Consider the following 55338-nt stretch of genomic DNA (forward strand, 5'->3'; position numbering starts at 1 on the left):
GTGCTGGGACTCGCGCTGGGCGGAGCCGGGGGGCGCACGGCCCTGCAGACAGCGGGCGTGGCGGCGGGCGCGGTCTGGACAGCCCTGGCCCTGGCGGCGGCCGTCGGGGCGCAGCGGGCCTTCGCCCAGGAACAGGAGGCGGGCGCGCTGGAACAACTCACGCTCTACCCCGGCCCACACGGCGCCCTGTACCTGGGCAAGCTGCTGGGCGTGCTGGGGCCGCTGCTGCTGGTCGCGGCCTTCACCGTGCCCGCCGGGCTGCTGCTGTTCGGCGCGGCCGAGACCGGGCGGGCGGTGCCCTGGCCGGCGCTGGGCCTGACCACTGGGCTGGGCGTGCTGGGCTTCGCCGCCGCCACCACCTTCTACGGCTCCATCACCGTCAGCCTGCGGGCCCGCGAGGCGCTGCTGCCCGCGCTGGCCTTCCCGATCCTGGTGCCGGTGGTGATCGCCAGCGTGAAGGCCACGTCCCTGCTGCTGTCCGTGGGCTGGACTCCGGAGGTTTCCACCTGGCTGAGCTTCCTGGTCGCCTTCGATCTGGGCACGGTCATCCTGGCGACCCTGCTGTTCGGCTTCACGGTCGAGGGCTGAGGGAACCCGCGCCCGTCTGCTCTCCTTCCAGACGTCGCGCTGCGCGTGCGACGTCGTAGGGCGCGGCCACCCTCACGGATTCCCTCCCCGCCCGGCGACTTCACATGCCTGTCCCTACTGGGTCGCCACCATCAGCACGGCGCGGCCATCGTGGTCGGCAGTGGTTTCGCCGGGGGTGTCCAGACGGGAGCCCAGCTCGATATAGCCGACCTTCCGATAGAAGGTGCGCGTGGTGAGCCTGTTCGCCAGATCCTCGCGGGCCGCCTGGAAGGAGTTGTAGGTGTGGCCGGGGCGGGGCAGCAGCCGGAAATCCTCACGGCTGAAGGCGGCCGTGAACACGTAGCCGCCGGCCGTCTTCCACGGCCCGAAAGCCCGGCCGTGGTTGTTCGAGCCGTACCAGGGGCCGTCGCTGAAGGCCTCGCCGCGGCCGCTGGCAGGCAGCTGGGGCCGCAGTTCGCCGTTCAGCAGGCCCCAGTAGCCGTCGCTGTGCATGTTGCGTGGCGGGTAGCCGGCGCCCAGCATGGCGGCCTGCAGGCGGGCGCCCGCCTCCGCCGGGGTCTGGGCCACACGGTCGATCAGCACGACGTTGACCGGTTCGCGCAGGGTGCGGCCCTGCACCTTCTCGCCCAGCCAGGTGGCGTTCTGCAGATTTCTGGTGATCATCCACCGGCCCATCTCGCCCACTTCCGGCACCGCCCGCGTGTCGCCGGGCGCGGGCCGGAACGCGGCGGGATCCGGCAGCGGGGCCGGCTGCTGGGCCGGGGCGCAGGCCGCCAGGAGCAGGAGGGGCCAGGAGGAAGGGAACAGGGCGGAGCGGAGCCAGTTGGAAAGGATCGTCATGAGGGGTCTCCAGGGGCGGCGCAGACCTCGGAATTCAGCGCTCGGAACGCAGCGCTCGGGACACTGAGCTCAGAACACTGGGCCATGAGAGGACGACAGGATCGTGACGGGGCTACGGGGTACGCAAGCAGCCTAAACCAGCCTGCAGCGCGCCCCGGAACACACCCGCGCGGAGGGGACACTCGCACTTGCCGAAAAAGGCCCGGGAGATCATCCTGGGGCCATGCCTGGACAGCGTCCAGAGGACGCTGATCAGGCACGGAGAGAGCGTCATCCTTCCGGCACACCCAGGGGTGCGGGAAGTTCAGAAGAGGAGGGCCATGAAACGAGACCTGATCACCCCACTGTTGGGCGGCGCAACCCTGATCGCGCTGGTCGCGGCTGTCATCCTGGGCCTGAGTGCGCCGCTGGACGTGAACCAGGGCTCGCTGGTGCGCCTGATGTTCGTGCACGTACCCTCGGCCTGGCTGAGCTACCTCGCCTACGGCGGTACCGGGCTGTTCGGCCTGCTGTACCTGATCCGCCGCGAGCGCCGCTGGGATCGGCTGGCCCTGAGCAGCGCCGAGATCGGCGTGCTGTTCACCGTGGCGACCATCGTGGGCGGGATGCTGTGGGCCAAGCCCACCTGGGGCACGTACTGGGTCTGGGACGCCCGCCTGACCACCACCGCCCTGAGCCTGGTCGTCTACGGCGCCTACCTGCTGATCCGCACGCTGATCGACGACCCCGAGCGCCGCGCCCGCGTCTCGGCGGTGGTGGGGCTGGTAGGCACGCTGTACGTGCCGGTGAACTACATGGCGGTCGAGTGGTGGCGCGGGGTGCACCAGACCCAGACGCTGAAGCTGCTGGGCAAGGTGCGCTTCGACGCGGCGCCCATCTACGGCTGGGTGCTGCTGGTCGCCACGCTGGCCTTCACGCTGCTGTACCTCTACCTGCTGCGGGTGCGCGCCATCCTGGCGGCCCGTGAGGAAGCGCGCGAGGAACTGGAACTGAATTCGGAGCTGGGCGCCGTGAGCAGCGGTGTGGGAGTCGCCCGTGGATAAGTACGCGACCTACGTGATCGTGGTCTATGTGGTGACCTTTGTGGTGCTGGTGGGCTACCTGGGCTGGATGTGGTGGCGGCTGCGCGCCCTCAAGGACGGACAGTCGGGGGCACCCCGTTGACGACCCCCTCTCCGTCTGTCCCGCCGCCCTCCGCGCTGCCGCAGGCCCGTCGGCGGCGCCGCAGCCCGCTGCCGGTGGTGCTGGGGGTCGTGGCGTTGGTGGGTCTCACCGCTTTCATCGCCCTGGGCAACCTGAACCGCAGCCTGGAGTATTTCGTCACGCCCACCGAGTACCAGCAGCAGAGGGCCGAGCTGCAGGATCGTCCGATCCGCATCGGCGGGCTGGTTCGGGCCGTGAAGTACGATCCGCAGTCGCTCGACCTGAACTTCACGGTCACCGACGGCGGGGCGAGTTTCCCGGTGCAGTACAGCGGCGCGGTCAGCGACCTGTTCAAGGAAAACCAGGGGGTCGTGGTGCGCGGCCAGTTCCACGAGGGCACCTTCAAGGCGTCCGAGCTGATCGTCAAGCACAGCGAGGAGTACAACGTCCCCAAATCTCAGGCCGAACTCAAAGACCTGCTCAACCGCTCGGAGTAACCCAACTATGTTGAATCTGATCTCGTTCACCTCCAGCCCCCTGGGCGCGCTGGGGCAGCTCAGTCTGCTCGCGGCGCTGGCCTTCGCGCTGGCCGGGCTGGGGCTGGCGGGAGTGGGCGGCTGGCGGGCCGACGCGCGGGTCACCGAGGCCGCGCGCCGGGCCACCTGGGCCGTGTTCGCGCTGGTCACGCTGGCCTCCATGATCCTGATGATCGCCCTGCTGCGCGACGATTTCTCGGTGCGCTACGTGGCCGAGCATTCCATGCGGGCCTCCCCGCTCTGGGTCAAGATCACCAGCCTGTGGGGGGCGCTGGAGGGCAGCGTGCTGCTGTGGGCGTGGCTGCTGGCCGGCTACACCTTCATCCTCAGCCTGACCCTGCGCCGCGACGCACTGCGGCCCTGGGCGCTGGGTACCATGTTCGTGAGCCTGCTGTTCTTCGTGGGCGTGTGCGCCACGGTGGCCTCCCCCTTCACCCCGGTGGCCTCGGTGCTGGCCGACGGGCGTGGCCCCAACCCGGCGCTGCAGAACCACTGGATGATGGCGGTGCATCCGGTGCTGCTGTACCTGGGCTTCGTGGGCCTGAGCGTGCCCTTCGCCTACGCGGTCGCCGCGCTGGTCACCGGCCGCCTGAGCGACCACTGGGTCGCCGTGACCCGCCGCTGGACGCTGGTCGCCTGGACGTTCCTGACCGCCGCCATCGTGGCCGGCGGCTGGTGGAGCTACGAGACGCTGGGCTGGGGCGGCTACTGGGCCTGGGATCCGGTGGAGAACGCCTCCTTCATTCCCTGGCTGCTGACCACCGCCTTCCTGCATTCGGTACAGATTCAGGAGAAGCGCGGCCTGATGCGCTCGTGGAACGTCTGGCTGATCGTGCTGGCGTACTCCAGCACCGTGCTGGGCACCTTCCTGAACCGCTCGGGCATCGTGCAGAGCGTGCACGCCTTCGCGGGCGGGCCGGTGGGGCCGGTGTTCCTGGGCTTCCTGGCGCTGCTGCTGGTCTCGGGGATCGCGCTCGCGGCCTGGCGCGCCCCGAAGCTGCGCGACGAGGCCGAAGTGCCGGGGCCGGTCAGCCGCGAGGGCGCCTTCCTGGCCGGCAACTGGATCTTCCTGGTGTTCGCCTTCATGGTGCTGCTGGGCACGCTCTTCCCCACCTTCGTGGAGGCCGTGCAGGGCCGCCGCGACGCCTCCGTGGGCCCGGCCTTCTACAACGCCTTCGCCATCCCGCTGGGGCTGGGCCTGCTGCTCCTCATGGGTGTGGGGCCGCTGCTGCCCTGGCGCCGCGCCGATGGTCAGAGCCTGCTGCGGGCGCTGCGGCCGCTGGTGCTGGTGGGGGTGGGCGCTGCCGCGCTGGCCGCCCTGCTGGGCGTCCGGGGCTGGGGCGTGCTGGCCACCGTGGCGCTCGCCGCCTACAACGTGCTGGGCCTGATCCTGCTGACCGCCCGCGCGGCCCGCCAGAGCGGCAGCCTGAGCCGCACGCTGGGGGCCAACCCGCGCCGCTACGGCGCCTATACCGCCCACCTGGGGCTGGTCGTGCTGGCGCTGGGCGTGGCCTTCAGCAGCGCCTACCGCGCCGAGGCGCAGGCCACCCTGAACCTGGGCGCCGCCCCCACGGCCCTGCTCCACGAGCAGGTACAGCTCCAGAACCTGCGGCTGGACGAACGGCCCGACGGGCAGTCCACCGTGGCCACGGTGCTGATCGACGGGCGGCGCTATGAAGCCCGGCTGAACAACTACCGGCAGGCACCGGGAACCCCGTTCGCCGCCCCGGCGGTGCGCTACGGCGCACTGGGCGACACCTACCTCGTCATGACGGCTGTGGGCGAGGGCGGCCAGTGGGCCAGCGTGAAGCTGATCGAGAGCCCGCTGGTGTCTTGGATCTGGTGGGGCACCCTGATCATCTGCCTGGGGGCCGGCCTGACCCTGGTCTCGCCCGCCCGCCCGGCCCTGCGCGCCGTCCGCGCCGATCTGGCCCCCGCCACCGACTGAGGCGCACCCCCAATGACCTCCCCCCTCCAGCTCCTCCACACGGCCCGCGACGTGGCCCACTCCGGCCCCGTCCAGCGCCGGGCCGATGCTCCCGAAGGTTGACCATGACTGACCGTTCCACCCCCTCTCCCGTTCCGACCCCGGCGCCGGCCCCTGCGGCCCCGGCCTGGCGCCGCCTCGTGCCGCCGCTGCTGGCCGCCGCGCTGGTGGGCGTGCTGGGCTACACGCTGCTGCGCCCCGCCCACAACGCCACCACGGGCGGCCCGCTGATCGGCAAGGCGGCGCCCCCCTTCTCGCTGCGTAGCCTGGACGGCCCGGAGGTCAGCCTGAGCGAGCTGCGGGGCCGCCCGGTGGTGCTGAACTTCTGGGCCTCGTGGTGCGGCCCCTGCCGCGAGGAAGCGCCGATGTTCCGCGAACTGAGCGCCCGGCAGGGCGGCGCCTCCGGGGTGGCCATCCTGGGCATCCTGTTCCAGGAGACGAACGAGAAGAGCGCCCGCGACTTCATCCAGGAATACGAGCTGGCCTACCCCAACCTGCGCGACCCGGGCATCAATACGGGCGTGGACTACGGCGTCTCGGGCATCCCCGAAACGGTCTTCATCGACCGTGAGGGGGTCGTGCAGCACATGGATCGGGGCGGCCTGACCCGCGAGCGCCTCAACGCGGGCCTGACCAAGATCGGCGTTCCGGGCATCTGATGCTTCAGGTGTTCGTCCGCACGCTCCTGGGCCGATCCGGCCCGGCCCTCCGCTCGCTGCCCTGGGCCCTGTGCCTGCTGCTGACCCTCGCCCTGGCCGCGCCACCGACGCTCAATCCGGCCCTGGAATCCCGCGCCGTGGCGATCCAGAAGAACCTGCGCTGTCCGCTGTGCGACACCGGGGAGTCGATCGCCGACTCGCGCAGCGACATCAGCGTCAAGATGCGCTCCAGCGTGCGTGAGCAGCTGGCCGCCGGCCGCTCCGAGGCCCAGATCTACGACTTCTTCGCCCAGCGCTACGGCAACTTCGTGCTGCTCGACCCGCCGAAGAGCGGGCGCAACCTGCTGCTGTGGGGCGGGCCGCTGCTGGCGCTGGTCGGCGGCGGGGCGCTGTGGTGGTCGTTCCTGCGCCGCCGCCGGACAGCGGCCGGTACCCCGGAGCAGGCGCCGGACGCGGCGGAGGACTTCGACTCGTATCTGGCCCAGGTGCGGCGTGAGACCCGTCCGGGCGGTCAGCCGTGATTCTGAGCCTGCTGCTGCTGGGCCTGATCGTGGCGGTGGCCCTCTGGCTGGTGCTCGAGCCGCTGCGGCGGCGGGTGTCCGCCGACCCGGACGCTCCCGAGCGTGAGCGGCTGCACGGGGAGCGCGACCGGCTGTACGCCGAACTGGCCGCCCTGGAGGACGAGTCCCGCCGGCCGGATCTGGAGCGCCGGGCCGCCCTGACCCTGCGGGCGCTGGACGGCCTGCCCCCCGCCCCGGGCCGGGCTGGAGGGCGCCGGCTGGCTGTGGTGGGCGTGGCGCTGGCCGCGCTGCTCACCGGGGTGGGCGCCGTGACCTTCGTGCCGCGCTGGCAGCTGGCCTCGCTGAGCAGCGCCGAGGCGGCCGACGTGCAGGCGGTGCTGAGCCTGCCGGCGCTGCGGGCGCGGGCCGAGCGCACGCAGGCCAACGCGGACTACCTGGCCTGGGGCAGGGCCGCCTTCGATTCCGAGCAGTACGACCAGGCGGTGAGCGCCTACGGCGAGGCGCTGAAGCTCGACCCCCGGCAGCCGGTGGCCCTGCGGCGCCTGGGCATCCTGCTGCTGACGCGCGGCGAGCGCTCCGGGCAGACGGTCAGCGACGAGGACGCCACCCAGGCCGCGCTGCTGATCCGCACGGCGGCGCAGCTGGCCCCCCAGGAGGCCGAGTCTCAGCTGCTGCTGGGCTTCACGCTGGCGCGCTTCGGTCAGGACGCCGAGGCCCTGAGCGCCCTGGAACGCTACCGCACCCTGGAGCCCACAGGCCGCGACGCCGACGACCTGATCACGGCGCTGCGCGCCCGCCTGCAGAAGAGCGACCCCGGCCAGCGGGTCTACGCCGCCAACTGCGCGAGCTGTCACGGGCCGGCCGGCGGCGGGGGCCTGGGGCCGAGCCTGCGGGTCTCGACCCTCTCCCGCACGGCGCTGGCGAGCGTCATCCGGAACGGGAAGGGCACCATGCCCGCCTACCCGCAGCTGAAGGAGGCCGAGCTGAAGGCCCTGCTCGATCTGCTGGAGGGCTGGCAGAGGGCCGGCCGGTGAGCGAACCGGGCCGCCGTCCCGTCAGCGGGGCCAGGAGGATCACCCGCCGGGCCCTGCTGGAGCGCTGGTGGGTGCTGCCGGTGGCGGGCACACTGGGCACCTTCGCCTATCTGGGCTGGTACGGGGCCCGCGTGACCTTCGGCAAGAGCCAGGCTGGGCCGCCGGCCTTCCAGCCGGGCACGCCCCAGGCGGTGGGCGACCTGGGCCAGTTGCGTTCGCTGTGGGCCGAGCAGACGTTCTCCTACGCGGGACGGCCCTGCACGCTGCTGCGGGTGCCCCAGCCGGTCGAGGGCGGCCTGTCGGGCCCGGACGGCCTGCATCTGGTCGCTTATTCACGGGTCTGCACGCACCTGGGCTGCTCGGTGAATCTAGTGCGCGACCCCGAGGTGCTGGCCTTCGCCTTCAACTACCGCCCGCCGGCGGACGCGCAGCACCCGCAGCTGGGCTGCCGCTGCCACTACAGCGTGTTCGACCCGCTGCAGGCCGGCGAGGCCGTGTTCGGCAAGGCCAACGGGCCGCTGCCCCGGGTGCGCCTGGAGCGGCGCGGCACCCAGATCTGGGCCACAGGCATCGAGGCGGCCCCGGCCCTGGACACGTAGCACACAGATGGAGCGCAGGGCAGCGGCGCCGCGATTCAGTCCGCCGTTGGCACGACACTCCGTCGCAGCAGCGTATCGAAGAGGGTCTGCGCGTGCTGCGCGGCCAGCGTGCCCGCTCCATCAGGCCGGAAGGCGAGGCGGATGCCGCCGTCGCTGGTCACCCTGAAGCTCAGCAGCCCGGCACCGGACGGCACCACCCCCAGCAGCTCCGGCGCGGGCAGCAGGGTCGTCAGCACGCCGCTGACCGCCTGCAGCCGCTCCGTCAGGGGGGCTGACCCGGAGTCCAGCGGGGTGGTCAGCCCGATCACGCCGGCCTGCCGGGCCATCAGGCGCACGGCCCGGTGGCCGTCCGGGTGGGGGCTGGGGACGAACTGCAGCGGGAGGGTCAGATCGAAGGCGGTGGGTCGGGGCTCCGTCTGGTCGGCGCGCACCGTTCCCGTGGCCCGGTACGTGAGCACGCGGTTGCCACTGCGGGTGAAGTCGTGGGCCGTGTCACTCACGCCGACCAGCGCCAGGGTGTCCAGGTGCAGCAGGCCGGCGCTCCCCAGCCGGTTCCGCAGCGCCTCCTCCACCAGCGCACACACCTGGGCGCCGCTCAGCGCCGCGCGGGCCGGCTCGCTGACCTGTTCCTCCTCGGTGTAGACGACGCCGTTCTGGAAGGTGGCGTAGCTCTGCTGAGACCGCTGGCCGAGCGTCAGGGTGTCGCTGGTGGGATAGCCCAGCGGGCCGCGCTCGGCCCCGGTGCCCTCCCAGTGGGCCCGGACGCGGCCGGAGACGACCATCGGGCCGGTGCGGGGGTGCCAGGCCAGGCTGGCGTCGCCCGCGAAGCTGCACAGGCGCCCCACGCCGTCCGGGCAGACCTGGGTACCGGTGACCGGCAGGCCCAGGGCGCTGTCCGGGCCGCCCCAGGCGTCGTACTTGCGCCGGAGTTCACCGCTCAGGTCATGCACGCCGCCCCCGGGCAGGGCGTACAGGTCGCAGTGCTCGAAGCGTTGCCGGAAGCCGCCCCGCACCGCCTCGCAGCCGGACAGCGCGGCGCCCGTGCGGCCCGGGCCGAGGGCGGCCGCCGCCACCTCCAGGGCCGCCGCGGGCTGCTGCGGATTCACGGCCAGGACACTCAGGCCGAACATGATCTGCGCGAACGCCATGTCCCCCTCCCCGGCGGTGAGCGGTAAGCACAGGGCCCGCGACTCCCCGGCTCCGACGAGGGCGGAGAACGCTGCGGAGTCGGGGGCCGGGTGGCTCGGCTCTGAAAGGTCGGGCTCTGGCGCGGAGTGCCCAGACGAGACTTCCGCCCCGTCCTGAAGCAGTCGGGCCTGCCCGGTGACCTGCACCGCGCCGGCGGCCTGCCGGCAGAACGACACCCGCAGCTCCACGCGCCGCCGGCCGCCGCACTTGCCGACGATCAGGATCCGCTGCTCCGGGGCGTGCACGTCGAGCGCCAGCGTCCCCCCCCGGATCACGCTGGCGTGCTCATCTGTGCTGAACGTTTCCTCGTCGGTGATGTTCATGCGAATGTCGAACTTCACCCGGCTCTGCATGGCTCCTCCTTCACCCGGGAGTGCGTCTGCAGCCTGCCTCTTTCCCTCCCTCCTGAGTTGTAGCGTGGGGGCCATGATCGGCCCATGATCAGGGGGCGGCTGCCGTGCCGGTGCGTCTGCAGGCCAGTACGTTATACTGGGTTCAAATCCCCACGGCGGCCGCGTTGTGGCCGTGATTTCCCGGTGGCCTGGGGGCCGCCCCCACAAGGAGCATCCATGGAGTTCAGTCTGTCCGACGAACAACGTCAGCTGCAGCAGCTGGCCCGCGATTTCGCCCGCAAGGAGATCATTCCGGTCGCCTCCGAGTACGACCAGAAAGAGGAGCTGCCCTGGCAGGTCGTGGAGAAGGCCTTCGAGGTCGGCCTGCTGAACGCCTCGATCCCCGAGCACGCCGGCGGCCTGGGCCTGGGCATGCTCGACGAGTGCCTGATCGGTGAGGAGCTGGGCTACGGCTGCATGGGCATCTACACCATCCTGATGGCCTCCGAGCTGGGCATCACGCCGCTGCTGGTCGGCGCGACCGAGGAGCAGCAGAAGCGCTTTCTGACCCCGCTGACCGAGAAGCCCAGCCTGGCGGCCTTCGCCCTGAGCGAGCCCAACAACGGCTCCGACGCCGCCGCCATGAACACCACCGCCGTGCTCGACGGCGACGAGTGGGTCATCAACGGCACCAAGATGTGGATCAGCAACGGCGGCGTGGCCGAGCTGACCGTGGTGTTCGCCACCACCGACAAGCAGGGCGGCCACAAGGCCACCGTGGCGCTGGTGGTGCCCAAGGACGCGCCGGGCTTTTCCTACAACAAGATCAAGCACAAGATGGGCCAGCGGGCCAGCCTGACCAGCGAACTGGTGTTCGAGAACGTGCGCGTGCCCCGCGAGAACCAGCTCGGCGGCCTGGGCGACGGCTTCAAGATCGCCATGAAGACGCTCGACAAGACCCGCATTCCGGTGGCGGCGGGCTCGGTCGGGATCGCCCGGCGCGCGCTGGACGAATCGGTGAAGTACGCCAAGGAGCGCGAGGCCTTCGGCAAGCCCATCGGCACCTTCCAGGCCATCCAGTTCAAGCTGGCTGAGATGGCCATGGGCATCGAGACCGGCCGGCTGATGTACCAGAAGGCCGCCTGGCTGGTCGATCAGGGCCAGCCGCACGGCTTCGAGAGCGCCATCGCCAAGGCCTACTGCTCGGAGATGGCCTTCGACTCGGCCAACGAGGCCATCCAGATCCACGGCGGCTACGGCTACGTGGGCGAATACCCGGTCGAGAAGCTGCTGCGCGACTCCAAGCTCAACACGATCTATGAGGGCACCAACGAGATCCAGCGCGTGATCATCAGCCGGAATCTGCTGAAGTAGGCGCGGCGCCGGGCCAGGGGCGCTTCCTGGCAGGAGCGTCCCGAGGGGCCAGGCCTGAAAGTGGCTCCGAAGCTGACCGACAGGGCTCGCAGGGGCGGTGAGGAGGGCGGTGGACGGACATTCGGGACAGCTCCCGGTGGTCGTCCACCGCCCGGCGTCCGTAGGGGGGCGGCTCGGTCGCTCACGCCGTCTGCCGGGCCATTGGCACGCTCCCGGCAGCTGACCGGGCGCCCAATCACTGAAAGGTTTTAGGAACGTCCAGGCGGGCAGACTCAGGCCATGTCGCTCGCCGCCCCCACCGACTCTCTCCCCCCGGCCCTAGCGCTGGATCTGCGTGAGGAGCAGCGCCTGGCTGCCCTGTACCGCTCCGGCCTGCTGGATACCCCCCCCGAGGAGCAGTTCGACCGCATCGTCACGCTGGCCGCGCAGCAGTTCGGAGTGCCCATCGCCTCGGTCTCGCTGATCGACCGCAACCGCCAGTGGCTCAAGGCCAAGGTCGGTTGCCTGAAGACCGAAACACCCCGGGACATGGCGATCTGCTCGCTGGCCATGCGACAGCCCGACGTGCTGGTCATCCCCGACGCGACCCTCGACCCCCGCGTGCGAAACCTTGATCCTGTAGTGGGCGAGCCGCATATCCGCTTCTATGCCGGCGCCCCGCTGGTCACGGCGGAGGGCCACGAACTGGGCACCCTCTGTGTGATCGACACCGAGCCCCGGACCTTCAGCGCCCAGGACGCCGCGACGCTGCAGGCCTTCGCGGCGCTGGTGATGGACGAGATCTCGCTGCGGGACGCCCTGCGCGAACTGCGGCACCTCGCGCTGTACGACTCGCTGACCGGCCTGCCCAACCGCACGCATTTCCACCAGCATCTGGCGCGGGCGTTCACGCGGGCCGACCTCAGGAGCGAACAGCTGGTGCTGGGGCTGGTCGATCTCGATCAGTTCAAGCTGATCAACGACACGCTGGGCCACGCCGCCGGCGACGAACTGCTGCAGCTCGTGGCCACCCGGCTGCGGGCCTCGGTGGGCACCAGTGACCTGATTGCCCGCATGGGCGGCGACGAGTTCACCATCGTCCTGAGCGACATCCGCGCGGCCCACGACGCTTCGGCGGTCATGAACCGCCTGCGCGACGCCTTCGTGGCCCCCTTCGTGCTGCGCGGCCAGGAGGTCTTCGTCCAGTTCAGCGCCGGCCTGAGCCTCTATCCCCACGACGCCGCCGACGCCGAAAGCCTGCTGAGCCAGGCGGACACGGCCATGTACCGGGCCAAACGCTCAGGCGTGGGCTACGCGTTCTTCAATGCCCAGCACGACCGGCGCAGTCCGGCGGAAGTCGAGCTGACGGCGGCTCTGCACCATTCGGTGAGCCGCGATGAACTGCTGCTGCATTACCAGCCGGTGGTCGGGGCCCAGGACGGCCGTGTGGTAGGCCACGAAGCGCTCATCCGCTGGCAGCGGCCGTCCGGACTGGTGAGCCCGGCCGAGTTCATTCCGCTGGCGGAATCGGCGGGGCTGATCGGGATGATCGGCCTGTGGGTGCTGCGGCGCGCCGCACAGGATCTGCGCTCGGGCCTCATCGAGCGCGCGTCGGTGAACGTCAGTGCGCTGGAATTCGAGCATCCCGAGTACGCCCGGCGGGTTCAGCGCGTGCTGGAGGAAGTCGGGGTCGATCCGGATCAGCTCGTGCTGGAGATCACCGAGAGCGCGCTGCTCGATGCCCGCCGTGCCGAAGTCGTCCTGGCCGAACTGCGGGCCCTGGGCCTGCGGATCGCCCTCGACGACTTCGGCACCGGCTACAGCAGCCTGTCGGCCATCGCCACCTTGCCAGTGCAGATCATGAAGATCAACCAGAGTTTCACCCGCGACGTGGGCCTGCCGACCCCGGCCGGCGCCCGCGCGCTGGAGGTCGTGCGCTCGATCGTGGCCCTCGCCGGGGCCCTGCAACTGGAGGTGGTCGCCGAGGGCGTGGAGACCCCCGAACAGGCCCAGGCGCTGATGCAGAGCGGCTGCCACTACCTGCAGGGCTACTATTTCGGGCGCCCCGCCCCGCTGGGCTGAAGCTGGGCACTGGGCTGATGCTGGGCCCGGCCCCCTCCCGGCTGTCCGGGATGCCCTGAGGAGCAGCGCTTGTGGAGCGGCGAAGCAGAGGGTCTGGATTTCGGTGGACGACCACGTCGAGATGGACAGTCGAGTCGGGAATCGACCTTTCTCTACTGGGTCAGCCTCGCGGCACGAGGGCAGTCTAGGCACCCGGATGGTCTCCGGGGCCGGTCTCATCAGCCGATCAGGGTGCTCAGCCGATCAGGGTGCTCAGCCGATGAAGGTGCTCAGCACGCCGATGCCCTCGACCTCCACCTCCACGGTGTCGCCGCTCTGCAAAGGGCCTACGCCCTCGGGGGTGCCGGTGAGCACCACGTCTCCCGGCTCCAGGGTCACGTAACGGCTGACATAGCTCAGGATCGCCGGCACGTCGAAGATCATGTGGCTGGTGCGGCTGTCCTGCTTCGTGGCCCCGTTCACGCGGGTCTGCACGCGCACGTCCGCCGGGTCGAGGTCGGTCTCCAGCCAGGGGCCCAGCGGACAGAAGCGGTCGGCAGCCTTGGCCCGGAACCACTGCAGGTCGGTCTTCTGCAGGTCGCGGGCGGTCAGGTCGAGGCCACAGGTGTAGCCGGCGACGTGCTGGAGGGCCGTCTCGGGGCTCAGGTCGCGGGCGCACGTGCCGATCACCAGGGCCAGCTCGCCCTCGAAATGGAAATTCTGCGTCCAGTCGGGGCGGATCACCGTGCCGCCGGGCTCGGCCAGCGCGTTGGGGCCTTTCAGGAAGATGCCGGGCTCTGTGGGCAGCTCGCCGCTGTCGTTGCCCAGCTCGCGGATGTGGTCGAGGTAATTGCGGCCCACGCAGACGATCTTGCTGGGCTCGGCGGGGGCCAGCAGGGTGCCGGGGTCGAAGAGGGTGGAGCCGCCGCTTCGCCCGCCCGCCAGACCGTGCGTGAAGTGGACGGTCTCACCGTCGAGTTCGCCCCAGCGGGGAGTGCCGTCGTGCCGTATCCGTACCAGTCGCATGACCCAGAGGATATCCGCCTGGGCCGGGCCTGCAGCGCTACTCGGCCGCTTCCGACTCTTCCAGCGGAATCCGCTCCAGCCCTTCGGGATCGAGCAGGATCACGTTCGATCCCCGGACGCTCACCAGCCCCTGCTTCTCCAGCTTCCGCATCACCCGCGACACCGTCTCGCGGCTCGACGAGATCCGGAGCATGATGTCGTGGGTGCCCAGGGGCAGCACCTCGGGCTGGGGCACGCCCGCCTGGACGCGCTGGCGGTACAGGTTGGTGAAGACGTGGCTCAGGGCGGCCTCGGTGTTCAGACCGAAGGCGATCAGCTCATCGTTCAGGAAGGTGATCCGCTCGGCCAGCATCCGGCTGAGGTTCCAGAGGATGCCCGGGTAACGCTGCAGCAGTTGCTGGAAGTGCGTGCGGTACAGCATCAGCGTAGAGACCGGGGTAATCGCCACCACCGTGGCGCTGCGTTCGCTGGACACCGACAGCACGGCCGTCTCACCGATCACGCCGGGGGCGTAGACGTCGCCCATGACCCGCTCGCGGCTGCCCAGACTGACCCGGCTGACCCGCACCACGCCGCTGACCAGCAGGTGCAGCGCCTCCCCCTGGACGTCCTGGGTGAGCAGCACCTCGCCCGGACTGAGGTGGCGCTCGGTGACGACCCTGGAAATCTCGTTCAGCGCCGGATCCGGCACGTCCTGGAAGAGCGGATTGCGTTTCAGGGCCTCCAACCGGGTCATCAGAGGCTCATCCTAGCGTTCCCGGGTGGGCGCTTGGCCCGGGGAGCGTCACCGGACGACGGACACGGGCAGGGATGGGAGACCGGGCCAGTTCCCGACCCTGCGTGACTGGGCATCCCCAGAGACTGTGCCTCCTCAGAGATTGGGCATCCCCAGAGGGGCCGCGGGCTAAGATGCCCCGCGTGAGTGTTCCCGAACCGGCCCTGAAGGCCGTGGATATCCAGCATTCCTTCGCCGAGCTGAGCGTCCTGCGCGGCGTGTCGCTGGAGGTGCGCCCCGGCGAGGTGGTCGCGGTGACCGGGCCGTCGGGCAGCGGCAAGAGCACGCTGTTGCACCTGCTGGGCGGTCTCGATACCCCGCAGGGCGGCGAGGTCTGGTGGGCCGGCGAGCGGGTCGACACGCTGGATACCCAGGTGCGCGCCAGTCGGCGGGCCGGGCGCGTGGGCCTGGTCTTCCAGCACCACTACCTGCTGGAGGATCTGAACGTGCTGGACAACGTGATGATCCCCAGCCGCCTGGCAGGCCAGCCCGATGCCGGCCGGGCCCGCGCGCTGCTGGAGCGAGTCGGGCTGGCCGGGCGCGATCGGGATTTCCCGGGGGTTCTGAGCGGCGGCGAGCGCCAGCGGGTGGCGGTGGCCCGCGCCCTGGCCGCCGGGCCCGCCGTGGTGCTGGCCGACGAACCCACCGGCAGCCTCGACCGCGCCAACGCCCGACTCGTGGCCGAACTGCTGGTCAGCCTGGCGCGCGAGCACGGCGCCGGGGTGCTGCTGGTCACCCACGACGAGCGGCTGGCCGCCTTCGCCGACCGGGTGCTGCACCTGCTCGACGGCGAATTCACCGACGAACTGCCGGACTACACCTGAACGGCAGAGGTGAGACAGCCTGCCCGTAGAGTGGCTCGCCCCACCTCACTCGTCTGTACGATGGCTTGGACAGTTTTTCGATGGCGTTGATCCGGACGCGCCGGGCTCAGTGTCTTTAAGTTTTTCCCCTGGCGGGAGGATCGGGACACGCGGAGGAGGATCAGCAGGCAGGGGCTCCCAGCCGATGGGCTGGGGAGTCTCGGACGACCGTTTGACCACCCTGTCCACACCACCGCTCAAGGGCAGGGGGACGCAAAGCGCACAGGAATCGACCCAGCCCCCTCAGACCACCCGTGTGCCCCGCTGGTACTGCGCCGCGACGTCGAGCTTGACGCCCAGCTTCACGGCCGCCGCCTGCGCCCAGTGGGGATCGCCCAGGAAAGGGCGGGCCAGCGCGATCAGGTCGGCGTCGCCGTTCTGCAGCAGGCCCTCGGCCCGCTCCGGCGTGTCGATCATGCCCACCGTCATGACGCCCAGCGCCGGCACGGCCCGCTTGACCTGCGCGGCGAAGCCCGCCTGATAGGCCGGCCCCGGCGTGATCCGCTGGGCCGGAGTGAGCCCACCGGAGCTGATGTCCAGCACGTCCACGCCCTCCTTGTCCAGCAGCCCCGCCAGGGCCACGGTCTGCTGCTCGTCCCAGCCGCCGGGCGCCCAGTCCGTGGCGCTCAGGCGCACGAAGAGCGGTTTGTGCAGCGGCCAGACCCGGCGCACCGCCCGCACGACCTCCAGCAGCAGGCGCACACGGTTCTCGAAGGAGCCGCCGTACTCGTCGCTGCGGCTGTTGGCCAGCGGCGAGAGGAACTGGTGGAGAAGGTAGCCGTGGGCGGCATGTACTTCCACGGCGTCGAACCCGGCGATCTCGGCGCGGCGGGTGGCGGCCACGAAGGCCTGCGCGACCCGGGCGATCTCTTCCAGGCTCATGGCCTGGGGAACGGGAAACGTGGCGCTGTAGGCGCTGGCGTCCGGGCCGATGACCTGCCAGCCGCCCTGCTCGGGGGGCACGGCGCCCTGCCCACGCCAGGGGGCGAAGGTGCTGGCCTTGCGCCCGGCGTGCGCCAGCTGAACCCCGATGCGACCGCCCTGGGCGTGGATGAAGTCGTTGATGCGGCCCAGCGGCACGAGCTGGGCGTCGTCCCAGAGCCCCAGATCCTCGGGGCTGATGCGGCCCTCGGGCGACACGGCGGCGGCCTCGGTGAAGATCAGGCCCGCGCCAGCCAGCGCGAACTGCCCCAGGTGCACCAGATGGAATTCGTTCGCCAGACCGCTCTGCGAGGAGTACATGCACATGGGCGAGACCACCACCCGGTTGGGCAGGGTGAGGCCCTGCAGTTTCAGGGGCTGGAACAGGAGGGGGGTGGCAGCGGTCATGGGCCGAATCTAACCCCCCACCGTCAGGTCGGCGCCGGCCCCGGCTTCACGCAACGCTGAGGGTACCCCGGCAATTCATCACTTCAGACAGCGTGTGCGTACATTCCCCACTCAGGCTCTAACGGTTCCGCCGGCGCCCCTCGTACCGCCCCCGCGCCTGCGCTGCCGCCTCGGCCCAGAAGGCGGCTTCCAGCGCGGCCAGATCTCCTCCACCCTGCCCCGGACGCCGGTAGTCGGTGGCCTCCAGGCGGGCCAGGAGCGAGGGGAACACCGTCCCCTGAGAGGCGTTCCAGACCGCTTCTTCATCGGCCCCCGACGCGGCTGTGATCAGTTCTCCATACCGCGCCGAGAGGGTCTGCAGGTCGCGTACGGTGCTCACGTAGACCCAGGGGCCGTACTCGCCCAGCAGGGCCAGGAAGCCCGTCCACTCGGAGTCCAGCAGGGCGCCCAGTACCTCGCGCTTCGGGGTGGCGGGGCTGAGCCAGGGGCGCACGGCCAGCAGGTCGGCGGCGAAGCCCGGTTCCCCGGAAAACTCGGCCGAGGCGCGGGCAGCCTCGGCGGGGCTGGAGACGTCGCGCAGTTCGGCGAGGTGGGAAAGCCGGGCACGGGCGGTGGGGGTCAGGTGGACGGAGCGCGGCCTCGGCTGGCCCAGGATCGTCCAGTCCATGCCTTCAGCTGCTGGCGCTGGTGTAGCTGGCGACCGCCCGGCGCCAGAACCAGCGGGTCAGGGCGAACAGCGCGGCCGCGACCAGCGGCGAGGCCAGCGCCAGCGTGGGCGTCAGGCGCCCGGTCATGGCCTGGGCGGGCACGGTGGTCACGAAGGCCACGGGCACCACGAAGGTGAGCACGAAGCGCACGGGCACCGGAAAGGCGGTGGCCGGGAAGCGCGCCGCGCCGAACACGCCGTTGAACAGCTCGGTCACGTTCTGGGTCTTGACGAACCAGAAGGCGGTGGTGCTCAGCCCCAGCCAGATGCAGTACACGATGACCAGCGCCGAGGCGTACAGCAGCAGCGCCGACAGCACCCCACCGGGCGTGACGGTCAGGCCGGCGGCGGCGTATGCGATCAGCCCGAGCCCGATCAGGATGTCCGGCAGCCGCATCACGTTCAGGTGGCGCGTGGACACGTTGAACTGCGCGTCGATGGGCTTGAGCAGCGTGAAATCCATACTGCCGGTGCGGATGGCCTCGGCGATCTTGCTCATGTTGGGCTGGATGAACACCGAGATGAAGCCCTCCGTGAGCATGAAAAACCCCGTGACCAGCAGCGCCTCGCGGAACGTCCAGCCGCCCACCGTGGTCGTGCCCGGCTGCCCGAATACCACCCCGATCCCCAGCAGCGCCACCCCGACCTCGCCCAGTGACGCCAGCACCGCGCCCACGAAATTCGCCCGGTACTCCAGCTGCGCCGAGATCGTCGCCCCCGTGAAGATGCGGACGAGGCGCAGGTAGCGGGTCACAGCCGGCCCCTGGCCGGCGTTGATTGTGGATGGTTGATGGTTGATGGAAAACCCGGGCTCCTTCCATCAACCATCGACCATCTCCCATCACCGCCCCTCACGCCCCCACCGCCCCGTATTTCCGCAGGCCCGAGCGCCAGACAAGCAAGCGCAGGCACCAGAAGACGACCAGCCAGCCCAGCATCACCAGGGCGCCCTGCCCAGCCTGGGCCAGCGTGGCCTTGCCGGCCAGGAGCTGCGCGGGCAGGCCCAGCATGTAGGGAAAGGGCGTCCAGACGGCAATGCGCTGCACCCACTCCGGGTAGAAGGCCAGAGGCGCGAACATGCCGCCCAGCGCGGCGTAGACCAGCCAGACGATCTCCTGGAACGAGGTGCTGCTCTCCGTCCAGAAGGCCAGCAGGCCAATGGTGTACTCCCACAGGAAGCGGGCGCTGAAGCCCAGCACGCACAGGCCCAGGGTGACCGGGTAGGCCCACCACTCGCCCGTGAAGCGCGCCCCGGACAGCCACGCGAACAGCGCGACCAGCCCCAGCATGGGCACAAACCGCACGAAGCGCTCGGAGACGTGGCCCAGGTAGTGCTGCCACATCGGATCGAGGGGCCGCAGCAGCTTGGGCGAGAGCAGCCCCTGGCGGATCTCGAAGTCCAGTTCCCAGGCGACCCACACGACCAGCAGTTGCGACACCAGCCAGGTCGAGAGGAAATAGGTGGCGAAATCGGCGGAGGTGTACCCCCGGATCTGGCCGCCCGGCGCGGCGGCGGCCTGGGCCATCCAGACCAGCATCATCACCAGCGACAGGGTGCCCGAGAGCATCCAGATCACGACCTCGGCGCGGTACTCGGCCATCAGGGCGAACTGGGCACCGAACAGCACGCGCACCTTGTTCCAGGCGGCGGTCATGCCGGGGCCGCCTCAGGCGCTGGCACGGTATCCGTTCTGTCAGACCGGCCGAACAGTTCCGCCATCACGGCCTCGATGGGCGGGTCTTCCACAGTCAGGTCGGCCACCTCGAAGTCGGCGAGCAGTCTCGCGGCGCGCGGGCTGACCTCGGCGCGCGGCACGTTCAGCTCGGCGCTCAGGCCGTCGCTGGAGACCAGTTGCCCGTAGCCCGCGAGCTGCGCGGCGCCCACCGGCTGCCGGAACTGCAGCTTGATGGTCTTGCCGCCGCTCCCCTGCTCGGCCAGCCGCGCCAGATCGCCGTCGAAGACCAGTTCGCCCTTGTCGATCACCAGGATGCGCTCGGCCAGCGCGGTCACGTCGGCCATGTAGTGGCTGGTCAGGATCACGGTCGCTCCGTAGCGGCGATTGTAGTCGCGCACGAACTCGCGCACGGCCTCCTGCATGTTCACGTCCAGGCCGATGGTCGGCTCGTCCAGGAAGAGCACGCGCGGGCGGTGCAGCAGGGCGGCCGCCAGTTCGCACTTCATGCGCTCGCCCAGCGAGAGCTTGCGCACCTGCTTTTTCAGGATGCCCTCCAGCGAGAGCACCTCCGTGAACTCGCGCATGGTCGCCTGATACTCGGCCTCCGGGATCTCGTAGATGGCCTGATTGACCAGAAAGGAATCCAGCGCGGGCAGATCCCACATCAGCTGCTGCTTCTGGCCCATTACCAGCGTGATCCGTTTCAGGAAGGCTGCCTCGCGCCGCCGGGGCTCGAAGCCGCCGACCTGGGCCGTGCCCCCCGAGGGATGCAGCAGGCCCGAGAGCATCTTGAGGGTGGTGGTCTTTCCCGCCCCGTTCGGCCCCAGGAAGCCCACGACCTCGCCAGGGGCCAGATCGAAGGACACGCCTTTCACGGCCTCCACATAGGTGGTCTTGCGGTTCACGAAGGCCTTCACGCTGCCCAGCAGGCCCGGCTCCTTCTCGTGGACGGCGTACTGCTTCCTGAGGTCGCGGACGTGGACGGCGGCGTCCGGGAGGGAGGTGGTCATGGTGCTCCCAGGGTACGCCAGGGGCGGATCGGCTGCTCTCAGATAGGCCAGTTGACGTAATGGGTGAAGACGGCATGTGGAGCAGTGGCGACACGCACAGGCCCGTGTCGCACCAGCCTGAGGACTGCCCAGGTCATTGTCCGGTGAGGTCAGAAGCCTGTTGAGCCGCGACGCCAACGCCTTGTTCGGAGTCTGGCGACCGGCGCTGCAGGGCACCGACGGAGCAGCAAAGTCGGCACCGGCCCCGCGCCTGACCCCACCCCCTGCCACCTTCTGCCCTGCCCCTGCCCGCTAGACTCGCTTCATGACGGGCCGCACTCCTTCCCACCCCGGCGGCGAGACCGGCACCCAGACCCTGGAACGCACGGCGACCGCCCGGCCACGCCTCTTCCGGGTGCTTCTGCTCAACGACGACTACACCCCCATGGACTTCGTGGTCATGGTGCTCGCGCGCTATTTCCGCAAGTCGGAGCAGGCGGCGCACATGATCATGCTGGCCGTGCACCACAAGGGCCAGGGCGTGGCCGGCATCTACCCGCGCGACGTGGCCGAGACCAAGGTCGCGCAGGTCACGGCGCACGCCCGCAGCGAGGGCCATCCTCTGATGGTGGTGGCGCAGCCGGAGCCGGGCGAATGACGCTCCAGGCCAGCCCCCCACCACGCCTCTCCAGGGAGTCCCAGACATGATCGGCGAACACCTTCAGATCACCATCGGCCGGGCGGCGGACTACGCCCGCGAGGCCGGCCACGAATACGTGACCCAGGAGCACCTGCTGCTGGCCCTGACCCACGACCCCGAAGCGCGCGAGGCGCTGCTGGCGCTGGGGGTGAACGTCGAGAGGTTACGCGAACTGCTGGAGGCCGAACTGGACGTGCTGGAGGTCGTGGAGGACGCCGAACCAGACTTCACCCTGGGCGTCCACCGGGTCGTGCAGGGCGCGGTGCTGCAGCTGCACGCCAGCGGCAAGGGCAGCCAGCAGGCCGACGGCGCCCGGGTGCTGGTGGAACTGCTGGAGGAAGACGACAGCGCCGCCCGCGCCGCTCTGGAAGCGCAGGGGGTGACCCGGCTGGACGTGCTGAATTACGTGTCGCATGGCGTGGCGAAGGTGGACAGCCGCAGCCGGGAACGGCGCGTGGCGGGCGTGGATGGCCCGGCGCCCGACGAGAACGCGGCGCCGGAACCCAGCCCGCTGGAGGCGTATACCACCGACCTGACCGCCCAGGCCCGCGCCGGGGCCTTCGACCCGGTGATCGGCCGCGAGACCGAGCTGGAGCGCACGGTGCACATCCTGGCGCGGCGCGGCAAGAACAACCCCGTGCTGGTGGGCGAGCCCGGCGTGGGCAAGACCGCCCTGGCCGAGGGGCTGGCCCAGCGCGTGGCCGACGGCCGGGCGCCGGGATTCCTGAAGGGCGCGAGCGTCTACGCCCTCGACCTGGGGGCGCTGCTGGCGGGCACCCGCTTCCGGGGCGACTTCGAGCAGCGCCTGAGGGGCGTGCTGGCCGAGCTGGACGGACAGAACGCCGTGCTGTTCATCGACGAGCTGCATACCCTGGTCGGCGCCGGGGCCACCGAGGGCGGCTCGGTGGACGCCGCGAACCTGCTCAAGCCGGCGCTGGCCCGGGGAAAACTGCGGGTACTGGGAGCCACGACCCCGGCCGAGCTGCGCCATCTGGAAAAAGACCGCGCCCTGTGGCGCCGCTTCCAGACGGTCGAGGTGCCCGAGCCCTCGGAGGAGGACGCTCTGGCGATCCTGCGCGGGCTGGCGGGGCATTACGCCAGTCACCACGGCGTCACGTACACGGACGCGGCGCTGGAGGCGGCGGTCAGCCTGTCGGCGCGCTACCTGCGCGACCGCTTCCTGCCGGACAAGGCCATCGACGTGCTGGACGAAGCGGGCGCGGCTCGCAGTTCGGCCGGCAAGAAGGGAGAGATCGCCGTGCCCGACATCGAGGCCACCGTGGCCCGCATGGCCCGCGTGCCGGTGGGCGCCGTGAAGGCCGAGGAAGTCACGTCCCTGGCGACGCTGGAGGCCGACCTGCGGGCGCGGGTCTTCGGGCAGGACGTGGCGGTGGACGCGGTGGCGAGCGCCGTGAAACTGGCCCGCGCGGGGCTGCGCGATCCCCAGAAGCCCCAGGGCATGTTCCTCTTCGCCGGCCCCACGGGCGTTGGCAAGACCGAACTGGCCCGCGCGCTGGCCGACCGCCTGGGCATCGCGCTCACCCGCTTCGACATGAGCGAGTATCAGGAGCCGCACACGGTCGCCCGGCTGATCGGGGCGCCCCCTGGCTATGTGGGCTTCGACCAGGGCGGCCTGCTGACCGACGCGGTGGCGAAGAGCCCGCACGCGGTGCTGCTGCTCGACGAGATCGAGAAGGCGCACCCGGACGTGTACAACATCTTCCTGCAGCTCATGGATCATGGAACCCTGACCGACCACGCGGGCAAGAAGGTGGACGGGCGGGGGCTGATCCTGGTCTTCACGACCAATGCGGGCGCCGCCGACGCCAGCCGCCCCGCGCTGGGCTTCTCGCGGGTGGGCCGCGCGGGCGAGGCCGCCGAGGCCGTGAAACGCACCTTCACCCCCGAGTTCCGCAACCGCCTGGACGCCGTGATCGAGTTCAGCGCCCTCTCGCGCGAGGTCATGGCGGGCGTGGTGGACAAGTTCCTTCGCGAGTTGGGCGCGCAACTGGCCGGGAAGAACGTGACCCTGCAGGTCACCCCCGCCGCCCGGGCGAAACTAGCCGAGCTGGGCTACGACCCGGCGATGGGTGCGCGCCCGCTCGCCCGCGTGATCGAGGAGCGGATCAAGCGCCCGCTGGCCGACCAGCTCCTGTTCGGGGCTTTACAAACCGGTGGACAGATCACGGTGGACGTTCACGAAGAGGGCTTCCAGCTGACGTGAAGGTATGGCCCTGTTAAGCCCGCCTTCACACGGCGGGCGGGTGAAGTGGGGTTTGGAGTCTGCTCACAAGGCTGTGGGGGGGCAGCGACAACAATCACAGGCATGAAAAACACCCTGTTGATCGCACTGACCGCCGCCCTGCTCGCCTCCTGCGCCCCCAAGTCCGACAACAGTGGGACGACCGGCACGACTTCCACCGATTCGACCGCAACCGGAACCACCGACACGTCGGGTACGACCGGCAGCACGGACACCACGGGCAGCACGTCGACCGACACCACGGGAACGGCTGACACCAGCGGTACGGACTCCAGCAGCACGGACACGACGGGCACCGATACCACGGGCACCAGCTCGACGGGCACAGATTCGACGGGCACAGATTCGACGAGTACGGACTCGATGGGCACGGGTTCGACGGGCACCGACTCGACCGCCACGGGGACGGCTGGCACCAGTTCGACGGATACTGGCACGACGGGCACCGGGACGGCGGGCACTGGCACGGACACCAGCGGCACCTCGGGCAGCGCTTCGGGCACCACGGGAGCCGCAGGCAGCACCTCCTCGACCACCGGGAGCGACTCCACCACGGGCGGCATGGACATGGGGGCTGGCCAGACCATGACCGGCTCGGTGAGCAACTTTGACAGCAGCGCCCGCACCTTCACGCTGGACGCCAACGGCCAGAAGTACAACGTGAGCGTGGAAGACGCCACGACCTTCGAGGGCAGCGCGACCAACGCCCAGGACTTCTTCGGTAGCGGCCGCGACAGCGCCAACGTCGAGATCCAGGGGACGATGACGGGCCAGGACGTGGTGGCCAGCAGGATCAAGCTGAACTGAGCCTCTTGCAAAAGCGTTCGTGAGGTGCGGCAGGCTGGGGCAGAGGCTCCAGCCTGCCGCGTTCGTCGGCACCCACTTCCGCAGGCAGGACGACGCGCCCGGCACGGAGGGCCATCGGTATTCATCTGACCCGCGGCCGCATGGACGGGGCTGAAGGATCGGAGAATGGCGGCTCAGGAACCGCGCCCGTAGGCTGGGGCATGAACCGATTCGATGCGTTGGTCGTGAGGGCCATCGGCCGCTATCAGCGATCCCTGTCGCCTCACAAGGGATTTCGCTGCGCGCACGCCGCGCTTCACGGCGGCCCGAGCTGCTCGGCGCAGGTGGCGCGGATCGTCCGGCAGCAGGGGCTGGTCGGGGGGCGCCGGGCGGTGGCCGACCAGTTCCGGGCCTGCCGCGCCGCCCACCGCACGCTGTGGGAGCAGGCGCGGTTCGCCGCACCGGGAGGGGGCTCGCCCCTGGCGTTCGGGTCGGCCCCAGGCGGCCCGCGGGTGCGGGGCGTGTGCTGTTGCGGGCCGCTGCCCATCCCCTTCCGCTGCGGCTGAGCGCCCTGCCCGGCAGGACTGCCCCCCTCATCCGAAGGGATCATGACGGGGCGCGGATTGCCCGGTATGCTCACAGCGTGCGTTTTCTTGTCATCGTGGCGGTGCTGCTGGCCGGGCTGGTCGCTGTCCTCTCTCCGGCCGTTCCCTTCCTAAGCCGCTACGGCGCCCTTCCCCGCACCCCGGATCGCCCGGTGACCGTGCTGCTGGCCGGCGTGACCCCCGAATACGACGAGAACGCGCCCGTCTGGCCCTATCCGGCCAAGCCCGAGGCCTTCAACTACATCACCGACACCATCGTGCTGGCGCAGATCCAGCCGGACGGCCGCGCCAACCTGATGAGCATCCCGCGCGACACCTGGCTGAACATTCCGGGCTGGGGCTGGGGCAAGATCAACGGCGCGAACCGCCACGGCGGCCCCGACATGCTGGTCTCGGCCGTGCAGAGCCTGACCGGCGTGAAGGTGGACGCCTACGCGCTGCTCTCGTTGTACGCCGTGCGCGCCCTGACCGACGCGGCCGGCGGCGTGACCCTGACCGTGCCCCAGCGCCTGAAGTACGACGACAACGCTGGCAAGCTGCACATCGACCTGCAGCCGGGCCGCCAGCACCTGGACGGCGTGCGGGCCGAGGGCTTCCTGCGCTTTCGCAAGGACAACCTGGGCGATATCGGGCGCGTGGCCCGCCAGCAGCTCTTCCTGGGCGCCCTGATCGGGCAGGTCAGGAATCCGCTGAATGTCTGGAGACTGCCCATGATGGTCAGCGCGGTCGACCGCAACATGAAGTCGAACCTCGGCCGCGACACGGTGGGCGCCATGCTGGGCGCGGCGCTGCGCGGCCCGAAGCTCACCATGCACACGGTGCCCGGCACCTTCGGGGGTGGCGGCACCTGGGTGCCGGATCGGGCGGCCCTAGGCGCCCTGGTGGCGAAGGACTTCCGCGATCCCAACGATCCCCACAGCCTGCGCGTGGCCGTCGTGAACCTGGACGCCCCGGACGGCAGCGCTCGGCGCCTGCAGACCCGCCTGAGCGCCCTGGGCTACCGCAGCGTGACCATCGCCAGCGAGCCGCGCGGCCCGGCCCCCACCACGGTCTCGGGCTCGCTGGCCGGGCGGGTGCGGCAGGACGTGGGCCATGGTCAGGTCAGCGCGGCGCCGGGGATTCCGGGCGCCGACGTGACGATCCGGCTGGGCTCGGACACGCCGGCCAACTGAGCAAGGCCCCGGACTCCAGCGGCTCGCCCGGGCCGCCCGACCCCGTCTGGTCTGAATCGATTCAGTTCCGGCCCCATTCCTGCTAGGCTGCCGCCATGACGCAGCGGGCATCCCTGGCAGGCGAACTCAAGTGGTGGCAGAGCGGGATCATCTACCAGATCTATCCCCGCTCCTTTCAGGACAGTGGCGACGACGGCGTGGGCGACCTGCGCGGCATCACCGCCCGCCTGCCCTACGTGGCCAGCCTGGGGGTGGGAGCGGTCTGGCTCTCCCCCATCTTCACCAGCCCCATGCGGGACTTCGGCTACGACGTGGCCGACTACTGCGACATCGACCCGTTGTTCGGCACGCTCGCGGATTTCGACGCGCTGGTGCAGGAGGCGCACCGGCTGGGCCTGAAGGTGATGCTGGACTACGTGCCCAACCACACTTCCAGCGACCACGAGTGGTTTCAGGAGGCGCTGCAGGGATCACACAGCGCGAGACGCGACTGGTACGTGTGGCGTGATGGGGCGCCCGGTGGCGGGCCGCCCAACAACTGGATCTCCTTCTTCGGCGGCCCGGCCTGGACGCTCGACCCGGCCAGCGGGCAGTACTACCTGCACCAGTTCCTACCCAGCCAGCCGGATCTGAACTGGCGGAACCCGGCCGTGCGCGCCGCGATGGCGGAGGTGCTGCGTTTCTGGATGCGCCGGGGCGTGGACGGCTTCCGGGTGGACGTGATCTGGCTGCTGGCCGAGGACGAGCGCTTTCTCGACGAGCCCGTGAACCCCGCCTGGACGCCGGGCACGGTGGAACACGCCCGGCTGGAACACGTCTACACCCAGGATCAGCCCGAGACCCACGCCTATGTCCGCGAGCTGCGCGCCGTGCTGGACGAGTTCGACGACTGCATGATGGTGGGCGAGATCTACCTGCCGCTGGAGAAGCTGCTCCCCTACGCCGGCACGCCGGAGGCGCCGATGGTGCACCTGCCCTTCAACTTCCACCTGATCCTGCTGCCCTGGCAGGCCGGGGTCGTGCGGGCCTTCGCCGACGAGTACGACGCGGCCTGCCGGGCGAACGGCTCCTGGCCCAACTGGGTGCTGGGCAACCACGACCAGCACCGCTTCAAATCGCGCGTGGGCGCCGCGCAGTACTGCGTGGCCCAGACCTTGCTGCTGACCCTGCGCGGCACGCCCACCGTGTACTACGGCGACGAGATCGGCCTGCAGAACGTGCCGATCCCCCCGGAGCGCATGGTCGACCCGGCGGGCCTCCAGCAGCCCGACGTGCCCGCCGCCAGCCGCGACCCCGAGCGCACGCCGATGCACTGGGACGCCTCGCCCAATGCCGGCTTCACCCCGCCGGGGGTCACGCCCTGGCTGCCGGTGGACGAGAACTATGCTGCCCTGAACGTGCAGGCGCAGGACACCGATCCGCAGAGCGACCTGAACTACTTCCGCGCCCTGAGCCGCCTGAGGCGCGAGCATCCGGCCCTGGTCGCGGGGGGCTACCGCAGCCTGGAGACCAGTTCGGCCGAGGTGTTCGCCTTCCGCCGGGAGGTCGGCGGCGAGACCCTGAGCATCCTGCTGAACTTCGGGGCTGGAACGCACGATCTGGACGCGCCTGAACTGGCGGCGTTGCGCGGCGGCCAGACCCTGCTGAGCAGCCTGAACGACCAGCCCGGCGCCCACGACCCCCTGCGGCCCAACGAGGCCCGGATCGTGCGGCACTGAGCCCAAGCACAGAGGCGCAGGGTCGACCGGTGCCTGCGTCCCGACTGCCGGGAAACGGAAGCCGCTCAGTACGGGAGGCCGGTCAGGCGCAGGAGTTCCTTCCTGGCCTGGAGGGCACTCTCTGGGCGGTCGCCCGGGTCGGGGCGGGTGAGGGCGAGGTGCAGGGTGGACAGGGGATCGGTGCTGCCGCCCAGCGTCTCGCCGGGTTCGGGCAGGGCGCCGTAGATGCCCCAGCCCAGCAGGACGCCCACGCCGTAGAGGTCGCTGGCGGGGCCCAGCGGGTCACCGCGCGCCGCTTCGGGGCTCTGGAAGGCGGCGGTGCCGAAGCGGGTGGGGGCGTCGAAGGTCTCCTGGGCCGGGCCGGACAGGTCGAAATCCACCAGTTTGGCGCTGCCGTCGCTCTCCACGATGATGTTCTCGGGTTTGATGTCGCGGTGCACCAGCCCCTGCCCGTGCATGTAGCCCAGCGCGTCGAGCAGGTGGGCCATGGTGAGCAGGAAGGCGCGGCGGTCGTGGTGCGCGGCGGGGCGCTGGGCGTAGCGCTGGAAGAGCACCTCGCCGCGGGCCAGGGTGGCGATCAGGGCGGGCTGGTCGTTCACCTGGGCGCGGCCCAGCATCCGGCCCAGTCGGGGGTGGTGCAGGTTGTTGGCGTGCTCGTATTCGCGGTCGGCGAAACTGGACAGGTGGGGTGGAAAAATTTTCACGGCGCAGGGCTGACCCTCACGGGTCACGGCGAAATACACGAGGCTGTGAGAACCGCGTCCGACCGGACGAACCAGCCGGATCCCGTCTCCCACCACCTGTCCTGCGAGCGGCACTCCCCCAACCTATCCCACCAGCGGCGATCCCGGCTAGCTCATCTGCTGCAAATGAACCTCAACATACAGTTGGCGATGGGGGGCCCTGGCCCCTCCTCCCCCGCTCTGAACCGGGTGCAAGGGGCCACTACACTGGTTCCATGACAGGCACGGAGAGGGCGGGATTTGGCCTGGTGCTGGGTGGCGGGGGGGCGCGCGGGCTGGCCCATATCGGGGTCTGGAAGGTGCTGGAAGACGCCCATCTGCGCCCGGGCGTGGTGGCGGGCACCAGCATGGGCGCCCTGATCGGCGCCTTCATTGCGGCCGGCTACCGGGGCGACGACCTCGAACGGCTCGCCGCGCAGGTGTCGTGGCGGCGGCTGCTGGACTGGCGGCCGGGCGGCAGCCTGCTGCGGGTGTCGGCACTGGAGGCCTGGCTCGCCCAGCACCTGCCGCCCACCTTCGAGGAACTGCCCATTCCCCTGGCAGTCACGGCCACCGACATGCTGACCGGCCGGGCGGTCTACCTCTCGCGCGGCGACCTGTATACGGCCCTGCGCGCCACCACCGCCTATCCGGGCGCCCTGGAGCCGGTGCCCCTGCGCGACATGCTGCTGGCCGACGGCGGCATCCTCAACCAGCTGCCGGTGGACGCCGCGCTGTTCCTGGGCGCCAAGCGGGTGGTCGCGGTGGATGTCACGGCGCCCGGCGCCCTGGAACTGCACGAGCGCCGGGTGCTGCTGTGGCGGCGGGGCACCAGCCTGGGGCCGGTGCAGGCCCTGCGCCGCGCGGTGGAGGTCATGCAGGCCCAGCTCACCGACGCCCGCCTGAGCCTCTACCGGCCCGACGTGCTGCTGCGCCCGGTGCTGGGCGACCTCGACCTGATGAGTTTCCACCGCCGGGCTCAGGCCGTGCAGGCGGGCATCGACGCCACCCTGAGCGAACTGCCCCAGCTGCGGGCGCTGGGCCTGATGGGCGTGGAGCCCCCGGCCCTGAGCCCCGGCACGCCGTCCGGCTGAGCGCCCCAGGGGGCCAGGGCCACCGCGGGCGCCGACCTCCCCCGCCGGGCGCGCCGCGCCGTTCTGACCCCCATCATGCCCATCCCAGCGATCAATGGCGAATGGCACGATCCGCTATCCTGCGCGTTGCATGACGAGACTCAACAAGCCCGCTCCCACGACCTTGCAGAAACTCTGGAAGGAACTCCTTGAACCCATAGTGTTCGCGGTCGTGATCACCCAGTTCGTCGCGACACTGGTCGGCGTGGACGGCGTGAGTATGATGCCCAACCTGCGAGACCGCGAGCGCGTGTTCGTGCCCAAATACGAGACCTGGCTGCACAAGGCCGGGGTGGGTGAATTCAGCCGGGGCGACATCCTGATCTTCAAGCCCCCGCGTGAGGCCTCCGCCAAGATCGCCAACCTGAACAAGAGTGCGCTGGGCCTGTACACCTACCGGCCCTTCCTGATCAAGCGGCTGATCGGGCTGCCGGGCGACCGGATCCGGATCGAGGCCGGCGAGGTCTTCGTCAACGGAGTGAAGCTCGATTCCTCGTGGACGACCGATTTCTGGCGCGAGCAGGGCTGCTGGGACTCGCAGAGCCCGCTGGCAACCCAGGCCACCTCCAACCAGGCCGGCGTGATGCCCGACCAGGCCGAGATCACCGTGCCGCCGGGCAGGTATTTCGTGATGGGCGACAACCGCACCCAGAGCGGGTCGGAGGACTCACGGCTGTTCGGGCCGGTGGCGCGCCGCGACGTGGCGGGCCGGGCCGCTGCCGTGGTGTGGCCGATCATGCGCAAGACCAACGCCAAGTACGACTGCGCCGCCGACCGCGTGGCCGAGCTGAGCGGCCCCAACGTCCTGAACTGGCGGACACTCGGCCGCCCCGAGGGCTTCCAGACCCTGAAAACGGCGCTGAACAGGTAGGCGGGAATGAAGTCAGGCGGCGCCTCATTCACGGGGCGCCGCCTGCTCTGTTGCTTGGGAACCGTGAATTCGTCGTTCAGGCCCGGCCAGTGGAGGGGCCGGAGCGAAAGGGGGACGCCCGTGGGCCAGACTGCCGCTCCACTCACCGTGGAACTTCAGATCGCCCCACTCCGGATCAGAGCGACGTGGCCTGATACCGATCTCGAAGATGCCCGGTATGAAACGGACATCTTCCGAGCGGGGCGAGGGCGACCCCCGATGGGTTCCGGGAAGTGGAAGTACACCTGGCGCGCTCCCAGGCGTGACGGATATGAACAGAAGCCGTCTCAGTCCTGGTCGTCCTCATCCTCGCTGCCGCCCAGCACGGTGATCTCGGTGTGCTCACTGGCGACCCGGTACGGCCCCTCGCGGGCGATGTAATCGGCGGCCATCCTCAGGGTTTCCTCGACCCAGCCGTAATCGTTGCTGAGGGTGGCGACCCCGATGACCTCCCAGTCATGGGCGTCCAGGCCGTCCAGGCGGGCCACGGTCAGGGGGTAGCGGGCTTTCAGACGCTCGACCACCGGCCGCACCAGCGCACGTTTCTCCTTCAGGTTGCTGACCCACGGCATCTCCAGCCGCACGGTCAGGATTCCCACATAGCCCAGAGCCACGCCTAGAGCATTCCGGCCAGGAAGCCCTGGGCCCGGACGGCCCGCACGAGATCCATCACGGTAAGCTGGGTGGCGTCGTAGTAGACCTCGATCTGGCCGTCGTCGGGAATAGCGCGCTGAACACCGTCGAGGCTGGTCAGGACGGCCGCGACCCTGGGGCCAGCCTCCCTGGTCATGCCGCGCACGCCCAGCAGCACGCGGGTGGCGGAACTCGTCATGCCGCCCATTATGGCGGGCTCCCCGGAGGATGCAAGCCGGGCAGCGTCCCAGAGCCGGGTCTCTTCTTCACGCTTTACCCCTTATCCGGCAGCTCTCCCAGGCGGCTGCCGGGGGCGGTCTGGGTGCGGCTGCCCAGGTGGCACACCCCGTAGGCCCCCAGCACCCGGGTGCCCTCAGCCTGGGCGACGGCGTGCAGCGCCGGGCTCACGGGAAAATGCACCTCGTAGACGGCCGTGTCGTAGGCGCTCTTGATCACCGCCTGGAACAGACCCTCCGGCGTGCCGGCCGGGGCGTCCGGGGTCTGGCTGAGCGTGCGGATCAGCACCGTGGGACGGTCGCCCTGCCAGACCGCCTGGGCCAGCACGAAGCCCTGCAGCGTTCCCCCCTGGTCGGCCACGAAGGAGTGTTCGCTGCGCTCGTAGAACTTCAGGGCGGCCGGGCTGGTGTGCAGCCGGCCCTCCCGCTCGCGCTCCGGAAGGGTGTCGTAGGCCGGGTCGGCGGCGCGCTGGAGGCGCAGATCCAGGGCCTGCAGGGCGGCGTAGTCGGCTTCGCCGAAGGTGCGGTAACGCATGGGCGAAGGCTAGCAGGACGGACGCAGGCACCGGGCTCCCCACCCTGATCACGCCTCCCTGGTGGGCCGAGCTTCCATGTGGCGATCTCCGGTGCGCCGTGCTGAAGTGCCATGATCTCGTGGCCCTCCGCTCGCCCGGTCGCGATTGGCCCGGTCGCGTATGGCCCGGTCTCGTCTGAGCCAATGTCGTGTGGGCCGGTCTCGCCGGGGTCGGTCTCGTTTGGGCCGGCCTGATCCGGCACGCTCGCCCGGCAGCCGGACGCGGTCTTGAGCCCCGGCCCGGTCACGATCCTGAAAGGCGAGAGATGTCACCCTCTGGGTGAACCGGTCTCGCAGACTGGTGTCTTTATCCTTATGATGAACTTATACCGGGTTCATTTTCGTACCAGGTTCAATCCGTTCCGAACCTCACCCCTGTTCCGTCCCCGAGCGTCTGCTCACCCTGCTGCCCCCTGCCGTTCTGACCGGCCGCGCCGCCGGCCGCCCCAAGAGGAGAGCCATGACTCAGCCGCCCCTTCCCCGACCCTGGCTCCAGCACTACGAGCGTGGTGTGCCACACGACTTCAGCCCCAGTGGGCGCACCCTGCCCCAGCTGCTCGAGGAGGCGGCTGCCCAGTATCCGGAGCGGGTGGCGCTGAGCTTCCTTGGCGCCACGACCACCTATCGCGCCCTGCTCGACGACGCCCGGCGGTTGGCCAACGCGCTGCGGAAGATGGGTGTGCAGCCCGGCGACCGGGTGTCCATCATGCTGCCCAACTGCCCCCAGTTCGTGGTCAGCTTCTACGGCGCCCTGATGGCCGGCGCGACCGTGGTGAACACCAGTCCGATGTACACCCCGCACGAGCTGCAGCACCAGCTGGCCGACTCGGGCAGTGAGACGCTGATCATGCTCGACGCCTTTTATCCGCGCTACGAGCAGATCCGCGACTCCGTGCCGGTCAGGCGCGTGCTGGTCACGGGGATTCAGGACGCGCTGCCCTTTCCCAAGAACGTGCTGTACCCGGTCAAGGCCCGCCGCGAGGGCCGCTGGGTGCAGGTGAAGATCGAGGGCCAGACCCTGCCGCTGCGGGCCGTGCTGCGCTCGCAGGCGCCGGCCGCACCGGACGCCACGGTCAGCCCGGACGACGTGGCCCTGCTGCAGTACACCGGCGGCACCACCGGCGTGCCCAAGGGTGCCATGCTCACCCACCGCAACCTGGTCGCCAACTGCGAGCAGGCCCGGGCCTGGATGACCGATCTGCGCGGCGGCCAGGAGGTCACGCTGGCGGCCATTCCCTTCTTCCACGTCTACGGCATGACGGTCGCCATGAACCTGAGCGTCCTGATCGGGGCGACCATCGCGCTGGTGCCCAATCCCCGCGACATCAAGATGGTGCTGGGCGAGATCAGCCGCAGCGGCGCCACGCTGTTCCCCGGCGTCCCGACGCTGTACAACGCCATCAACAACCATCCGGACACGCCCAGACACAACCTCACCTCGATCCGCGCCTGTATCAGCGGGAGCGCGCCCCTGCTGCTGGAGACCGCCCGCCGCTTCCGCGAGATCACCCACGGCGCGAATCTGGTCGAGGGCTACGGCCTGACCGAGGCCAGCCCGATCACCCACACCAACCCGATCTTCGGTGAGCAGAAGGTCGGCAGCATCGGCCTGCCCATGCCCGGCGTGGACGCCATCGTGGTCGACGAGCAGGGGCAGACCGTGGCGCCCGGCGAGGTGGGCGAGCTGTGGGTGGCCGGGCCGATGGTCATGAAGGGCTACTGGGGCCGCCCCGACGAGACGGCCCAGACCCTGGCCCAGGCCCACGGGCTGACCTGGCTGAAGACCGGCGACATGGCCGTGATGGACGAGGGCGGCTTCTTCCGGATCGTCGACCGCAAGAAAGACCTCATCATCGCCGGCGGCTTCAACATCTACCCGCGCGAGGTCGAGGAAGTGCTGATGATGCACCCCGCCGTGCTGGAAGCCGCCGCCGTGGGCGTTCCCGACGAGTACCGGGGCGAGAGCGTGCACGCGGTTGTGGCCCTCAAGCCCGGCCAGCAGGTCAGCGACAAGGAACTCATGGCCCACTGCCGCACCGAACTCAGCCCCTACAAGGTGCCGCGCTCGGTCGAATTCCGCGACGAACTGCCCAAGACGGCCGCCATGAAGATCCTGCGCCGCCAGCTGGCCCAGGATGCTCGGGAGCGCCTGCAGAAGTCGAAAAGCGCCTGAAGAAGGCAGGAGTCGGAGGGTCGCGCCGGGGTTCCCGGTCCGCGGCCCTCCGACTCATGGCTGGTTGCCGGATGGTCTGGCCCGGTGGTGGCAGGGCCACCTCGCCTGACGGATTCCACCAGGTTCACGAACACTCGGCACGGCTCCGGGTGTTCGTCCATCGCCCTTCAATCCAATGGGTCTCCCGCCCTGATCCGCAGCTCTACGAGTGCTGTTGATCGGAAGGAATCCCAAGCAGACGGGAAGGGGTGGGAGTCCCTTCGAGCCCCCTCCGCTCAGGCGGTGGCGAGCGGCGCGTAGGCCACGGCGCCCTCGCTGAGTGAACTGGCGGCGCGCCCCTCGTGCAGGGCCGCCGCGCCCGCCAGGGCGATCATGGCGCCGTTGTCGGTGTTCAGCCCCCTGCCGGGAAACACCACGCGCAGTCCCGTGGCCTGGAAGGCGGCGCGCAGGGCGGCGTTCGCAGCCACTCCACCGGAGACCACGACCGTCGCGCGCCCGGTGGCCTCGGCGGCGCGCAGGGTCGTGTTCACCAGGGTTCGCACGGCCATCTGCTGGAAGCTGGCGGCCAGATCCTCGGGCGCGGCACCGGCGCGGTGGGCCAGCAGGGCGGCGGTTTTCAAGCCGCTGAAGCTGAAGTCGAAGCCCTTCTGGCCCTGCAGCGGCACCTTGAAGGCCACCGCGTCCGGGTCACCGCGCGTCGCCGCCTCGCTGATGGCCGGGCCACCGGGATAGCCCAGGCCCGCCAGTCGGGCGACCTTGTCGAAGGCCTCGCCCGCCGCGTCGTCCTTCGTGGCGCCGACCAGCACGTACTCGCCGCTCCGGGGCACATCGAAGAGGTGGGTGTGGCCGCCCGAGACCACCAGCGCCAGGTAGGGGGCGCGCAGCTCGGCCTCCGAGGCCGCCGCGAAGATGTGCCCCTCCAGGTGGTGCGCGGCGTAGAAGGGCACGTCCAGGGCCTGCGCCACCCCCTTGCCGTACATCAGGCCCACCAGCAGCGCGCCGACCAGTCCGGGGCCGGAGGTGGCCGCCACGGCGTCCAGGTCGCCCAGCGTGTGGCCGGCCTCGTCCAGCGCCTCGGCGGCGATCTGCGCGATGCGCTCCACGTGCTCGCGGCTCGCCAGCTCGGGCATCACGCCGCCGTACTGGGCATGCACCGTCTGCGACCAGATGCGGTTGGACCGCACCCGCACCGAGCCGTCCGGGGCCAGCTCGACCACGCCCACCCCGGTATCGTCGCAGGAGGTGTCGATGCCCAGCACCAGCCGGGGACGGATCACGGGGGCGACAGACTCGCTCATCGCCGCCCAGGGTAGCAGGGCTGACGGGACACGTCCGTGCCCCCAGTTCACTATGCTCGGGGCCTGTGGAAGACCTCTGCGCCACCATCCTGACCACGCCCGACGGCTCGCGCACCGCGCTCAGCCCCCGTTATGGCGAGGCCTACGGCTCCCGGCACGGCGCCGCCACCCAGGCCCGGCACGTCTTTCTGGAGGGCACCGGCACCCACGAACACCCCCACCCGCACGTGCTGGAGATCGGCTTCGGCCTCGGCGTGAACTTCCGCGCCACGCTCGCCGACGCGGCCCGGCGGGGCGTGGCGCTCGACTACCTGGCGTACGAGTTCGACCCCGCCCCGCTGGACGTGCTGGGCGAGGTGGCGGCCGGGGGCGAGGGGGCCGGGCACCAGGCCTGGGAGGCGCTGCTGACGGCGTGGCCGGAGAGGGCCGATCCGCACACGCCCCTGCGCGTCCAGGCCGAGGGCGTCGACCTGACCCTCCACTTCGCGGACGTGCTGACCAGCGAGCTGCCGCGCCAGTGGGCCTCGGCGGTGTATCTGGACGGCTTCTCCCCTACCCGCAACCCGGAGGTCTGGACGCCCGAGTTCACGGCGCGGCTGGCCGGTGCCCTGGCGCCGGGCGGCGTGCTGGGCACCTACAGCGCGGCGGGGCATGTGCGCCGCGCCCTGACGGCGGCCGGGCTGCAGGTCGAGCGGCGACCGGGGGCACCGGGCAAGCGCGAATGCCTGCGGGCCGTGCGGCCGACATGAAACCCCACGTCATCGTGATCGGCGGCGGGGTTGCGGGCGCCTCGGTCGCGTACTTCCTGGGGCGGGCGGGGCGGGCGGTCACGGTGGTCGACGCCGGGGTGGCGCCGGCCAGCCACGTGCCCTCGGCGCTGATCAACCCGGTGCGCGGGCAGGCGGGCCGGGTACCGGAGGGGGCCCTACAGGGCCTGGCGCTGACCTGGGCGCTGATCGAGGAGCTGGGCCAGCGAGGAATCCACGTTCCACACGGACGCGGCGGCGTCCTGCGACCGGTGCCCGACGAGGCCACGCGCCGGAAATTCGACCGCCACCGGCCGGACGGCCTGGAGGCGCACTGGCTCAGCCCAGAGGAGGCGCCGGTGTCCCTGGCGCCCGGCTGGCACGCGGCGCTCTTTCTGCCCCAGGGCGGCTGGCTGGACGGCGCGGCCTTCGTGGTCGGCCTGATCGCGGCGTCCGGGGCGAGGGTGGTTCAGGCGCGGGCCCAGCGCTGGGACGCCCGCACCGTCACGCTCGAGGGCGGAGACCTGCTGGACGCCGACGCGGTCGTCTTCTGCGGCGGCTCGGTGGGTTCGACCTGGGCGGGCGAGCGCGCCACCCACCGCATGGGCACGCTGCTCCAGCTGGATCGGGCGGTGACGGGGGTGCCGCTGAGTTTCGGGGCGTATCTGGCCCCGTCGGCCACGGGCGGCGTGCTGGGCGCCACCTTCGAGGCCCCGGCGCAGAGCTGGCAGCCCCCGGCCCTGCCGCTGGCCTCGCTGGGCTGGCTGCTGGGCAAGGGCGAGGCGCTGGCCGACCCCTGGGGCGTGCAGGTCACCGGGCGCTGGACGGGCTCGCGGCTCTCGGGCCTGAGCTGTGGGCGGAGCGAGGGCGGCGTGTGGCGCCTGAGCGGGCTGGGCAGCCAGGGCTTCCTGCTGGGCCCGCTGCTGGCGCGCGGGCTGGCCGGGGACATCGGGCGTCACGTTGCCGGTGACGGGGCGTCCCCTGCAGCCGGGCCCGCGCCCACGCACGGCTGAACTACACTGTTCCAGATATGGCGAACTACCGCATCTGTTTGATCGAGGGAGACGGCATCGGGCACGAGGTCATCCCCGCCACCCGCCGCGTGCTGGACGCCGCCGGCTTCGACGCCGAGTATGTCCACGCCGAGGCCGGCTATGAATACTTCCTGGATCACGGCACCTCGGTGCCCCAGGCCACCTACGACGCCGTGGAGAACACCCACGCCACGCTGTTCGGCGCGGCCACCAGCCCCACCGGCATCAAGCCGGCCGGCTTCTCCGGCGCGATCCGCCACCTGCGTCAGAAATATGCCCTGTACGCCAACGTGCGCCCCACCAAGACCCGCCCGGTGCCCGGCGCCTACGAGAACGTGGATCTGGTGATCGTGCGCGAGAACACCCAGGGCCTGTACGTGGAGCAGGAACGCCGCTACGGCGATGTGGCGATCGCCGACACGGTAATCACGAAGGACGCCAGCGACCGTATCGGCAAGTTCGCCGCCGACCTCGCCATGAAGCGCAGCAAGCGCCTGACCGTGGTGCACAAGGCCAACGTGCTCCCCGTGACGCAGGGGCTGTTCCTGAACACCATCCTCGATCACTGTAAGACCGTGGAAGGGCTCAACACCTCCACCATGATCGTGGACAACGCCGCCATGCAGCTGGTGCGCAACCCCCGTCAGTTCGACGTGCTGGTCATGACCAACATGTTCGGCGACATCCTGAGCGACCTGGCCGCCGGGCTGGTGGGCGGGCTGGGCATCGCCGCCAGTGGCAACGTGGGCGACAAGTTCGGCATCTTCGAATCGGTGCACGGCAGCGCCCCGGACATCGCCGGGCAGGGCGTCGCCAACCCCACCGCCTCCATCCTGGCCGCCGTGCTGATGCTCGACCACCTGGGCGACCACGCCACCGCCGGGCGCATCGACGCCGCCGTGAACAGGGTGCTCACTGAAGGCCCGCGCACCCGAGACCTGGGCGGCACGGCCGGCACCAAGGAATTCACGGACGCCGTGATCGCCGCGCTGTAAGGACGCACCCGAAACGCACGGCAAAGCGCGCGCCTCCCCGGTTCCGTGGGAAGCGCGCGCTCTGTGCGGGTCGGTCGTCCAGCGTTACTTCAGCAGCTCCAGCCCCTTCTTCAGGATGGCGTCGCCGTTCACGTCGAGCACGGCCTCACCCTGGGCGGCGCTGCGGCTGGGGCGCTTGGCCTCGGCGGCGTAGGTGAACTTGCCCTCCTTGTCGGCGGTCACGGTCACGGGCTTGCCGGCCACGGTCAGGGTGACCTTCTCGCCGGCCTTCAGGCCGCCGCCCGTGAAGTTCAGCGGCACGGTGTAGCGCGTGTCGGCGACCTTCACGTCGGGCGTGATGCCCTTCTTGTGGATCTCGCGATTCTTCGGGGTCAGCCAGGCAGAGTTCACGATGGCGACCTTGCCGCCGTCGGGCAGGTTGTCGATGGGAATCTGCGCCACGCCCTTGCCGAAGCTCTGCTCGCCCACGATCTGGGCGCGGGCGTTGTCCTGCAGGGCGCCGGCCACGACCTCGCTGGCGCTGGCGGAGTTCTTGTTGAGCAGCACGACCAGCTTGCCGGTGTAGTCGCTGGCCGCCGCCTTGGCCACGCCGTAGACCTCCCTCTTGCCGCTGCGGTCGCGCAGGCTGACGATCGGGCCCTGCTGCAGGAACTGATCGGCCACGTCCACCCCGGCGTTGAGCAGGCCGCCGCCGTTGTCACGCATGTCCAGGATCAGCTTCTGCACGCCCTTCTTCTTCATGTCGGCCACGGCGGCGTTGAACTGCTGGCTGACCTTCTCGTTGTAGAAGGTGTTCAGCCCGATATAGCCGATGTTGCCCGGCAGCACGGTCGTTTCCACGGACACGATGGTGACCGGCTGACGCTGCATCTTCACGGCGTAGGGCTTACCGTCGCGGGCGAAGGTGATATTCACGGTGGTGCCCTTGGCGCCGCGCACCAGCCGCACGATCTCGTTGAGCTTCTTGCCGATCACGTCCTGATCGCCGATCTTCACGAACACGTCGCCGATCTGTACGCCGGCCGCCGAGGCCGAGCCGCCCCGGAACACGTTGTCCACCTTGCCGCCCGTGCCGTCGGCGTTGGCGGCGAGCAGCTGCACCCCGATCCCGAAGAACTCGCCGTTCAGGTTCTCGGCGTCGATGGCGGTGTCCTCGGGCTGGCTGTAATAGGTGAATTCGTCGTCCAGGCTGCCGATGGCGCCGTTAATCGCGCCGCGCAGCAGTTTCTCCTGATCGACCGGGTGCAGGTAGTAGCGGTTCAGATCCCCGATGACTTCCAGCAGGGTCTTGCCGGTGGGGGTGGCGCTCAGCTGGGTCTGGGTATAGGCCCCGAGCTGGGCGTAGGCGACAGCGGCGGTGGCCGCCGCGACGGTCAGGACTAAGGTCAGACGTTTCCCGTTCACCCGGTCAGGATAAAGCCGCCACGTGAGCGGGAATGGGGGCGGTATGACAGGGCGGATGAGAACGCCGGGCCCCAGGTCGGCACAGTCTTCATGGTTCAGTGGGGGGGCTGGGCTATGCTGGGCCACGAGCATGATCCAATCCCTGACTACACCGCGCCCACTGCTCAGACGGTGGCCCGCGTGATCGAATTCCGGCACGTGTCCCTGGAGTATCCCGTGACCCGCACCCTGGCCCTGGACGACCTCAACCTGCATATTGGCAAGGGGGAATTCGCCTATCTGGTCGGGCATTCCGGCGCGGGCAAGAGCAGTTTCATGAATCTGGTGCTCAAGCGCGCCCTGCCCAGTAAGGGCGAGGTGCGGGTGGCCGGCGAGTCGCTGACCCGCTACCGGGGCCGGCGCACCGCGCTGCTGCGCCGCCGCATGGGCACGGTGTTTCAGGAAAACCTGCTGCTGCCGCACCTGAACGCCTTCGACAACGTGGCCTTCACCCTGCGCGTGACCGGCGTGGCCCAGCGCGAGTGGGCCCAGCGCGTGACCCTGGCGCTGCGAACCGTGGGTCTGGAGCACAAGAAGTACGCCCTGCCGCTGCAGCTCTCGCAGGGCGAGCAGCAGCGCGTGGCGATCGCGCGGGCCATCGTCTCCGACCCGCCCCTGCTGCTGGCCGACGAGCCCACCGGCAACCTCGACCCGGACAACAGCCGCGAGGTCTTGAAGGTGCTGCAGAACGTGAACCTGCGCGGCACGACCGTGGTGGTCGCCACCCACGCCCGCGACCTCGTGGAGACCTACCGCCACCGCACCCTCACCCTGCGCAAGGGCCGCCTGGTGCGCGACGACCCGTACGGGGGGTACGCGCTGTGAGCGCGCCTCGCGCGCTGCGGATGGCAGAAGGCAGATGGCAGAAGGCCAGGCCTCTTTTTGCCATCTGCCATCTGCCTTCTGCCTTCTGCGGCGCCGGGGGCGCCCTGTGACCTACCATCTGCGCGAGGCCCTGCTCGCCATGCGGGGGAACTTCACGGCCACGCTGGCGACCCTGACCACCATGACCCTGACCCTGCTGATGCTGGGCTTCGTGCTGCTGCTCACGCTGAACGTGAACCGCACGCTGGAGCAGCTGGAGTCTCAGGTCGAGGTCGCGGCCTTCCTGAGCGCGGATGCCGACGACGCGGGCCTGCTGAAATACGTGCAGGCGCTGCCGCAGGTGAGCGAGGCCACTCTGGTGACCAGCGATCAGGTCTTGCGGGAGATGACCCAGGACTCGCCCTACACCCGCGACGCGGCGGCGCTGGTGGGCAACCCCTTCCCCGACACCCTGCGGATGCGCGTGGCGCGGGTCGGGGACTCGCGCACGGTGGCGGCGGCCGTGAAGGGCCTGCCCGGCGTGGAGGACGTGGAGTACGGCGCCGGTTACGTCGATCCCACGGTGAAGACCCTGACCGCCGTGCGCGGCGTGGGCTACGCGCTGGTGGGACTGCTGCTGCTGGGCACCCTGTTCAACATCCTGAACGCGGTGCGGGTCGCCATGTACTCGCGGCGCAGCGAGATCAGCGTGATGCGGCTGCTGGGCGCGACCCGCTCCTTTATCCGCATGCCCCACGTGATCGAGGGCCTGCTGGTGGGCGTGGTCGCGGCCGTGATCGCGCTGGCCCTGCTGACCCCCACCTACCTGGAACTGGTGCGGCGGGTGCATGAGCTGGCCCCGGTCTTCCCGGTGGTCACGGACCGCCAGACGCTGCTGCCGGTGCTGGGCGGCGTGGGGCTGCTGGGCGTGCTGATCGGCCTGCTGGGCAGTATCTTCGCCACCCGGCGCTACCTGCAGGAGCTGGAATGACCGGAGCCGGGGGGAGGGCGCGGCGGCTGGCCACCGGCTGGCTGCTGATCACCCTGCTGACGGTGGCCGCCGCGCAGACCACCAGCGAGCGGCTGCAGCAGCTCCAGCGCGACCTGCAGGAGCAGAAGCAGCTCAGCACCCAGCAGGCGCAGCAGCTGAGCCGCCTGCGCGAGAACATCCAGAACCTCAGCGCGCAGCAAAAGCAGACGCTGGCCCGGCTGGAAACGCTGGCGGCCGGCGTGGGACAGGTGGAACAGGAGGTCGTGACCCTGACCACCCGCGTGTCGCTGGCCGAGCGGGTGCTGGCCGACACCACCTCGCGCCTGAACGTCACGCAGACCCGGGTGGATCGGCTGCGCGGCGACGTGCGGGAGATCCTGAACACCCAGTACCGCGACCGCTCCGGGCGCTACCTGCAGCTGCTCTCGCAGTCGCGCAGCCTTTCGGATCTGCTGATCCGCGTGAAGTACGCCAACCTGGCCGGGCAGTACAACGTCCAGATCATCGAGACCCTGCGCCTGGAGGTGCAGAATCTGGCGAGCCAGCAGGCCCTCCAGGCCAGTCAGGCCAGGAGCCTGAAGGAGTCCCAGGCCCAGCGCGCCGCCGCCCTGGCCCGGCTGCGCGAGAGGAGGCAGCAGCAGGCCGCCCTGCTGGCCCAGCTGCGCCGCAGCGAACAGGGCCAGCGCACCCTGGCGGCCCAGCAGCAGGCCGAGCGCGCCCTCACGGTGAACACCATCGACCAGCTGGTCGGGCAGGTCGTGGCCGAGCGTGCCCGCCTGGAGGCCGAACGCCAGCGCCGACTGGCCGAGGAACGCCGCCGCCGCGAGGAGGAGCAGCGCCGCCTGCGCGAGGCCCAGGAACGCGCCCGGCTGGAGGCCCTCCGGCTGGCCCGGCTGCGCGCCCAGCAGGAGCGGCAGCGGCAGCTGGCCGTGCAGCGTGAGACTGCGGCCCGTCAGGCGGCCCAGGAGGCCGCGCAGCGCGAGCGCGAACAGCAGGTGCAGCGCGAGCAGGAAGCCCTGCGTGCCCGGCAGCAGCAGGTACAGGCCGAGCAGGATCAGGCCGATGTCCAGCTCGCCCCCCTGCCGCCCCTGAGCGGCCCGCTGGGCTTCCCGCTGCCGGGGGGCCGGGTGAGTGCGCCTTACGGCACGAACGGCGCCCCGTGGGTGATCCTGCAGGGCAACGAATCGTCCCAGGCGGTCGCCGCGCTGCCGGGCAACGTCTGGACGGTCAGTCTGTATGCCTCGCTGGGCTACGTGGTGCTGGTGGATCACGGCGGTTCCGTCACCGCCTACATGGGCCTGCGCGACCCGCTGGTCAGTGTGGGTGACCGGGTGTCGCGCGGCACGCCGCTGGGCACGGTGGGGGGCAGTCAGATCTTCGGGCCGCTGAACATGGCCTTTCAGCTCCGGCGCGGCTCGGAGATCGTGGCCCCGGGGTTCTGAGAGCCCTCCTCCCGCTTGCACCCCTCCCCCCGGCCCTGATACTCTTCTGCGGTGCGCGCCCCGGTTGGCTGCTGACGGGCGCATACTCCCCGCGACCTAGGCGGGAGCCCCACCCTCAGACCCACCCACACCGAGGTTCTTCTAATGGTCAAAATCCGCCTGTCCCGTTTCGGTTCCACCCATAACCCCCACTACCGCATCGTCGTGGCCGACGCCCGCCGTCCCCGCGATGGTGGCTACATCGAGAACCTGGGTCACTACGACCCCCGCAAGACCACCGAGACCTACCTCAAGGTCAACGCCGAGCGCGCGGCCCACTGGATCGCGCAGGGCGCCCAGCCCACCGCGACCGCCAAGCGGCTGCTCAAGAGCCAGGGCGTCAAGGTCGCCTGAGCGCTTCCGCCCGAAATCTGGGGCTCCTCCGGGAGCCTTTTTTCATGGGGCTTTTCCGTGGCCACCGTCCCCGGCGCGGAGCGACCCCGACATGCGCCCGGCCCCTGACCCTAGAATGCGGGCATGAAAAGCGATCCCGTCGAACTCACCCTGTTCCTGGCCCAGAGCGTGGTCGATCAACCGCCGCTGGTGCGGGTCTCCCGCCGGGGGCCGACGGTCATCGTGCGGGTGGCGCCCGGCGAGGAAGGGCGCCTGATCGGCCGGCAGGGCCGCGTGATCCAGGCCATCCGCACGCTGGTGCGCGCCGCGAGCGATCCGCGCGAGCGCGTGAACGTGGATCTGGACGCCCCCCGCAAAGCGTGAGCGGCGCAGGACATAGGCCGTGACGAGTCCGGAGGAGCGCACCCGGCTGGGGCATCTGCTGGGGCCGCACGGCGTTCAGGGCGCGGTCAAGGTCTACGTGCTGGGCGACCCCGGCCAGTTCCGCGGGCTGCCCCGGGTCTTCGTGGAGGGTCGGGGCTGGCTGCGCGTGGTCAAGGCCGATCCCCTGGCGCCCGGCGTGGCCCTCTCGCTGGCCGGCATCAGCACCCGCGAGGCGGCCGAGGAACTGCGCGGCCTGCCGGTCTACGCCGCCGACGCCGAGCTGCCGCCCCCCGAGGACGGCGTGTACTACTACCACGAACTGCGCGGCCTGCAGCTGCTGGATGAAGCGGGCAGCGTGCTGGGCGAGGTCACCGACGTGCAGGAGGCCGGGCGCCAGGATCTGCTGGTCGTCCGGCACCCGGAGGGCGAGTCCTTCGTGCCCCTCCAGGCCCCCTACGTGCTGGTCGACCTGAACCCGAAACGCCGCCCGGCCTCGCTGACCCTGCGCGCCGACGCTCCCGAGGGCCTGCTGGGTGACGCCGGAGGGGACGCGGCCGACGGCACTGCGACAAACGACACGGCGAAGGACGACGCCTGAGCCCGCCCGATGCTGACCTTTTCCTTCCTGACCCTCTTTCCTGAACTGCTGGCCCCCTTCGCAGCCGAGGCCATCGTGGGCAAGGCGCGGGAGCGTGGGCTGATCGACGTGCGCCTGGTGAACATGCGCGACTTTTCGGGCAACAAGCACCTGAAGGTCGACGACGCCCCCTACGGTGGGGGTGCGGGCATGGTGATCCGGGTCGACGTGGCCGAGCGCGCCCTGGCGAGCCTGCCCCCGGCGGACGAGGTGATCCTGCTCACGCCCGCCGGAGCGCCTTTCACTCAGGCCGTGGCCGAGGAACTGGCCACCCGCAGCCACCTGGCGTTCCTGTGCGGCCGCTACGAGGGCTTCGACGCCCGCGTGGAGGGCCTGGTCACGCGCGAGCTGAGCATCGGCGACTTCGTGATGATGGGCGGGGAGGCGGCGGCGGCCTGCGTGCTGGAGGCGGTCGCCCGGCTCGTTCCCGGCGTGATCGGCGACCCGGATTCGCACCGGGCCGACTCCTTCAGTTCGGGGCTGCTGGACTACCCCGAATACACCCGCCCGCCCGAGTGGCGCGGTCTGGGCGTGCCCGAGGTGCTGCGCGGCGGGAACCACGCGGCCGTGGCGGCGTGGCGACGTGCCCAGGCCCTGGAGCGCACCCGGCAGCGGCGGCCCGACCTGCTGGCCAGCGCGGCCCTGAGCCCCCAGGACAGCACCGTGCTGAGCGCTCTGGGCGCCACGACACAGGAGCTGCAGGCGTGGAACGCCCCCCCAGCGCCAGTGCCCAGGCGTCCACGCCGGAAAAAGCCCCAGGAGACACGGAAAGAGTAAGCCTGAAGGGCATTGTTCTGTACCTTTTACGCAAGTCCCCGGAGGTGAAGAAGCCCACCATGACACACAGGATGGCCCTGCCCCTCTTCCCCCTCCCCAACCTCGTGCTGTTTCCCGCCGTGGCGCTTCCCCTCTACGTGTTCGAGGAACGCTACCGCGCCCTGCTGCGTGACGTTCAGTCCAGCGGCGAGCCCTTCGGGATCGTGCGCGTGCTGGCGGCGTCACAGACCTCTGACCGGCCCTTTCAGGAGCGGGTGTCGCGCGTGGGCACCCTGGCCCACCTGCATCAGGCCCAGCTGCACGACGACGGCACCAGCACCATCGTGGTGGTCGGCGGCGAGCGCTTCGAGGTCGAAGAATTCCATACCGATCACCCCTACCTCAGCGCCGACGTGCGGCTGTGGCCTCTGGAGCGCGATCCGCTGGGCGAGGAAGCGGCCCAGGCCAGCGCCCGGCACCTCCTGTCCTCGGTGCTGCGGCTGCGCCCCGAAGACGCCCAGGAGCTAAGGCAGGCCGCCCCGGACGACCCCCTGCTGCTGGCGAGTTTTGCCGCCAACGTGCTCCCCCTGGACGGCGCCCAGCGTGAAGAGGTGCTGCGCGCTCCGACCCTGCTCGACCGCCTGGAACTGCTGCTCGGCATGGTGCCCAGCAGCGCGAAACTGATGAACTGAGCAGGGCGGAGGTGTCCCGGCGAACGTGATGCGGAGATCGTCGGCTTCCGCCTTTCTGGAGACGGGGACGTCCGGCCCTGTAACTTCAGGTCTGGATGACTCGGATCAGCCGTTCCCGACCGTCCATATGACCGTCGGCAGATGGCCTCAGCCAGACTCCAGAACCCGACGCATCCTCGACGACCAACCTAAGCCCCGGCACCTTGAAGCCGTGGATCAGCCATCTCCGCAGAGCGCTGGATCTTGGGACAAAAGAGGAGGACGGAGCCCGGAAGCCCCGTCCCACTCGGCGGATCTGAGGTATTTCAGTCTTCGCTGTAGCTCTTCTCGATGGGCATGCCCACGGCGTTGCCCCACTCCGTCCAGGAGCCGTCGTAGTTGCGGACGTTCGGGTAGCCCAGCAGTTCGCGCAGCACGAACCAGCTGTGGCTGCTGCGCTCCGCGATCCGGCAGTACGCGATGACGTCCTTGTCGGGCGTGACGCCCTCGCCGCCGTACAGGGCGCTCAGTTCGTCGGCCGACTTGAAGGTGCCGTCCTCGTTGGTGGCCCGCGCCCAGGGGATCGAGCGGGCGCCGGGGATGTGCCCGCCGCGCAGCACGCCTTCCTGCGGGTAGCTGGGCATGTGGGTGACCTTGCCGCTGAATTCGTCGGGGCTGCGGACGTCCACCAGGGCGCCCTGGCCGGCCTGGACGCTCTGCAGGTGGGCCCTGACCTCGTCGCGGTAGGCGCGCAGGGACTCGTCGCGGGTCAGCGCGGGGTACTGGGTGGGGGCGTGGCTGGGGGCGTCGGTGGTGGTCGGGCGGCCCTCGGCGAGCCACTTCTGGCGGCCACCGTTCATCAGCTTGAGGTTCTTCACGCCGCTGTATGACAGGAACCAGTAGGCGTAGGCGGCCCACCAGTTGCTCTTGTCGCCGTACAGCACGATGGTATCGGTGTCCCTGATCCCCAGCCGGCCCAGCAGGGCGCTGACCTGATCGGGGCCGATGAAGTCGCGCTCGACCGGGTGCCAGAAGTCCTGCTGCCAGTCGATTTTCACGGCGCCGGGGGCGTGGCCGGTGTCGTAGAGCAGGATATCCTCGTCGACCTCGATCAGGCGGATGCCGGGCGTGTTCAGGTTCTGCTCCACCCAGTCGGTATTCACGAGCACGTCTTTTGCGTAGTCCATAGGTGATGCCTCCTCAAGAAGATGAGCCGATTGTACCCGGAACGCCAACTAATTGACAAAAGAACTCAACTGGACAGGCGGCACCTTCCGTGCGCGCGGCCGGGGGTAGATTGGCGCCATGACGGACGCCGCCCCCCTGCCCGAAAAACTTCAGTACATCGTGACCCTGTTCAAGAGCGCGCCCAAGACGCTGCGACTGCAGGCCCTGCTGGAGTACAGCAAGAAGTTGCCGCCCCTGCCGGAGAAGTACGTGGAGCACCCGGAATTCATGCAGCCGGTGCCCGAATGCACCAGCCCCTTCTTCCTGGTCACCGAGCAGGAGGGCGGCGGCGTGAACATGCATTTCAAGGTGCCCGAGGAAGCGCCGACCGTGCGCGGCTACGCGGGCATCCTGCACGAGGCCCTCAGCGGCCAGTCTCCGGAGACGATCCTGAGCGTGCCCGACGACTTCTACCTGAACATGGGCCTCACCGAGCTGATCACGCCGATGCGCCTGCGCGGCATGGGCGCCATCCTGCGCCGGCTCAAGAGCGATGTGCAGGCTCACACCCAGCAGACTCATACCCAGGGCTGAGCACCACTGAACGCGCCGCCTGGACGACTCGTCCAGGCGGCGCTGTTCGTACCGTCCCCTACTCGATGGCGATGATCTGCCGCTCCGGCAGCCCCGACCGGTGGGCCTCCAGCAGGGCCCCCAGGGCCTGACCCCGGTGGCTGATGGCGCGTTTCTCGGCGACCGTCATCTCGGCCAGGGTGCGGGTCTCGCCATCGGGCACGAACAGCGGGTCGTAGCCGAAGCCGTTCTCGCCGCGGGGGCCCTCGAGCAGGGTGCCGCGGAGTTCGCCGCGGTAGCTCTCCAGATGCCCGTCCGGGTACGCCACGATCACCACCGACACGAACTTCGCCCGGCGGTCGGTGGCCGTGCGGAGTTTGTTGAGCAGGTGGACGTTGCGCTCTGTGTCGCTGTTCACCCCACCGAAGCGGGCGCTGTACACGCCGGGCTGGCCGCCCAGTGCCTCGACCTCCAGGCCCGAATCGTCGGCCAGGGCGACCTTCCCGGTACTCAGGGCCACCGCGCAGGCTTTCAGCGCGGCATTGTCCTCGTACGTCATCCCGGTCTCCGGGGGCAGGGTCATCCCGCTCAGGGCCTCCAGTTGCCAGCCCAGCCCGGACAGGGCCTCCTCGATCTCACGCACCTTGCCCGCGTTGCTGGTCGCCACCACCACCGTCATCCCGGCCTTGCCTTCAGTCGTCACGCCCTCAAGTGTAGGGCCTGGGGGCCCAGGGTCGGCCCGGCGGCACGTTTGCCCTCAATGCGCGGCGGCCAGGGCGCGCACCGACTCGTCCTGCACCGCGCGCAGGGTCAGGATCGGCGTGCTCTCGGGGCCGTTCATCAGGATGGCGAAGGCCACGACCCGGCCGCTGCGGGCGGTGACGTAGCCGGCCAGGGCACTCACGCCCGGCAGCGTCCCGGTCTTGGCGCGCACGTCCAGCCCGCTGCCGAGCAGACGCTGGGCCAGGGTGCCGCCGCGTCCGTTGTGGCGGGGCACGTCCTCGCCGGTACCGGCCTGGGGCAGCGCCTCGACGAAGGCGTTGCGCCGCGCCCGGTACAACCCCTCCGGCAGCGGCGGGCCGGCGGGCAGCGCCGCAGCCGGGCCCGCCAGCGGATACGGCAGGTCGTACATGGCCCTCAGCAATCCGGTGATGGCCCGCGGGGTCTGCCGGTTGTGCCGGCTCAGGCCGCTGCCGTCGGCCAGCCGCACGCCGCTCAGATCCACGCCGAGGCGTTCCAGCAGGGCCCGCTCCTCGGCCAGCGCCCCGGCGAGGGTCCCCCGGCCAGTTCCGGCCGGCCGCCGGGCCAGGGTGGCGAGCAGTTCCTCGGCCCGCAGGTTGTCGCTGGGCCGCTCCGTTTCGGCCAGCACGTCCTGTGGCGAAGCGCTGCGGACACTGGCGACGCCCTGTTCGGGCCGGCGGGAGGGCGGCACCAGCGGATCCGGGGGAAGCGGGGTGCCCCGCTCGTCCATGCGGACGGGGGCGACGTAGGGCGCGTGCGGGGTGGCCGACCCCACCACGTCCGAGCGCACCCGGATGCCGCCCAGGCGCAGCTCCGCGATCAGCGCCCGGCCCAGCCGCGCGTGGGCCTCGTCGGCGCTGGCCGGCGGGGCGTCGTGCCAGTCGGAGAGCCTCAGCGCGGTCATGGGCACCCCGATCACGGCCCCGCGCCAGCTTCCGGAGTCCAGCGCGGCGGTGTCGAGCCGCACCTGTCCCACCTCGCGCAGCCCGCGGGCGTGGGCCTGCCGAGCCAGGGCGCGCAGGCTGTAGGTGCCGCCGGACACGCTCAGGGTCGGGTCACCGCTGCCGCGCAGGGTCAGCGCCCTGACCTGCGGGCGGCCCGCCTGCGCGGCGGGCACCGTGAGTTCCGCACTCCACCAGCCGTCCGCGCCGCCCCGTTCGGCCAGGATCGCCGCGCCCGTCACGAGTTTGGTCACGCTGGCCGGAATCAGGGGCCGGTCGGGACTCAGGCTCTCCAGCACCGCGCCCCCCCGCAGATCCACGGCCAGCAGCCCGACCTGGACGCCGGGAGGCAGCGGTTTCAGGGCCGCGCGCAGGCCCGGGCTCAGGGCCGGGTCGCGGTGCAGGGTCAGACTGGAGGGCGGAGCGGGTGCGAGCGCCGGCTGTGCGCCTGAGACGGCAGGCAGCAGCAGGAGCAGGGCCAGGGCTCGGCGCATCGGCCGCCAGCATAGCCCGGCGGCCCTCCAGGGTTTCCGTCCTGACCTGACATGGCTGTTCCAGAACAGCGCTGAACCGGACTATGAACCGCAGGCCGGAAGGCACAGATCGGAACGGGCAGCCGCGCACCCCTTAACCGGAGGCCGCCCGATTCCCGAACGCCTGGGACAGCTCCGGGTGTTCAGCCCTAGCCCGTCAGTCCGCCGCTGCTCCTCCACGTACAGAGATCTAGGCCCGGAACCCCTCTCACATCACCGAGTCGCTCTCGCGCAGCAGGATCGGCACCGAGAAGGCGGCGGGCAGCCAGTCGCGCTGCTCGTGGATGGCCTGCGGCGGGCAGGAGCGCAGGCAGCCCATACAGCCGGTACAGGCACTCAGGTTCAGCAGCAGTTTCACGCCACCGTCGGGCTGCAGGTCGCGGGTGATGGCCTCGGTCGGGCAGACGTTGGCGCACACGGGACAGTCGATACAGGTGTCGTCCACGACCGGAGCCGGCCAGTGCACCGGGGTCTGGGCGGCGGGCGCCGGTTTCAGGCTCAGCCGCCGCCAGCGCCACTCGGCCGGAGTGCGGTCTTCGGGCACCGACCAGTCCACGAAGGGCAACGGCGACTCGGGGATGGCCTGCGCCAGCTGCTGACGCCCGGCCCGGAACAGCGACGTGAAGGCCCCCCGGCGCGACACGCGCACGGCCCGCTCGGTATCGGCCGGGACGGCCGGGCGCACGGTGACCTGGGCCGGCTGCCCGGTCGGCTCCCGCAGGGTCTGGGCGACCTGGGCAACCTCGTGCAGGCGGGCCGGTACCTCGGGCGCCCCGACCGGACAGGCCGCGCAGTCGCCGTGGATCAGCGTGAGCGGGGTGTCCCAGGCGCCGGCGGCCGCCACCAGCGCGGGCGTGACCCGGCCCAGACAGGGCAGCGTGGGGCCACCGGCGCCGCTCTCGCCACAGGTCAGGGTCGCCTCGTCGTCGGAGCCGCCGCGCTGGTCGTGGACGCTCTGCAGGGGGGCGTCCAGGGCATACTCCAGCGCGCCGGTCGGGCAGCTCTGCACGCAGATGCCGCAGCCGGTGCAGCGATCCGGGTTGATCTTCACGCTGTCGCCCAGCGGCCCCAGGTCGATGGCAGCGTGGGGGCAGGCCACCTGACAGGCGTCGCAGCCCCCCACCGCCTGCCGCTCCAGCAGACAGCGCGGCGCCGTGAAGCGCGGCAGGACGCGTCCGGACTCGTCCAGCCTCTCCAGTACGCCCTTCAACATGGCCGGAGTCTAGTGCGCCCGTGGGGGGCACATGTCTCCTGTGGCCCGGGCTCTGTGCTGACGAGGCCCTGTGCTGACGATGCTCTGTGTTGTCCAGGGCTCAGTGCTACCCAGACCTCAGCGCTCAGACCGGCGGGAAGCAGGCAGCTCCGGGCCACGCCGGGTCGGGACGCGCCAGACGATGAACCACACGCCAGCCAGCCCCAGCAGCACCCACGTCGCCTGCCCGGCCAGCACCGGGATGCGCGGCAGGCTCAGACCCACCGCCAGGGCAATGCACAGGCAGGCGATCCATTTGGCCCGCAGCGGCATTCCCCGGCCCGCCCGGTAATCGCGGATCAGCTCGCCCACGACTGGCCGTGAGAGCAGCCAGGCCTCCCAGCGCGGATCGCCGCGTGAGAAGGCTCCCGCCGCCAGGATGAACCAGACCGTGCCGGGAAAGCCGGGCAGGATCAGCCCCAGGACGCCGAGGCCACACAGCACGAAGCCCAGCGCGACCCACAGCGGCCGGGTACGCACACGGGGCGCGGGCGCGGCGGGCTTCCGGGTCGGTTCGGGCATGGGTCAGGCTAGAGCATGGAGGGTGCCGACTTCTGCACCTCAGGCGTGCGGTTCAGGCTCTCCGAGGTCACTCAGGACACCAGGCAGGGATCGACCGGGGCCAGGAGTGTCCGCCAGCGCGGCGCCGGCACGCCTAGAGCATTTGACAATAGAACGGCGTTCTTTTGACCGAGCGGAGCGAGTGAATTGTACCGAGCAGGACGCAGAATGGAGCGGTCGGGAATCTGTTGTCCCGACAGCGTAATTCGGAGAACTGCTTTAGTGGCCGGACGAGGTGGCCGCGAGGGACGGGTCGGCATCCGGAGCGTCGCTAACGCTGACGTGCTGGCCAGGAGCTGTTCCAGGCTGGGAGCCGGGCAGCGGATCGGGTGCGGCGGCGTGGGTCTGGGCGTCGTGGATGCGGCCCGCGTGACCGCTCAGGAACGAGCCGTCGTAGCCGCGTCGCCAGGCCATCAGCTCGGCCAGGATGCTCAGGGCGACCTCCTCGGGCGCCTCGGCCCCCAGCCGCAGCCCGACGGGCGAGCGCAGGCGCTCCAGTTCCCCTGGCGAGAAGGTCACGCCCCCGGCCGCCAGTTCATCCAGCAGCGTCTGGGCGCGGCTGCGCGGCCCGAGCACCCCGACATAGGGAGCGCCCGATGTCAGGGCGTGGTGCAGACACACCCGGTCTCGATCCAGATGGTGGTTCATGATCACCAGATGCCCCCGCGCCGAGGGCGTGAAGCGGCCGAGCTGCTCGGGGCTCAGGTCGTGCAGCGTCGCGCCGGGAAAGCGGCCGGCCGTGAGGTACGCGCTGCGCGGATCGATGACATGTACGTCGTAGCCCAGGGCGTGGGCCTGGGCCGAGAGCGGCATGGCGTCGTGCCCGGCGCCGTACAGCACGAGCTGCGGCGGCGGCGTGCAGACATCGATGAACACCGCCTGACCGGAATCGGCCTGGAGGGTGACGGCGCGGGGCTCGCGCTGGCCCAGGCGCTCGCGGGCGGCCCGAACGGCGAAGGCGTGCAGCGCTGGGGGCGACAGGTGGCCCACGGTCTCCCCCGCCGGGCCGACGAACAGGCTCCCGGAGCCGTCCAGGGGCACCGCCAGCGCGGCCAGCTCCCCCCGCTCCAGGGCCAACAGCCAGGCGGCCGTCACCGGGTTCGCCGGATCGACCCGCTCCACGCGCACATCGACCGAGCCGCCACAGCCGATCCCCAGCCCCCAGGTGGCGTCCTCGGAGAGGTCGTAGTGGGTCACGCTGGGCACGCCGCTGCGGATCACCTCCAGGGCGACCTCGACCACCTCGGCCTCCAGGCAGCCGCCGGAGAGCATACAGACCTGGGCGCCGTCGTCGAGGATCAGCATCCGGGTGCCCTCGCGGCGGTAGGCGCTGCCGTGCACGCCGACCACCGTGGCGATCGCTGCGCGCTGTCCACGGGCCAGGGCGGCGTTCAGGGCAAGCAGCAGCGCTCGGGTCTCGGCAGCGTTCATGGTGCGCTCAATCTAGCGCGGGGGGGGTTGGGAGCAGGGTGGGTTGGCAGAAGGTCGCCGCATGGACACCCGCCCGGCCGCCACCCGACCAGCGCCCGCCCGCCGCACCACGGGGGCAAGAACGGTGATCCTCCGGTGAAGGGCCAGGGCTTGACACCGGCCGCTTTTCGTCTACAGTATGAATGTAACCGCTTACAACAATTCACTGGCCCGCCGGAGGGCCGATACGCTTGGCCGCCCAGACCCACTCCCCGAGTGCATGGGCCAGATTGTAACCGGTTACAACTTTCGGCCCCCGTCCCGCCTCTCGCTGCACAAGGACGTCCACCCAGCCCATGTCGCCCAGCCACCGGCCCACCATCGACGACATCGCCCGCGAGGCGGGGGTCAGCACCGGCACCGTCAGCCGCGTGCTCAACGGTCATTCGACCGTGGCCCAGCGTACCCGCGAGCATGTGTCAGAGGTGATCAGCCGCCTGGGCTACGCTCCCGACCCGGCGGCCCGGCACCTCAGCTGGCGCACCGGGCAGACCCTGGGGGTCTCGCTCGACCGCGACGATCCCATGCTCCACCCGTACCACGTGCTGTTCCGCCGCGCGCTGGAAAGCCACACCGCGCCGCAGGGCGTGCAACTGGTCGACCTGCGTGCCGAGCTGATGCACCTGACCCGGCTGCCCAGCGCCGTGCTGGTCATGCACGCCGTCGATGGAGACCCCCGCCTGAACTTTCTGCGGCGGCAGGGGATTCCGGCCGTACTGATCGGCCATCAAAGCGATCACTTCTGGGTCGCGCCGGACGACGTGGAAGGCGCAGGGCTGGCGACCCGTCAGCTGACGGAGGCGGGCCACCGCCACCTCGCCTACCTGGGCCGTGGCACGTCCCAGGTGGCCCACGACCGGGAACTGGGCTTTCGGCAGGCCGCGCGGGAGGCCGGTGCCCAGTGCACCGCCCTGGACAGTGATTTCACCGTGCTCGGAGGCTACCGGGCCACCCGCCGGGCCTGGGAGGACGGCGTGCGGTTCAGCGGGCTCTTCGCCCAGAGCGACGAGAGCGCGGCCGGCGCCATCGCCGCGCTGCAGGATCTGGGCCTGCGCGTTCCACAGGACGTCTCGGTCGTGGGTTTCGACGGACTGCCCGAACTGCCCACCACCCTCAAGCTCACGACCGTGGCCCAGGACATCCCGCGCATCGCGGCCACGGCCATCTCCCTCGTCCAAGAGGCCATTTCGGGGCTTCCGCCCCGTGGCGAATTCATTCCCGTCGAGCTCATCCCCGGCGCCACCGTCGCGCCGCCCCCTGGAGGGATCTCATGAAAAAAGCACTGCTCCTCAGCCTCGCCGTCCTCGCGTCCAGCGCCGCCGCCCAGACGACCATCAAGATCAACGGGTACGGCGGCACCGACCCCGCCATCGTGGGCGACCTGATCACCAAGTTCGTGAAGCCGGCCCTGGCCAAGGACAAGATCACGGTGGTCTACGAGCCCCTGCAGGGCGACTACAACAAGTCGCTGACCACCCTGCTGGCCGCCGGCAACGCCGGGGACGTGATGTACCTGCCCGCCGAGACGCTCGACGGCTTCGTGGCCACCGGCAAGATCCTGCCGCTCAACGGTCTCGTGAACACCGGCCCCTTCGTCAAGAGCCTGAACACGGCGTTTACCCGCAACGGCCGTATCTACGGGATCGCCAAGGACTTCAACACGCTGACCCTGGTCTACAACAAAGACCTCTTCGACGAGGCCGGCGTGAAGTACCCCGACAACAACGACACCTGGACGACCCTGCAGCAGAAGCTCGTGACCCTCAAGCAGAAGCTGGGCAACGACTACTACGGCATCTGCCTGCAGCCGGGCTGGGACCGCTTCGGGGCCTTCGCCTTCGCCACCGGCTGGAAGCAGTTCGATGCCAAGGGCCAGACCAACCTCTCTGACCCGCGCTTCGTGGAAGCCTTCAACTTCTACACCAGCCTGGCCAAGGACAAGGTCGGCATCCAGCCCAGCGAGGTCAGCGAAGGCTGGACCGGCGGCTGCATGAAGACCGGCAAGGTGGCCGTGGCCATTGAGGGGAACTGGATCACCGGCTTCCTGAAGGACAACGCCCCCAACCTGAAATACGGTACCGCCCTGATGCCCAAGAACCCCAAGACCGGTAAGCGCGGCAACTTCCTGTACACCGTGGGCTGGGCCATCAACTCGGGCACCAAGAACCGGGCCGCCGCCCTCAAGGTGATGAACATCCTGACCTCCCCGCAGGTGCAGCAGTACGTGCTGGAGCAGGGCCTGGCGATCCCCAGCCGCACCGCCCTGCAGAGCAACGCCTACTTCAAGAAGACCGACGCCAGCGCCGTGAACTCCAGGCTGGTCTTCGACGGGGCCGACGACGGCAACGTGGGCGCCTTCACCTTCGGCGCCCAGGGCACCGACTGGGGCAAGCCGATCAACGAGGCCCTGGCCGCCGTGCTGAGCGGCCAGAAGAGCGCCGCCGACGCCCTGAAAAAGGCCCAGGCCGACATGGCCACCTTCCAGAAGCGCTAAGCGCCGCGCGCGGGGGTCGGAGAGGGCCGCGCCACGCGCGCCGCTCCGGCCCCCGGGCCGTTGCCGCCCAGAGGGGTGAACCATGTTGAAAAAAGGGCAGACCGCCACGGCCTACATCTTTCTCGCGCCGTTCCTGATCACCATCGCGATCTTCTTCTTCTACGCCTTCGCCCGCGCGATCTACTACTCGTTCACCGACTTCA

57 protein-coding genes (2 of these 57 only partly in view) are annotated in these 55338 nt (G+C 70.4%); 36 read left to right on the forward strand and 21 right to left on the reverse strand.

Annotated elements, in window-relative coordinates; genetic code table 11:
* On the forward strand, window positions 1-588 hold the 3' portion of the coding sequence (locus CVO96_RS01275) for a heme exporter protein CcmB (protein ID WP_103309453.1). 102 nt of this gene lie to the left of the window's left edge; the window shows 588 of its 690 coding nt (coding positions 103-690); its start codon lies beyond the left edge, outside the window; it ends in the stop codon at window positions 586-588.
* Between the two features lie 114 nt (window positions 589-702).
* On the opposite strand, the gene CVO96_RS01280 is transcribed toward CVO96_RS01275, so the two are convergent.
* A complete protein-coding gene (locus tag CVO96_RS01280; protein ID WP_103309455.1) occupies window positions 703-1428 on the reverse strand; it encodes a hypothetical protein in 726 nt (241 codons plus the stop codon).
* A gap of 320 nt (window positions 1429-1748) precedes the next feature.
* On the opposite strand from CVO96_RS01280, the gene ccsA reads away from it, so the two are divergent.
* The 8 genes from ccsA (at window position 1749) to CVO96_RS01320 (ending at window position 7907) form a co-directional block, all read left to right on the forward strand.
* Complete coding sequence (gene ccsA, locus CVO96_RS01285; protein ID WP_103309457.1) at window positions 1749-2471, forward strand: cytochrome c biogenesis protein CcsA; 723 nt, start codon at window positions 1749-1751, stop codon at window positions 2469-2471.
* A complete protein-coding gene (gene ccmD / locus CVO96_RS01290) occupies window positions 2464-2592 on the forward strand; it encodes a heme exporter protein CcmD (protein ID WP_103313230.1) in 129 nt (42 codons plus the stop codon). The genes ccsA and ccmD overlap by 8 nt, the downstream gene beginning before the upstream one ends.
* Window positions 2589-3068: a cytochrome c maturation protein CcmE gene (ccmE, locus tag CVO96_RS01295; RefSeq protein WP_103309459.1), complete on the forward strand. Its 480-nt coding sequence runs from the start codon at window positions 2589-2591 to the stop codon at window positions 3066-3068. Before ccmD ends, ccmE begins: the two co-directional genes overlap by 4 nt.
* 7 nt (window positions 3069-3075) lie before the next feature.
* On the forward strand, window positions 3076-5055 hold the full coding sequence (locus CVO96_RS01300) for a heme lyase CcmF/NrfE family subunit (RefSeq protein ID WP_103309461.1): 1980 nt from the start codon (window positions 3076-3078) through the stop codon (window positions 5053-5055).
* 104 nt (window positions 5056-5159) lie between these two features.
* On the forward strand, window positions 5160-5753 hold the full coding sequence (locus CVO96_RS01305; protein WP_103309463.1) for a TlpA family protein disulfide reductase: 594 nt from the start codon (window positions 5160-5162) through the stop codon (window positions 5751-5753).
* 8 nt (window positions 5754-5761) lie between these two features.
* The gene (locus tag CVO96_RS01310) at window positions 5762-6274 is read left to right on the forward strand and encodes a cytochrome c-type biogenesis protein (protein WP_243398112.1); all 513 of its coding nucleotides are present in this window, start codon (window positions 5762-5764) and stop codon (window positions 6272-6274) included.
* Entirely contained in the window at window positions 6271-7308 is a 1038-nt protein-coding gene (locus CVO96_RS01315) for a c-type cytochrome (protein WP_103309467.1), read from the forward strand. The genes CVO96_RS01310 and CVO96_RS01315 overlap by 4 nt, the downstream gene beginning before the upstream one ends.
* The gene (locus CVO96_RS01320) at window positions 7305-7907 is read left to right on the forward strand and encodes a Rieske (2Fe-2S) protein (protein ID WP_103309469.1); all 603 of its coding nucleotides are present in this window, start codon (window positions 7305-7307) and stop codon (window positions 7905-7907) included. The genes CVO96_RS01315 and CVO96_RS01320 overlap by 4 nt, the downstream gene beginning before the upstream one ends.
* Window positions 7908-7942: 35 nt before the next feature.
* Here the strand turns inward: CVO96_RS01320 and CVO96_RS01325 are convergent, their stop codons facing one another.
* Window positions 7943-9448 (reverse strand): LGFP repeat-containing protein, encoded by a 1506-nt coding sequence (locus CVO96_RS01325; protein WP_165795166.1) that lies wholly within the window; start codon window positions 9446-9448, stop codon window positions 7943-7945.
* Between the two features lie 216 nt (window positions 9449-9664).
* Between CVO96_RS01325 and CVO96_RS01330 the strand changes: the two genes are divergently transcribed.
* Together CVO96_RS01330 and CVO96_RS01335 are read left to right on the forward strand one after the other, a co-directional pair.
* Entirely contained in the window at window positions 9665-10801 is a 1137-nt protein-coding gene (locus CVO96_RS01330; RefSeq protein ID WP_103309473.1) for an acyl-CoA dehydrogenase family protein, read from the forward strand.
* A 279-nt stretch (window positions 10802-11080) separates the two neighbouring features.
* On the forward strand, window positions 11081-12862 hold the full coding sequence (locus CVO96_RS01335; RefSeq protein WP_103309474.1) for a putative bifunctional diguanylate cyclase/phosphodiesterase: 1782 nt from the start codon (window positions 11081-11083) through the stop codon (window positions 12860-12862).
* A 252-nt stretch (window positions 12863-13114) separates the two neighbouring features.
* Here CVO96_RS01335 and CVO96_RS01340 read toward each other — a convergent pair whose 3' ends face one another.
* Together CVO96_RS01340 and CVO96_RS01345 are read right to left on the reverse strand one after the other, a co-directional pair.
* A complete protein-coding gene (locus CVO96_RS01340; protein ID WP_103309476.1) occupies window positions 13115-13867 on the reverse strand; it encodes a fumarylacetoacetate hydrolase family protein in 753 nt (250 codons plus the stop codon).
* Window positions 13868-13904: 37 nt separating this feature from the next.
* The gene (locus CVO96_RS01345; RefSeq protein ID WP_103309478.1) at window positions 13905-14603 is read right to left on the reverse strand and encodes a Crp/Fnr family transcriptional regulator; all 699 of its coding nucleotides are present in this window, start codon (window positions 14601-14603) and stop codon (window positions 13905-13907) included.
* Window positions 14604-14776: 173 nt separating this feature from the next.
* Between CVO96_RS01345 and CVO96_RS01350 the strand changes: the two genes are divergently transcribed.
* A complete protein-coding gene (locus tag CVO96_RS01350; protein WP_103309480.1) occupies window positions 14777-15466 on the forward strand; it encodes an ABC transporter ATP-binding protein in 690 nt (229 codons plus the stop codon).
* A 282-nt stretch (window positions 15467-15748) separates the two neighbouring features.
* Here CVO96_RS01350 and CVO96_RS01355 read toward each other — a convergent pair whose 3' ends face one another.
* From CVO96_RS01355 to CVO96_RS01375, 5 genes are all read right to left on the reverse strand, one after another.
* Window positions 15749-16834, reverse strand: coding sequence for an NADH:flavin oxidoreductase/NADH oxidase (locus tag CVO96_RS01355; RefSeq protein ID WP_103309482.1), 1086 nt, complete (start codon window positions 16832-16834; stop codon window positions 15749-15751).
* Between the two features lie 118 nt (window positions 16835-16952).
* Window positions 16953-17501, reverse strand: coding sequence for a hypothetical protein (locus tag CVO96_RS01360; protein WP_165795167.1), 549 nt, complete (start codon window positions 17499-17501; stop codon window positions 16953-16955).
* A gap of 4 nt (window positions 17502-17505) precedes the next feature.
* Window positions 17506-18294: an ABC transporter permease gene (locus CVO96_RS01365; protein ID WP_103309484.1), complete on the reverse strand. Its 789-nt coding sequence runs from the start codon at window positions 18292-18294 to the stop codon at window positions 17506-17508.
* 97 nt (window positions 18295-18391) lie between these two features.
* Window positions 18392-19195: an ABC transporter permease gene (locus CVO96_RS01370; protein WP_103309486.1), complete on the reverse strand. Its 804-nt coding sequence runs from the start codon at window positions 19193-19195 to the stop codon at window positions 18392-18394.
* The gene (locus CVO96_RS01375; protein WP_103309488.1) at window positions 19192-20226 is read right to left on the reverse strand and encodes an ABC transporter ATP-binding protein; all 1035 of its coding nucleotides are present in this window, start codon (window positions 20224-20226) and stop codon (window positions 19192-19194) included. Before CVO96_RS01375 ends, CVO96_RS01370 begins: the two co-directional genes overlap by 4 nt.
* Before the next feature lie 304 nt (window positions 20227-20530).
* Here CVO96_RS01375 and clpS point away from each other — a divergent pair, with 304 nt between their 5' ends.
* From clpS to CVO96_RS01405, 6 genes are all read left to right on the forward strand, one after another.
* A complete protein-coding gene (gene clpS / locus CVO96_RS01380; protein WP_103309490.1) occupies window positions 20531-20863 on the forward strand; it encodes an ATP-dependent Clp protease adapter ClpS in 333 nt (110 codons plus the stop codon).
* Window positions 20864-20909: 46 nt separating this feature from the next.
* Window positions 20910-23129, forward strand: coding sequence for an AAA family ATPase (locus CVO96_RS01385; protein WP_103309492.1), 2220 nt, complete (start codon window positions 20910-20912; stop codon window positions 23127-23129).
* 102 nt (window positions 23130-23231) lie between these two features.
* Window positions 23232-23975 carry a hypothetical protein gene (locus CVO96_RS01390; protein WP_103309494.1) on the forward strand — a complete coding sequence of 248 codons (744 nt, stop codon included), beginning with the start codon at window positions 23232-23234 and terminating at the stop codon, window positions 23973-23975.
* 200 nt (window positions 23976-24175) lie between these two features.
* Complete coding sequence (gene yidD, locus CVO96_RS01395; protein ID WP_103309496.1) at window positions 24176-24520, forward strand: membrane protein insertion efficiency factor YidD; 345 nt, start codon at window positions 24176-24178, stop codon at window positions 24518-24520.
* Window positions 24521-24597: 77 nt separating this feature from the next.
* Complete coding sequence (locus CVO96_RS01400) at window positions 24598-25731, forward strand: LCP family protein (protein ID WP_103309498.1); 1134 nt, start codon at window positions 24598-24600, stop codon at window positions 25729-25731.
* 95 nt (window positions 25732-25826) lie between these two features.
* On the forward strand, window positions 25827-27449 hold the full coding sequence (locus tag CVO96_RS01405; RefSeq protein WP_103309500.1) for an alpha-amylase family glycosyl hydrolase: 1623 nt from the start codon (window positions 25827-25829) through the stop codon (window positions 27447-27449).
* Window positions 27450-27514: 65 nt separating this feature from the next.
* Here CVO96_RS01405 and CVO96_RS01410 read toward each other — a convergent pair whose 3' ends face one another.
* Entirely contained in the window at window positions 27515-28267 is a 753-nt protein-coding gene (locus CVO96_RS01410) for a serine/threonine-protein kinase (RefSeq protein ID WP_103309502.1), read from the reverse strand.
* A 140-nt stretch (window positions 28268-28407) separates the two neighbouring features.
* Between CVO96_RS01410 and CVO96_RS01415 the strand changes: the two genes are divergently transcribed.
* Both CVO96_RS01415 and lepB read left to right on the forward strand, forming a co-directional pair.
* Window positions 28408-29265, forward strand: coding sequence for a patatin-like phospholipase family protein (locus CVO96_RS01415; RefSeq protein WP_103309504.1), 858 nt, complete (start codon window positions 28408-28410; stop codon window positions 29263-29265).
* Between the two features lie 130 nt (window positions 29266-29395).
* The gene (gene lepB, locus CVO96_RS01420) at window positions 29396-30175 is read left to right on the forward strand and encodes a signal peptidase I (RefSeq protein WP_165795168.1); all 780 of its coding nucleotides are present in this window, start codon (window positions 29396-29398) and stop codon (window positions 30173-30175) included.
* A 326-nt stretch (window positions 30176-30501) separates the two neighbouring features.
* Here the strand turns inward: lepB and CVO96_RS01425 are convergent, their stop codons facing one another.
* From CVO96_RS01425 to CVO96_RS01435, 3 genes are all read right to left on the reverse strand, one after another.
* Window positions 30502-30828, reverse strand: a complete 327-nt coding sequence (locus CVO96_RS01425; protein WP_103309506.1) for a DUF503 domain-containing protein — start codon at window positions 30826-30828, stop codon at window positions 30502-30504.
* 2 nt (window positions 30829-30830) lie between these two features.
* A complete protein-coding gene (locus tag CVO96_RS01430) occupies window positions 30831-31055 on the reverse strand; it encodes a heavy-metal-associated domain-containing protein (protein WP_103309508.1) in 225 nt (74 codons plus the stop codon).
* 65 nt (window positions 31056-31120) lie between these two features.
* Window positions 31121-31618: a DUF1999 domain-containing protein gene (locus tag CVO96_RS01435; RefSeq protein ID WP_103309510.1), complete on the reverse strand. Its 498-nt coding sequence runs from the start codon at window positions 31616-31618 to the stop codon at window positions 31121-31123.
* Window positions 31619-32117: 499 nt separating this feature from the next.
* Between CVO96_RS01435 and CVO96_RS01440 the strand changes: the two genes are divergently transcribed.
* A complete protein-coding gene (locus CVO96_RS01440; RefSeq protein ID WP_103309513.1) occupies window positions 32118-33830 on the forward strand; it encodes a long-chain-fatty-acid--CoA ligase in 1713 nt (570 codons plus the stop codon).
* 275 nt (window positions 33831-34105) lie between these two features.
* On the opposite strand, the gene tsaD is transcribed toward CVO96_RS01440, so the two are convergent.
* Window positions 34106-35128, reverse strand: coding sequence for a tRNA (adenosine(37)-N6)-threonylcarbamoyltransferase complex transferase subunit TsaD (gene tsaD / locus CVO96_RS01445; protein WP_103309516.1), 1023 nt, complete (start codon window positions 35126-35128; stop codon window positions 34106-34108).
* Between the two features lie 65 nt (window positions 35129-35193).
* Between tsaD and mnmC2 the strand changes: the two genes are divergently transcribed.
* Genes mnmC2 through CVO96_RS01460 form a run of 3 tightly spaced genes read left to right on the forward strand, consistent with a single transcriptional unit; the run spans window position 35194 to window position 37903 of the window.
* Window positions 35194-35877, forward strand: coding sequence for a tRNA (5-methylaminomethyl-2-thiouridine)(34)-methyltransferase MnmC2 (mnmC2, locus tag CVO96_RS01450; RefSeq protein WP_103309519.1), 684 nt, complete (start codon window positions 35194-35196; stop codon window positions 35875-35877).
* Window positions 35874-36887 carry an NAD(P)/FAD-dependent oxidoreductase gene (locus tag CVO96_RS01455; RefSeq protein WP_243398113.1) on the forward strand — a complete coding sequence of 338 codons (1014 nt, stop codon included), beginning with the start codon at window positions 35874-35876 and terminating at the stop codon, window positions 36885-36887. Before mnmC2 ends, CVO96_RS01455 begins: the two co-directional genes overlap by 4 nt.
* A 17-nt stretch (window positions 36888-36904) precedes the next feature.
* Window positions 36905-37903 carry an isocitrate/isopropylmalate dehydrogenase family protein gene (locus tag CVO96_RS01460; RefSeq protein ID WP_103309524.1) on the forward strand — a complete coding sequence of 333 codons (999 nt, stop codon included), beginning with the start codon at window positions 36905-36907 and terminating at the stop codon, window positions 37901-37903.
* 84 nt (window positions 37904-37987) lie between these two features.
* On the opposite strand, the gene CVO96_RS01465 is transcribed toward CVO96_RS01460, so the two are convergent.
* Entirely contained in the window at window positions 37988-39307 is a 1320-nt protein-coding gene (locus tag CVO96_RS01465) for a S41 family peptidase (RefSeq protein ID WP_243398114.1), read from the reverse strand.
* Window positions 39308-39487: 180 nt separating this feature from the next.
* On the opposite strand from CVO96_RS01465, the gene ftsE reads away from it, so the two are divergent.
* The 8 genes from ftsE to CVO96_RS01505 all read left to right on the forward strand — a co-directional run bounded on the left by ftsE (window position 39488) and on the right by CVO96_RS01505 (window position 45424).
* Window positions 39488-40171 (forward strand): cell division ATP-binding protein FtsE, encoded by a 684-nt coding sequence (ftsE, locus tag CVO96_RS01470; protein WP_243398425.1) that lies wholly within the window; start codon window positions 39488-39490, stop codon window positions 40169-40171.
* 106 nt (window positions 40172-40277) lie between these two features.
* Window positions 40278-41141 (forward strand): cell division protein FtsX, encoded by an 864-nt coding sequence (locus CVO96_RS01475; protein ID WP_207795270.1) that lies wholly within the window; start codon window positions 40278-40280, stop codon window positions 41139-41141.
* The gene (locus CVO96_RS01480; RefSeq protein ID WP_103309528.1) at window positions 41138-42583 is read left to right on the forward strand and encodes a murein hydrolase activator EnvC family protein; all 1446 of its coding nucleotides are present in this window, start codon (window positions 41138-41140) and stop codon (window positions 42581-42583) included. The genes CVO96_RS01475 and CVO96_RS01480 overlap by 4 nt, the downstream gene beginning before the upstream one ends.
* 144 nt (window positions 42584-42727) lie before the next feature.
* On the forward strand, window positions 42728-42976 hold the full coding sequence (rpsP, locus tag CVO96_RS01485; protein WP_103309531.1) for a 30S ribosomal protein S16: 249 nt from the start codon (window positions 42728-42730) through the stop codon (window positions 42974-42976).
* Between the two features lie 123 nt (window positions 42977-43099).
* Entirely contained in the window at window positions 43100-43339 is a 240-nt protein-coding gene (locus tag CVO96_RS01490; protein WP_103309533.1) for a KH domain-containing protein, read from the forward strand.
* Between the two features lie 19 nt (window positions 43340-43358).
* Window positions 43359-43937, forward strand: a complete 579-nt coding sequence (gene rimM / locus CVO96_RS01495; protein ID WP_103309535.1) for a ribosome maturation factor RimM — start codon at window positions 43359-43361, stop codon at window positions 43935-43937.
* A gap of 9 nt (window positions 43938-43946) precedes the next feature.
* Window positions 43947-44753: a tRNA (guanosine(37)-N1)-methyltransferase TrmD gene (gene trmD, locus CVO96_RS01500; protein WP_103309537.1), complete on the forward strand. Its 807-nt coding sequence runs from the start codon at window positions 43947-43949 to the stop codon at window positions 44751-44753.
* Between the two features lie 59 nt (window positions 44754-44812).
* A complete protein-coding gene (locus tag CVO96_RS01505; RefSeq protein WP_243398115.1) occupies window positions 44813-45424 on the forward strand; it encodes an LON peptidase substrate-binding domain-containing protein in 612 nt (203 codons plus the stop codon).
* A 305-nt stretch (window positions 45425-45729) separates the two neighbouring features.
* Here CVO96_RS01505 and CVO96_RS01510 read toward each other — a convergent pair whose 3' ends face one another.
* Window positions 45730-46590 (reverse strand): sulfurtransferase, encoded by an 861-nt coding sequence (locus CVO96_RS01510; protein ID WP_103309542.1) that lies wholly within the window; start codon window positions 46588-46590, stop codon window positions 45730-45732.
* A 118-nt stretch (window positions 46591-46708) separates the two neighbouring features.
* Between CVO96_RS01510 and CVO96_RS01515 the strand changes: the two genes are divergently transcribed.
* Window positions 46709-47164: a SufE family protein gene (locus tag CVO96_RS01515; RefSeq protein WP_103309544.1), complete on the forward strand. Its 456-nt coding sequence runs from the start codon at window positions 46709-46711 to the stop codon at window positions 47162-47164.
* 58 nt (window positions 47165-47222) lie between these two features.
* Here CVO96_RS01515 and rdgB read toward each other — a convergent pair whose 3' ends face one another.
* From rdgB to CVO96_RS01540, 5 genes are all read right to left on the reverse strand, one after another.
* The gene (gene rdgB, locus CVO96_RS01520) at window positions 47223-47822 is read right to left on the reverse strand and encodes an RdgB/HAM1 family non-canonical purine NTP pyrophosphatase (protein ID WP_103309546.1); all 600 of its coding nucleotides are present in this window, start codon (window positions 47820-47822) and stop codon (window positions 47223-47225) included.
* Window positions 47823-47900: 78 nt separating this feature from the next.
* On the reverse strand, window positions 47901-49319 hold the full coding sequence (locus CVO96_RS01525; RefSeq protein WP_103309549.1) for a D-alanyl-D-alanine carboxypeptidase/D-alanyl-D-alanine-endopeptidase: 1419 nt from the start codon (window positions 49317-49319) through the stop codon (window positions 47901-47903).
* A 247-nt stretch (window positions 49320-49566) separates the two neighbouring features.
* Window positions 49567-50571 (reverse strand): 4Fe-4S dicluster domain-containing protein, encoded by a 1005-nt coding sequence (locus CVO96_RS01530; protein WP_103309552.1) that lies wholly within the window; start codon window positions 50569-50571, stop codon window positions 49567-49569.
* 117 nt (window positions 50572-50688) lie between these two features.
* Entirely contained in the window at window positions 50689-51132 is a 444-nt protein-coding gene (locus CVO96_RS01535; protein ID WP_103309554.1) for a YbaN family protein, read from the reverse strand.
* Window positions 51133-51390: 258 nt separating this feature from the next.
* On the reverse strand, window positions 51391-52602 hold the full coding sequence (locus CVO96_RS01540) for an XdhC family protein (protein ID WP_103309556.1): 1212 nt from the start codon (window positions 52600-52602) through the stop codon (window positions 51391-51393).
* 335 nt (window positions 52603-52937) lie between these two features.
* On the opposite strand from CVO96_RS01540, the gene CVO96_RS01545 reads away from it, so the two are divergent.
* From CVO96_RS01545 to CVO96_RS01555, 3 genes are all read left to right on the forward strand, one after another.
* A complete protein-coding gene (locus CVO96_RS01545) occupies window positions 52938-53915 on the forward strand; it encodes a LacI family DNA-binding transcriptional regulator (protein WP_103309558.1) in 978 nt (325 codons plus the stop codon).
* Entirely contained in the window at window positions 53912-55135 is a 1224-nt protein-coding gene (locus tag CVO96_RS01550) for an ABC transporter substrate-binding protein (RefSeq protein ID WP_103309560.1), read from the forward strand. Before CVO96_RS01545 ends, CVO96_RS01550 begins: the two co-directional genes overlap by 4 nt.
* Window positions 55136-55217: 82 nt before the next feature.
* On the forward strand, window positions 55218-55338 hold the beginning of the coding sequence (locus CVO96_RS01555) for a carbohydrate ABC transporter permease (protein WP_103309562.1). It continues 974 nt past the right edge of the window; the window shows 121 of its 1095 coding nt (coding positions 1-121); it begins with the start codon at window positions 55218-55220; its stop codon lies beyond the right edge, outside the window.

Origin of the sequence: Deinococcus koreensis (assembly GCF_002901445.1) — a bacterium.
In the GTDB taxonomy this organism is placed as follows: Bacteria; Deinococcota; Deinococci; order Deinococcales; family Deinococcaceae; genus Deinococcus; species Deinococcus koreensis.

Excerpts from the sequence above, each read along its gene's own strand:
- CVO96_RS01280 (WP_103309455.1), bottom strand. The coding sequence starts at position 1,428 with ATGACGATCCTTTCCAACTGGCTCCGCTCCGCCCTGTTCCCTTCCTCC.
- ccsA (WP_103309457.1), top strand. The coding sequence starts at position 1,749 with ATGAAACGAGACCTGATCACCCCACTGTTGGGCGGCGCAACCCTGATC.
- CVO96_RS01300 (WP_103309461.1), top strand. The coding sequence starts at position 3,076 with ATGTTGAATCTGATCTCGTTCACCTCCAGCCCCCTGGGCGCGCTGGGG.
- CVO96_RS01305 (WP_103309463.1), top strand. The coding sequence starts at position 5,160 with ATGACTGACCGTTCCACCCCCTCTCCCGTTCCGACCCCGGCGCCGGCC.
- CVO96_RS01325 (WP_165795166.1), bottom strand. The coding sequence starts at position 9,448 with ATGCAGAGCCGGGTGAAGTTCGACATTCGCATGAACATCACCGACGAG.
- CVO96_RS01330 (WP_103309473.1), top strand. The coding sequence starts at position 9,665 with ATGGAGTTCAGTCTGTCCGACGAACAACGTCAGCTGCAGCAGCTGGCC.
- CVO96_RS01335 (WP_103309474.1), top strand. The coding sequence starts at position 11,081 with ATGTCGCTCGCCGCCCCCACCGACTCTCTCCCCCCGGCCCTAGCGCTG.
- CVO96_RS01340 (WP_103309476.1), bottom strand. The coding sequence starts at position 13,867 with ATGCGACTGGTACGGATACGGCACGACGGCACTCCCCGCTGGGGCGAA.
- CVO96_RS01345 (WP_103309478.1), bottom strand. The coding sequence starts at position 14,603 with ATGACCCGGTTGGAGGCCCTGAAACGCAATCCGCTCTTCCAGGACGTG.
- CVO96_RS01350 (WP_103309480.1), top strand. The coding sequence starts at position 14,777 with ATGCCCCGCGTGAGTGTTCCCGAACCGGCCCTGAAGGCCGTGGATATC.
- CVO96_RS01355 (WP_103309482.1), bottom strand. The coding sequence starts at position 16,834 with ATGACCGCTGCCACCCCCCTCCTGTTCCAGCCCCTGAAACTGCAGGGC.
- CVO96_RS01360 (WP_165795167.1), bottom strand. The coding sequence starts at position 17,501 with ATGGACTGGACGATCCTGGGCCAGCCGAGGCCGCGCTCCGTCCACCTG.
- CVO96_RS01370 (WP_103309486.1), bottom strand. The coding sequence starts at position 19,195 with ATGACCGCCGCCTGGAACAAGGTGCGCGTGCTGTTCGGTGCCCAGTTC.
- CVO96_RS01375 (WP_103309488.1), bottom strand. The coding sequence starts at position 20,226 with ATGACCACCTCCCTCCCGGACGCCGCCGTCCACGTCCGCGACCTCAGG.
- clpS (WP_103309490.1), top strand. The coding sequence starts at position 20,531 with ATGACGGGCCGCACTCCTTCCCACCCCGGCGGCGAGACCGGCACCCAG.
- CVO96_RS01385 (WP_103309492.1), top strand. The coding sequence starts at position 20,910 with ATGATCGGCGAACACCTTCAGATCACCATCGGCCGGGCGGCGGACTAC.
- CVO96_RS01390 (WP_103309494.1), top strand. The coding sequence starts at position 23,232 with ATGAAAAACACCCTGTTGATCGCACTGACCGCCGCCCTGCTCGCCTCC.
- yidD (WP_103309496.1), top strand. The coding sequence starts at position 24,176 with ATGAACCGATTCGATGCGTTGGTCGTGAGGGCCATCGGCCGCTATCAG.
- CVO96_RS01405 (WP_103309500.1), top strand. The coding sequence starts at position 25,827 with ATGACGCAGCGGGCATCCCTGGCAGGCGAACTCAAGTGGTGGCAGAGC.
- CVO96_RS01415 (WP_103309504.1), top strand. The coding sequence starts at position 28,408 with ATGACAGGCACGGAGAGGGCGGGATTTGGCCTGGTGCTGGGTGGCGGG.
- lepB (WP_165795168.1), top strand. The coding sequence starts at position 29,396 with ATGACGAGACTCAACAAGCCCGCTCCCACGACCTTGCAGAAACTCTGG.
- CVO96_RS01430 (WP_103309508.1), bottom strand. The coding sequence starts at position 31,055 with ATGGGCGGCATGACGAGTTCCGCCACCCGCGTGCTGCTGGGCGTGCGC.
- CVO96_RS01435 (WP_103309510.1), bottom strand. The coding sequence starts at position 31,618 with ATGCGTTACCGCACCTTCGGCGAAGCCGACTACGCCGCCCTGCAGGCC.
- CVO96_RS01440 (WP_103309513.1), top strand. The coding sequence starts at position 32,118 with ATGACTCAGCCGCCCCTTCCCCGACCCTGGCTCCAGCACTACGAGCGT.
- tsaD (WP_103309516.1), bottom strand. The coding sequence starts at position 35,128 with ATGAGCGAGTCTGTCGCCCCCGTGATCCGTCCCCGGCTGGTGCTGGGC.
- CVO96_RS01455 (WP_243398113.1), top strand. The coding sequence starts at position 35,874 with ATGAAACCCCACGTCATCGTGATCGGCGGCGGGGTTGCGGGCGCCTCG.
- CVO96_RS01460 (WP_103309524.1), top strand. The coding sequence starts at position 36,905 with ATGGCGAACTACCGCATCTGTTTGATCGAGGGAGACGGCATCGGGCAC.
- CVO96_RS01480 (WP_103309528.1), top strand. The coding sequence starts at position 41,138 with ATGACCGGAGCCGGGGGGAGGGCGCGGCGGCTGGCCACCGGCTGGCTG.
- rpsP (WP_103309531.1), top strand. The coding sequence starts at position 42,728 with ATGGTCAAAATCCGCCTGTCCCGTTTCGGTTCCACCCATAACCCCCAC.
- CVO96_RS01490 (WP_103309533.1), top strand. The coding sequence starts at position 43,100 with ATGAAAAGCGATCCCGTCGAACTCACCCTGTTCCTGGCCCAGAGCGTG.
- trmD (WP_103309537.1), top strand. The coding sequence starts at position 43,947 with ATGCTGACCTTTTCCTTCCTGACCCTCTTTCCTGAACTGCTGGCCCCC.
- CVO96_RS01505 (WP_243398115.1), top strand. The coding sequence starts at position 44,813 with ATGACACACAGGATGGCCCTGCCCCTCTTCCCCCTCCCCAACCTCGTG.
- CVO96_RS01510 (WP_103309542.1), bottom strand. The coding sequence starts at position 46,590 with ATGGACTACGCAAAAGACGTGCTCGTGAATACCGACTGGGTGGAGCAG.
- CVO96_RS01515 (WP_103309544.1), top strand. The coding sequence starts at position 46,709 with ATGACGGACGCCGCCCCCCTGCCCGAAAAACTTCAGTACATCGTGACC.
- rdgB (WP_103309546.1), bottom strand. The coding sequence starts at position 47,822 with ATGACGGTGGTGGTGGCGACCAGCAACGCGGGCAAGGTGCGTGAGATC.
- CVO96_RS01525 (WP_103309549.1), bottom strand. The coding sequence starts at position 49,319 with ATGCGCCGAGCCCTGGCCCTGCTCCTGCTGCTGCCTGCCGTCTCAGGC.
- CVO96_RS01530 (WP_103309552.1), bottom strand. The coding sequence starts at position 50,571 with ATGTTGAAGGGCGTACTGGAGAGGCTGGACGAGTCCGGACGCGTCCTG.
- CVO96_RS01535 (WP_103309554.1), bottom strand. The coding sequence starts at position 51,132 with ATGCCCGAACCGACCCGGAAGCCCGCCGCGCCCGCGCCCCGTGTGCGT.
- CVO96_RS01540 (WP_103309556.1), bottom strand. The coding sequence starts at position 52,602 with ATGAACGCTGCCGAGACCCGAGCGCTGCTGCTTGCCCTGAACGCCGCC.
- CVO96_RS01545 (WP_103309558.1), top strand. The coding sequence starts at position 52,938 with ATGTCGCCCAGCCACCGGCCCACCATCGACGACATCGCCCGCGAGGCG.
- CVO96_RS01550 (WP_103309560.1), top strand. The coding sequence starts at position 53,912 with ATGAAAAAAGCACTGCTCCTCAGCCTCGCCGTCCTCGCGTCCAGCGCC.